66 protein-coding genes, 1 tRNA gene and 1 pseudogene are annotated in these 55,131 nt (G+C 40.3%); 17 read left to right on the top strand and 51 right to left on the bottom strand.

Annotated features, from left to right (window positions below):
• Nucleotides 1-16: 16 nt before the first annotated feature.
• Together dapA and ACSQ7D_RS00335 are read right to left on the bottom strand one after the other, a co-directional pair.
• Nucleotides 17-889, bottom strand: coding sequence for a 4-hydroxy-tetrahydrodipicolinate synthase (dapA, locus tag ACSQ7D_RS00340; protein WP_437134963.1), 873 nt, complete (start codon nt 887-889; stop codon nt 17-19).
• A gap of 7 nt (nt 890-896) precedes the next feature.
• Complete coding sequence (locus tag ACSQ7D_RS00335) at nt 897-1,415, bottom strand: DUF6913 domain-containing protein (protein ID WP_437134962.1); 519 nt, start codon at nt 1,413-1,415, stop codon at nt 897-899.
• Between the two features lie 64 nt (nt 1,416-1,479).
• On the opposite strand from ACSQ7D_RS00335, the gene ACSQ7D_RS00330 reads away from it, so the two are divergent.
• The 3 genes from ACSQ7D_RS00330 to ACSQ7D_RS00320 all read left to right on the top strand — a co-directional run bounded on the left by ACSQ7D_RS00330 (nt 1,480) and on the right by ACSQ7D_RS00320 (nt 3,347).
• Complete coding sequence (locus ACSQ7D_RS00330) at nt 1,480-2,265, top strand: 5'-nucleotidase (RefSeq protein WP_315011245.1); 786 nt, start codon at nt 1,480-1,482, stop codon at nt 2,263-2,265.
• A gap of 7 nt (nt 2,266-2,272) precedes the next feature.
• On the top strand, nt 2,273-3,181 hold the full coding sequence (locus tag ACSQ7D_RS00325) for a bifunctional metallophosphatase/5'-nucleotidase (protein WP_437134961.1): 909 nt from the start codon (nt 2,273-2,275) through the stop codon (nt 3,179-3,181).
• Nucleotides 3,182-3,267: 86 nt separating this feature from the next.
• Nucleotides 3,268-3,347: transfer RNA gene (locus tag ACSQ7D_RS00320), tRNA-Leu, on the top strand.
• A 141-nt stretch (nt 3,348-3,488) separates the two neighbouring features.
• On the opposite strand, the gene ACSQ7D_RS00315 is transcribed toward ACSQ7D_RS00320, so the two are convergent.
• The 8 genes from ACSQ7D_RS00315 to ACSQ7D_RS00280 form a co-directional block, all read right to left on the bottom strand.
• Complete coding sequence (locus tag ACSQ7D_RS00315; protein WP_437134960.1) at nt 3,489-4,247, bottom strand: hypothetical protein; 759 nt, start codon at nt 4,245-4,247, stop codon at nt 3,489-3,491.
• Nucleotides 4,244-6,631: a YfhO family protein gene (locus ACSQ7D_RS00310; RefSeq protein ID WP_437134959.1), complete on the bottom strand. Its 2,388-nt coding sequence runs from the start codon at nt 6,629-6,631 to the stop codon at nt 4,244-4,246. The genes ACSQ7D_RS00315 and ACSQ7D_RS00310 overlap by 4 nt, the downstream gene beginning before the upstream one ends.
• 34 nt (nt 6,632-6,665) lie before the next feature.
• Nucleotides 6,666-6,974, bottom strand: a complete 309-nt coding sequence (locus ACSQ7D_RS00305; RefSeq protein WP_323977604.1) for a DUF4834 family protein — start codon at nt 6,972-6,974, stop codon at nt 6,666-6,668.
• Nucleotides 6,975-7,458: 484 nt separating this feature from the next.
• The gene (locus ACSQ7D_RS00300) at nt 7,459-9,402 is read right to left on the bottom strand and encodes a TonB-dependent receptor plug domain-containing protein (RefSeq protein WP_437134958.1); all 1,944 of its coding nucleotides are present in this window, start codon (nt 9,400-9,402) and stop codon (nt 7,459-7,461) included.
• Nucleotides 9,403-9,472: 70 nt separating this feature from the next.
• Entirely contained in the window at nt 9,473-10,102 is a 630-nt protein-coding gene (locus ACSQ7D_RS00295) for an HmuY family protein (RefSeq protein WP_437134957.1), read from the bottom strand.
• A gap of 8 nt (nt 10,103-10,110) precedes the next feature.
• On the bottom strand, nt 10,111-11,310 hold the full coding sequence (locus tag ACSQ7D_RS00290; RefSeq protein WP_437134956.1) for an HmuY family protein: 1,200 nt from the start codon (nt 11,308-11,310) through the stop codon (nt 10,111-10,113).
• 122 nt (nt 11,311-11,432) lie between these two features.
• Nucleotides 11,433-12,020: a 5-formyltetrahydrofolate cyclo-ligase gene (locus tag ACSQ7D_RS00285; protein WP_437134955.1), complete on the bottom strand. Its 588-nt coding sequence runs from the start codon at nt 12,018-12,020 to the stop codon at nt 11,433-11,435.
• Between the two features lies 1 nt (nt 12,021).
• Complete coding sequence (locus ACSQ7D_RS00280) at nt 12,022-12,882, bottom strand: GH25 family lysozyme (protein ID WP_264860472.1); 861 nt, start codon at nt 12,880-12,882, stop codon at nt 12,022-12,024.
• 282 nt (nt 12,883-13,164) lie between these two features.
• Here ACSQ7D_RS00280 and ACSQ7D_RS00275 point away from each other — a divergent pair, with 282 nt between their 5' ends.
• Nucleotides 13,165-13,338: a hypothetical protein gene (locus ACSQ7D_RS00275; RefSeq protein WP_264852512.1), complete on the top strand. Its 174-nt coding sequence runs from the start codon at nt 13,165-13,167 to the stop codon at nt 13,336-13,338.
• An 84-nt stretch (nt 13,339-13,422) separates the two neighbouring features.
• On the opposite strand, the gene ACSQ7D_RS00270 is transcribed toward ACSQ7D_RS00275, so the two are convergent.
• The 17 genes from ACSQ7D_RS00270 to ACSQ7D_RS00190 all read right to left on the bottom strand — a co-directional run bounded on the left by ACSQ7D_RS00270 (nt 13,423) and on the right by ACSQ7D_RS00190 (nt 28,480).
• Nucleotides 13,423-14,004: a hypothetical protein gene (locus ACSQ7D_RS00270; RefSeq protein WP_264854558.1), complete on the bottom strand. Its 582-nt coding sequence runs from the start codon at nt 14,002-14,004 to the stop codon at nt 13,423-13,425.
• Nucleotides 13,988-15,088, bottom strand: a complete 1,101-nt coding sequence (locus ACSQ7D_RS00265) for a methylmalonyl-CoA mutase family protein (protein ID WP_264860475.1) — start codon at nt 15,086-15,088, stop codon at nt 13,988-13,990. Before ACSQ7D_RS00265 ends, ACSQ7D_RS00270 begins: the two co-directional genes overlap by 17 nt.
• A gap of 152 nt (nt 15,089-15,240) precedes the next feature.
• On the bottom strand, nt 15,241-16,515 hold the full coding sequence (locus tag ACSQ7D_RS00260) for an NAD(P)/FAD-dependent oxidoreductase (protein ID WP_178976580.1): 1,275 nt from the start codon (nt 16,513-16,515) through the stop codon (nt 15,241-15,243).
• 59 nt (nt 16,516-16,574) lie between these two features.
• Nucleotides 16,575-18,989 carry an efflux RND transporter permease subunit gene (locus ACSQ7D_RS00255; protein WP_437134954.1) on the bottom strand — a complete coding sequence of 805 codons (2,415 nt, stop codon included), beginning with the start codon at nt 18,987-18,989 and terminating at the stop codon, nt 16,575-16,577.
• 195 nt (nt 18,990-19,184) lie between these two features.
• A complete protein-coding gene (locus ACSQ7D_RS00250) occupies nt 19,185-19,982 on the bottom strand; it encodes a DNA adenine methylase (RefSeq protein WP_437134953.1) in 798 nt (265 codons plus the stop codon).
• 7 nt (nt 19,983-19,989) lie between these two features.
• Nucleotides 19,990-20,811 carry a DNA adenine methylase gene (locus ACSQ7D_RS00245; RefSeq protein WP_437134952.1) on the bottom strand — a complete coding sequence of 274 codons (822 nt, stop codon included), beginning with the start codon at nt 20,809-20,811 and terminating at the stop codon, nt 19,990-19,992.
• 229 nt (nt 20,812-21,040) lie between these two features.
• Nucleotides 21,041-21,571, bottom strand: a complete 531-nt coding sequence (locus ACSQ7D_RS00240) for a hypothetical protein (protein ID WP_437134951.1) — start codon at nt 21,569-21,571, stop codon at nt 21,041-21,043.
• Nucleotides 21,568-22,002: an N-acetylmuramoyl-L-alanine amidase gene (locus ACSQ7D_RS00235; RefSeq protein WP_437134950.1), complete on the bottom strand. Its 435-nt coding sequence runs from the start codon at nt 22,000-22,002 to the stop codon at nt 21,568-21,570. Before ACSQ7D_RS00235 ends, ACSQ7D_RS00240 begins: the two co-directional genes overlap by 4 nt.
• A 14-nt stretch (nt 22,003-22,016) precedes the next feature.
• Nucleotides 22,017-23,024 (bottom strand): hypothetical protein, encoded by a 1,008-nt coding sequence (locus tag ACSQ7D_RS00230; protein WP_437134949.1) that lies wholly within the window; start codon nt 23,022-23,024, stop codon nt 22,017-22,019.
• Nucleotides 23,025-23,041: 17 nt separating this feature from the next.
• Nucleotides 23,042-23,908 carry a hypothetical protein gene (locus ACSQ7D_RS00225; protein ID WP_437134948.1) on the bottom strand — a complete coding sequence of 289 codons (867 nt, stop codon included), beginning with the start codon at nt 23,906-23,908 and terminating at the stop codon, nt 23,042-23,044.
• 13 nt (nt 23,909-23,921) lie between these two features.
• On the bottom strand, nt 23,922-24,383 hold the full coding sequence (locus tag ACSQ7D_RS00220; protein ID WP_437134947.1) for a hypothetical protein: 462 nt from the start codon (nt 24,381-24,383) through the stop codon (nt 23,922-23,924).
• Nucleotides 24,376-25,227 (bottom strand): nucleotidyltransferase, encoded by an 852-nt coding sequence (locus ACSQ7D_RS00215; protein ID WP_437134946.1) that lies wholly within the window; start codon nt 25,225-25,227, stop codon nt 24,376-24,378. Before ACSQ7D_RS00215 ends, ACSQ7D_RS00220 begins: the two co-directional genes overlap by 8 nt.
• A 3-nt stretch (nt 25,228-25,230) precedes the next feature.
• On the bottom strand, nt 25,231-25,554 hold the full coding sequence (locus ACSQ7D_RS00210) for a hypothetical protein (RefSeq protein ID WP_437134945.1): 324 nt from the start codon (nt 25,552-25,554) through the stop codon (nt 25,231-25,233).
• Nucleotides 25,532-26,074, bottom strand: coding sequence for a phage holin family protein (locus tag ACSQ7D_RS00205; RefSeq protein WP_437134944.1), 543 nt, complete (start codon nt 26,072-26,074; stop codon nt 25,532-25,534). Before ACSQ7D_RS00205 ends, ACSQ7D_RS00210 begins: the two co-directional genes overlap by 23 nt.
• Nucleotides 26,075-26,086: 12 nt before the next feature.
• On the bottom strand, nt 26,087-26,308 hold the full coding sequence (locus ACSQ7D_RS00200) for a hypothetical protein (RefSeq protein ID WP_437134943.1): 222 nt from the start codon (nt 26,306-26,308) through the stop codon (nt 26,087-26,089).
• A gap of 36 nt (nt 26,309-26,344) precedes the next feature.
• Entirely contained in the window at nt 26,345-26,638 is a 294-nt protein-coding gene (locus tag ACSQ7D_RS00195; protein WP_437134942.1) for an oxidase, read from the bottom strand.
• A gap of 21 nt (nt 26,639-26,659) precedes the next feature.
• On the bottom strand, nt 26,660-28,480 hold the full coding sequence (locus ACSQ7D_RS00190; protein ID WP_437134941.1) for a tape measure protein: 1,821 nt from the start codon (nt 28,478-28,480) through the stop codon (nt 26,660-26,662).
• A gap of 85 nt (nt 28,481-28,565) precedes the next feature.
• Here ACSQ7D_RS00190 and ACSQ7D_RS00185 point away from each other — a divergent pair, with 85 nt between their 5' ends.
• Nucleotides 28,566-28,883 carry a preprotein translocase subunit SecG gene (locus tag ACSQ7D_RS00185; RefSeq protein WP_437134940.1) on the top strand — a complete coding sequence of 106 codons (318 nt, stop codon included), beginning with the start codon at nt 28,566-28,568 and terminating at the stop codon, nt 28,881-28,883.
• 135 nt (nt 28,884-29,018) lie between these two features.
• On the opposite strand, the gene ACSQ7D_RS00180 is transcribed toward ACSQ7D_RS00185, so the two are convergent.
• From ACSQ7D_RS00180 to ACSQ7D_RS00155, 6 genes are all read right to left on the bottom strand, one after another.
• Nucleotides 29,019-29,309 carry a hypothetical protein gene (locus ACSQ7D_RS00180; RefSeq protein ID WP_437134939.1) on the bottom strand — a complete coding sequence of 97 codons (291 nt, stop codon included), beginning with the start codon at nt 29,307-29,309 and terminating at the stop codon, nt 29,019-29,021.
• Nucleotides 29,310-29,396: 87 nt separating this feature from the next.
• A complete protein-coding gene (locus tag ACSQ7D_RS00175) occupies nt 29,397-29,813 on the bottom strand; it encodes a hypothetical protein (protein WP_437134938.1) in 417 nt (138 codons plus the stop codon).
• 4 nt (nt 29,814-29,817) lie between these two features.
• Nucleotides 29,818-30,981, bottom strand: a complete 1,164-nt coding sequence (locus ACSQ7D_RS00170) for a DUF2586 family protein (protein WP_437134937.1) — start codon at nt 30,979-30,981, stop codon at nt 29,818-29,820.
• Nucleotides 30,981-31,295: a hypothetical protein gene (locus ACSQ7D_RS00165; RefSeq protein WP_437134936.1), complete on the bottom strand. Its 315-nt coding sequence runs from the start codon at nt 31,293-31,295 to the stop codon at nt 30,981-30,983. The genes ACSQ7D_RS00170 and ACSQ7D_RS00165 overlap by 1 nt, the downstream gene beginning before the upstream one ends.
• A 20-nt stretch (nt 31,296-31,315) precedes the next feature.
• Complete coding sequence (locus tag ACSQ7D_RS00160; RefSeq protein WP_437134935.1) at nt 31,316-32,329, bottom strand: hypothetical protein; 1,014 nt, start codon at nt 32,327-32,329, stop codon at nt 31,316-31,318.
• A 33-nt stretch (nt 32,330-32,362) separates the two neighbouring features.
• Nucleotides 32,363-33,343, bottom strand: a complete 981-nt coding sequence (locus ACSQ7D_RS00155; RefSeq protein ID WP_437134934.1) for an HK97 family phage prohead protease — start codon at nt 33,341-33,343, stop codon at nt 32,363-32,365.
• A gap of 194 nt (nt 33,344-33,537) precedes the next feature.
• Here ACSQ7D_RS00155 and ACSQ7D_RS00150 point away from each other — a divergent pair, with 194 nt between their 5' ends.
• From ACSQ7D_RS00150 to ACSQ7D_RS00105, 10 genes are all read left to right on the top strand, one after another.
• Nucleotides 33,538-34,134 carry a DUF6046 domain-containing protein gene (locus ACSQ7D_RS00150; protein ID WP_437134933.1) on the top strand — a complete coding sequence of 199 codons (597 nt, stop codon included), beginning with the start codon at nt 33,538-33,540 and terminating at the stop codon, nt 34,132-34,134.
• Nucleotides 34,134-35,099, top strand: a complete 966-nt coding sequence (locus tag ACSQ7D_RS00145; protein ID WP_437134932.1) for a late control protein — start codon at nt 34,134-34,136, stop codon at nt 35,097-35,099. The genes ACSQ7D_RS00150 and ACSQ7D_RS00145 overlap by 1 nt, the downstream gene beginning before the upstream one ends.
• Nucleotides 35,096-35,587 (top strand): hypothetical protein, encoded by a 492-nt coding sequence (locus ACSQ7D_RS00140; RefSeq protein WP_437134931.1) that lies wholly within the window; start codon nt 35,096-35,098, stop codon nt 35,585-35,587. The genes ACSQ7D_RS00145 and ACSQ7D_RS00140 overlap by 4 nt, the downstream gene beginning before the upstream one ends.
• A gap of 3 nt (nt 35,588-35,590) precedes the next feature.
• Nucleotides 35,591-36,064: a terminase gpP N-terminus-related DNA-binding protein gene (locus ACSQ7D_RS00135; RefSeq protein ID WP_437134930.1), complete on the top strand. Its 474-nt coding sequence runs from the start codon at nt 35,591-35,593 to the stop codon at nt 36,062-36,064.
• On the top strand, nt 36,057-37,646 hold the full coding sequence (locus tag ACSQ7D_RS00130; protein WP_437134929.1) for a hypothetical protein: 1,590 nt from the start codon (nt 36,057-36,059) through the stop codon (nt 37,644-37,646). Before ACSQ7D_RS00135 ends, ACSQ7D_RS00130 begins: the two co-directional genes overlap by 8 nt.
• A 15-nt stretch (nt 37,647-37,661) precedes the next feature.
• Nucleotides 37,662-38,144, top strand: coding sequence for a hypothetical protein (locus ACSQ7D_RS00125; RefSeq protein WP_437134928.1), 483 nt, complete (start codon nt 37,662-37,664; stop codon nt 38,142-38,144).
• 25 nt (nt 38,145-38,169) lie between these two features.
• The gene (locus ACSQ7D_RS00120) at nt 38,170-38,601 is read left to right on the top strand and encodes a phage protein Gp36 family protein (RefSeq protein WP_437134927.1); all 432 of its coding nucleotides are present in this window, start codon (nt 38,170-38,172) and stop codon (nt 38,599-38,601) included.
• A 50-nt stretch (nt 38,602-38,651) separates the two neighbouring features.
• The gene (locus ACSQ7D_RS00115) at nt 38,652-39,143 is read left to right on the top strand and encodes a phage morphogenesis protein (RefSeq protein WP_437134926.1); all 492 of its coding nucleotides are present in this window, start codon (nt 38,652-38,654) and stop codon (nt 39,141-39,143) included.
• Nucleotides 39,143-40,405 (top strand): phage portal protein family protein, encoded by a 1,263-nt coding sequence (locus tag ACSQ7D_RS00110; RefSeq protein WP_437134925.1) that lies wholly within the window; start codon nt 39,143-39,145, stop codon nt 40,403-40,405. The genes ACSQ7D_RS00115 and ACSQ7D_RS00110 overlap by 1 nt, the downstream gene beginning before the upstream one ends.
• Before the next feature lie 77 nt (nt 40,406-40,482).
• Nucleotides 40,483-41,676, top strand: coding sequence for a phage minor head protein (locus ACSQ7D_RS00105; RefSeq protein ID WP_437134924.1), 1,194 nt, complete (start codon nt 40,483-40,485; stop codon nt 41,674-41,676).
• A gap of 130 nt (nt 41,677-41,806) precedes the next feature.
• On the opposite strand, the gene ACSQ7D_RS00100 is transcribed toward ACSQ7D_RS00105, so the two are convergent.
• From ACSQ7D_RS00100 to ACSQ7D_RS00015, 18 genes are all read right to left on the bottom strand, one after another.
• A complete protein-coding gene (locus tag ACSQ7D_RS00100; protein WP_437134923.1) occupies nt 41,807-42,178 on the bottom strand; it encodes a hypothetical protein in 372 nt (123 codons plus the stop codon).
• Between the two features lie 71 nt (nt 42,179-42,249).
• On the bottom strand, nt 42,250-43,167 hold the full coding sequence (locus ACSQ7D_RS00095) for a hypothetical protein (RefSeq protein ID WP_437134922.1): 918 nt from the start codon (nt 43,165-43,167) through the stop codon (nt 42,250-42,252).
• A 77-nt stretch (nt 43,168-43,244) separates the two neighbouring features.
• Nucleotides 43,245-43,445 (bottom strand): hypothetical protein, encoded by a 201-nt coding sequence (locus ACSQ7D_RS00090; RefSeq protein ID WP_437135171.1) that lies wholly within the window; start codon nt 43,443-43,445, stop codon nt 43,245-43,247.
• A 104-nt stretch (nt 43,446-43,549) separates the two neighbouring features.
• The gene (locus ACSQ7D_RS00085; protein ID WP_009420102.1) at nt 43,550-44,011 is read right to left on the bottom strand and encodes a hypothetical protein; all 462 of its coding nucleotides are present in this window, start codon (nt 44,009-44,011) and stop codon (nt 43,550-43,552) included.
• Between the two features lie 4 nt (nt 44,012-44,015).
• A complete protein-coding gene (locus tag ACSQ7D_RS00080; protein ID WP_437134921.1) occupies nt 44,016-44,579 on the bottom strand; it encodes a hypothetical protein in 564 nt (187 codons plus the stop codon).
• Nucleotides 44,580-44,600: 21 nt separating this feature from the next.
• Nucleotides 44,601-44,783, bottom strand: a complete 183-nt coding sequence (locus ACSQ7D_RS00075) for a hypothetical protein (RefSeq protein WP_437134920.1) — start codon at nt 44,781-44,783, stop codon at nt 44,601-44,603.
• Nucleotides 44,770-45,198, bottom strand: a complete 429-nt coding sequence (locus ACSQ7D_RS00070) for a hypothetical protein (protein ID WP_437134919.1) — start codon at nt 45,196-45,198, stop codon at nt 44,770-44,772. Before ACSQ7D_RS00070 ends, ACSQ7D_RS00075 begins: the two co-directional genes overlap by 14 nt.
• Nucleotides 45,176-45,328 carry a hypothetical protein gene (locus ACSQ7D_RS00065; RefSeq protein WP_437134918.1) on the bottom strand — a complete coding sequence of 51 codons (153 nt, stop codon included), beginning with the start codon at nt 45,326-45,328 and terminating at the stop codon, nt 45,176-45,178. The genes ACSQ7D_RS00070 and ACSQ7D_RS00065 overlap by 23 nt, the downstream gene beginning before the upstream one ends.
• A 133-nt stretch (nt 45,329-45,461) precedes the next feature.
• A complete protein-coding gene (locus ACSQ7D_RS00060; RefSeq protein ID WP_437134917.1) occupies nt 45,462-46,160 on the bottom strand; it encodes a DUF3164 family protein in 699 nt (232 codons plus the stop codon).
• Between the two features lie 19 nt (nt 46,161-46,179).
• The gene (locus ACSQ7D_RS00055) at nt 46,180-46,467 is read right to left on the bottom strand and encodes a hypothetical protein (RefSeq protein ID WP_437134916.1); all 288 of its coding nucleotides are present in this window, start codon (nt 46,465-46,467) and stop codon (nt 46,180-46,182) included.
• 5 nt (nt 46,468-46,472) lie between these two features.
• Nucleotides 46,473-46,664, bottom strand: coding sequence for a hypothetical protein (locus tag ACSQ7D_RS00050; RefSeq protein ID WP_437134915.1), 192 nt, complete (start codon nt 46,662-46,664; stop codon nt 46,473-46,475).
• A 32-nt stretch (nt 46,665-46,696) separates the two neighbouring features.
• Entirely contained in the window at nt 46,697-47,074 is a 378-nt protein-coding gene (locus tag ACSQ7D_RS00045; RefSeq protein WP_437134914.1) for a hypothetical protein, read from the bottom strand.
• Nucleotides 47,075-47,078: 4 nt separating this feature from the next.
• Complete coding sequence (locus ACSQ7D_RS00040) at nt 47,079-47,717, bottom strand: hypothetical protein (protein WP_437134913.1); 639 nt, start codon at nt 47,715-47,717, stop codon at nt 47,079-47,081.
• A 4-nt stretch (nt 47,718-47,721) separates the two neighbouring features.
• Nucleotides 47,722-48,624, bottom strand: coding sequence for an AAA family ATPase (locus ACSQ7D_RS00035; protein ID WP_437134912.1), 903 nt, complete (start codon nt 48,622-48,624; stop codon nt 47,722-47,724).
• The gene (locus ACSQ7D_RS00030; RefSeq protein ID WP_437134911.1) at nt 48,624-50,678 is read right to left on the bottom strand and encodes a hypothetical protein; all 2,055 of its coding nucleotides are present in this window, start codon (nt 50,676-50,678) and stop codon (nt 48,624-48,626) included. The genes ACSQ7D_RS00035 and ACSQ7D_RS00030 overlap by 1 nt, the downstream gene beginning before the upstream one ends.
• Before the next feature lie 121 nt (nt 50,679-50,799).
• A complete protein-coding gene (locus ACSQ7D_RS00025; protein WP_437134910.1) occupies nt 50,800-51,174 on the bottom strand; it encodes a hypothetical protein in 375 nt (124 codons plus the stop codon).
• Nucleotides 51,175-51,217: 43 nt separating this feature from the next.
• Nucleotides 51,218-51,817, bottom strand: a complete 600-nt coding sequence (locus ACSQ7D_RS00020; RefSeq protein WP_437134909.1) for an antA/AntB antirepressor family protein — start codon at nt 51,815-51,817, stop codon at nt 51,218-51,220.
• Between the two features lie 4 nt (nt 51,818-51,821).
• Complete coding sequence (locus ACSQ7D_RS00015; protein WP_107781322.1) at nt 51,822-52,028, bottom strand: hypothetical protein; 207 nt, start codon at nt 52,026-52,028, stop codon at nt 51,822-51,824.
• Between the two features lie 63 nt (nt 52,029-52,091).
• On the opposite strand from ACSQ7D_RS00015, the gene ACSQ7D_RS00010 reads away from it, so the two are divergent.
• Together ACSQ7D_RS00010 and ACSQ7D_RS00005 are read left to right on the top strand one after the other, a co-directional pair.
• The gene (locus tag ACSQ7D_RS00010; protein ID WP_437134908.1) at nt 52,092-52,817 is read left to right on the top strand and encodes a S24 family peptidase; all 726 of its coding nucleotides are present in this window, start codon (nt 52,092-52,094) and stop codon (nt 52,815-52,817) included.
• A gap of 1,195 nt (nt 52,818-54,012) precedes the next feature.
• Nucleotides 54,013-55,123 (top strand): annotated as a pseudogene (locus ACSQ7D_RS00005) (ISAs1 family transposase).
• Nucleotides 55,124-55,131: the final 8 nt, after the last annotated feature.

Below are 55,131 nucleotides of genomic sequence, written 5' to 3'. Positions count from 1 at the left end.
CTTATTTTAATGCCCTTTATTTTAAAGCTTTTCTTATTTCTTCTTTTAAACTATCTGAAGCCTCTACCAAAGGCAAACGCACATAGGGCTCACATAAGCCTTGAGCAGCTAAAATAGCTTTAATTCCTGTGGGGTTTCCTTCTTTAAAAGCTAAAGCCATCATAGGTAACAATTCGTATTGCAAAGCATTGGCTTTAGAAGTATTACCGTTTAACCCTAATCGTACCATCTCAGAAAATTCCTTAGGGAAAGCAATCCCAATCACCGAAATCGCTCCACTACCACCCATATATACTGACGGAAGAGTTGTAGTATCATCTCCTGATAAAAAAGTGAAATGTTTAGGCATATCTTTTAAGATATTCATATCTAACACTAAATTGCCAGAAGCTTCTTTTACAGCTATAATATTCTTAAAGTCATTAGCCAATCTCAATATGGTTTCAGTGGTCATACATACCCCTGTCCGCCCAGGTACATTATATAAAATAATAGGTAAAGGACTCTCTTTGGCTATTGCTGCAAAGTGTGCATATAAACCATTTTGCGAAGGTTTATTGTAATAAGGCGTTACAGATAGAATCGCATCAAAAGGGGTTAAATCCGTACTCTTGATTTCCTCAATAACACTTTGGGTATTATTGCCCCCAATACCTAATACTAAGGGTAAATGCTTTTTATTAGCCTTGATAATAGTCTCTCGCACAAGAGCCTTTTCTTCCTTACTGAGAGTAGGAGCTTCGCTGGTAGTTCCTAAAACTACAATGAAATCTACTCCACCATCAGTTACATATTCTACTATACGGGTAAGAGCCTTAGTATCCACCCGCTTCTCAGCTGTGAAAGGTGTGATAAGAGCCACACCAGTTCCTCTTAGTTGTTTTGTCATAATTTTTTTATTTGCGAATAATGGTTTCTAATATTTTTTTTAATTCATTAGCAAAAACCTTTTCATCAGCAGGAGAACAAGCTATCACAATATCGTTGTACTGTAGCCCTATTCCTTCAAAACCAGCTCTTAATTTAGCTTTGATAGATGAAGACAATAGCAACAAAGGCAATTTAGGCTCACTAAAATAATTAATGAGCAAGTCATACTCTTGTTCAGCTAATCTATCGGCGTGGTAATTCCTAATCTTTCCTTGCCAATTAATTTCCTTATCAATCAGAAAAGGAGTTCCATTAGCGTGAGTTTCTTCTGATTCACGCTTATATCCTAAGACAATATAGTTCTCAGGGCGAATGGAATAGTATTTTATAAGCTCCAATAAGGGGTCTACATTCTTCACTACATCCATATCCACAATGCAACCAACTTTTGCTAAGTTGTTGTCTAACCTTTTGTTATAACTTTGTAAGGCTTTAAAATTCTTCCGAATTTTATTTTTTATGTTATAATTTTTTACGATGTCCAAAATATATTGTAATTTTGCGTGTGATTGCAAAGGTAAAAATAATTTTTAAAATAGAAATATATTTATGAAAAAGTTTGATGTAATGAAGCATTATTTTTTTGTATTGCTTGTAACAATAGGATTTTTAGCCTCTTGCTCTTCGTCTAAAACGCAGCTTACAAGAGTAAAAGCTATAAACATTCCTATTACCGATACTATTTCACAAAAAGCTGAAATAGAAAAATTTATCGCACCATATCGCGAACACATATCCTCTGAGATGTCTACCGTCTTAGCTCAAAACCCAGCCGATTTGGTGAAAGATAGAAACGAAAAAGCGTTAAATACCGCCATTGGTAATTTTATGGCTGATGCTACCTTCGAAATTGTAAATCCTCTTTACAAAAAACGTACAGGTAAGGATATCGACTTTGTAATGCTCAACTGGGGAGGTATTCGTTCCGATTTGCCTAAGGGAGATGTTACAGTAGGTTCAGTTTATGATATAATGCCTTTTGAGAATAAAGTAGTAGTACTTACAATGTCAGGAGAAAAAGTACAAGAGCTTCTTAACTATCTGATTAAAGAGCGAAAACCTCACCCTCTGTCAAAGCAAATAGATTTGCAAATCACCAAAGATGGTAAGGTGGTTCACTTCAATATCAACGGGAAACCTTTCGATTCTAAAGCTACTTATATAGTCGCTACTTCCGATTATTTAATGAATGGGGGAGATGCGATGTACTTCTTCGAAAATTCTTTAAAAGTAGATGAAACAGATTATAAACTTCGCAATGTACTGATTGACTATTTCAAAAAAATAGACGTATTAGACGCTAAAAAAGATAACCGATTTGAATATAAATTATAATACGATTATGAAAAGACGTACTTTTATTAAAAACATAGGAGCTTCATCTTTGCTAATGGGGGTAGGAGGTCTATCGCTATCAATGAAGCCAAGCAATGCAAAACAAATTACTATTTTGCATACAAACGACGTACACAGTCACATCGACCCTTTTCCTATTACTGACCCTCATAACCCTAATAAAGGAGGAATAGCACGTAGGGCATATCTCATCGACCAAATACGTAAAGAAAATCCTCATACTTTGCTTTTCGATGCAGGGGATATTTTTCAAGGCACTCCTTATTTTAATTTCTATGGAGGTGAGTTAGAGTTTAAGCTAATGTCAATGCTTAAATACGATGCTGCTACCTTAGGGAATCACGATTTTGACAATGGAGTAGAGGGGCTTTTTGCACAGCTTCCTCACGCCAAGTTTGATTTTATCATTTCTAATTACGATGTAAGTAAAACGCTTCTCAATGGGTATACAAACCCCTATAAAATTTATATGGTAGATGGTATTAAAATAGGAGTCTTTGGTCTGGGTGTTGAATTGGAAGGTTTGGTAAATAAAAAACAATACGGCGAAACAGTTTATCTGAACCCTATAGAGATAGCACAAGATATGGAACGCAAACTTCATAATGAAGAACATTGTGACTTAATACTCTGTCTGTCTCACTTAGGATATGATTACAAAAATAGTCCTAAGGTCTCCGATTTAAAAGTAGCTGCTCAAACCTCTTATATCGATTTAATTATAGGAGGTCATACACATACTTTTTTACCTCGCCCTACTTTGGTTACAAATAAGAGAGGAAAAACTACTTTGGTAAATCAAGTAGGTTGTTATGGTATTAATTTGGGAAGAATAGACTTCTTTTTTGAGGAAGGTAGCCTTGTAAAAAACAAAGCAGTTACTATTGAAGTATAGGTTGTTATAAATTATTTTGTAAAAAACTACTCGTTTTTTTTGTATATTTAAAAAACTTATGTACTTTTGCACCCGAATTAAAAAGGGCCTGAGTGGCGGAATTGGTAGACGCGCACGACTCAAACTCGTGTTCTTCGGAGTGAGGGTTCGATTCCCTCCTCAGGTACAATAAAAGGAGCTACATTATTGTAGCTCCTTTTTGTTTTTTTTATATAAAGTAGTTTTGAGAACTATTTATTTTTTAAGTTTTACTTTGGTTCTCGCTTCTTCTGTTAGGTACCTCTTTTGTCTTTTCTCCTTCCCTTATTTATCGTTGCTTTTTCAATTCTTTAGCACGTTGTTTTAAGTCTTTTTCAGTAAAGTAGTAAACAGTAACTTTATTGCTAAAATATTCCTCTCGTAAGTAGTAATAGGTGTTAGTTTTAAGATCTTTTACAAGGTAATGAGTACTATGGTTGTCAGGGAAGCCTTTGAGAATTTCATAAGTAGTGAGATGGAATAGTTTGCGTACGAATTTGCCAATGCGCTCATCTTTAGGAATATCACTTTTCAGTTGGAAAGAAGGATTAGGCGATTTACCTCGTGTATCATAAATTTTGATAAAGCGCACTAAAGCGGCTACGTCATTTAGTTTCTGTTTGTCGGTAGCAAAATTACCAGTACTTTTAATGAGGTAGTATTCATCGTTGGAGATTTTGTGGAGATAATAACTACCGAGATTAAGATTGAGCTTTATAGGAATACTATCACATTCCACCCCTCGTTTTTCCATTTTCTCTACCTGAATAGATAAATACTTGCCTACCGCTTGATAAGTTCCTATAGTAGGAGAAGAGCAGGTATTACCACATTCGGTTACTAACCAGGAGGAGAAAGTACCATCTGAATTGAAGAGAATACGGTCGCCAAAAGTATATTTACTCTCGGGTGTTTTTAGGAAATATACATCGGTCACGTCAGGAAACTCCCCTAAAAAATTATCAATGCGCCATTCTTTGCCTATAAAATCTTGAGCGTGAATAACACTGATTAGCAGTAGTCCAATAGTAGTAAAAAGTGTTTTCATTTTTTAAATTGTACAAAAATACCTCCTGCAAGCCATAAAAGCAATAAAATACACCCTACAAGACTTAATCTACTACCTGTTTTTACTACTTCGGGGTCAAAAGCAAAGCGTATCTCGTGTTTTCCTGCGGGTACAGACATTCCTCGTAAAGTGTAATCTACGCGATAGATAGGCGCCTCTTTGCCATCAATAGTCGCTTTCCAGCCGTGAGGGTAGTACATCTCCGAGAAAACCGCAAAGCCCTCGTGAGAATTGTTACTTTCGTAACTTAATTCATCAGGACGCATATGTTTTAGTGCAATCGTAGCCGTGCTATCCACAGTGTATTGTGATGGAAGGTTTGTTTTCAAATCTTTGAGCGTTGCTAAAGCCTCTTCGGAAGGGTGAAACTCTTTTAAAGCTTTCATTACCTCATTATCGCTGTTTTTTAAGCTAAGTTGCTTTATAAACCACGCATTACCTAAGGCATCTTCGTTGTGCATTGGTTGTATTTCTCCTTCTTGGTTGCGCAAAAGTATATATTTCACATTCAGCATATTGAGCACTTCCATATTTCCTTTGGCTATTTGGTAATCGAAGAGCTCTTGCAAGCGCTTGGGTTTCGCTGCGTGATAGCCTCCAATCGAATGGTGAAAAAACGAAGTACGTGCACCGTTGATACCCACTTGAGGTTCGTATACGCGATAATAGCTCTTGTCTTGAAGAATCGCCATATCAGCAGGAGTTGCCTCAAAAGGATTTTCTATTAGGTATTTATCTACAAAATTGTCTTTGTTTACATAGCGTTTGGCTACTCCTCCCAAATCAAAGAAAAGCAATGCTAAGAGTGCTATTTGCATTCCCCTAAGAGGAATTTTGTTGTACTGATAAAGCACCAAAGCCAAAGCCGTGAGTAGTATAAGTACGGTGCTTCTCAGCAAATCAGCAGTATAAATACTTTTGCGGTCTTCCACTATCATTTGCACAATCTCTCTGTTGCCGTAATACACATCGTTTGCGCTTTGGAAATCAAAGAATCCTTTTCCTAAGAAAAGCAATAACATTACCCCTAAACAAATATAAAGACTGTAAAGCAAGTATTTTTTGCGCTCCTCTTCAGGTGTTTTTAAGAACTGTTGTAACCCTACTATCGCCAATATAGGCACGCAGAGTTCTAAAATTACTTGTATAGACGATACCGCTCTAAACTTATTGTATAACGGAAAGTAGTCTATCATAAAATCAGTGAGCAGTCCGAAGTTCTTGCCCCACGAAAGTACGAGTGCCATTACTGAGCCCGTTAAAAGCCACCATTTAATTCTACCTTTTACTACAAAAAGTGCTAAGACAAATAGGAAGAACACCACAGCTCCTATATAGGCAGGGGCAGCCACGATGGGTTGGTCGCCCCAGTAAGTGGGTAAACGTTGTGTTTCTTGTAATGCCTGCATAGGGGGTACCCCCAATTGTACCAAATACTGATACGTCTTAGAGTTTTCTCCTAAGTTTTCGTGGTTAGAACCTCCAAAAAGACGAGGCACGATAAGGTTTAGTGATTCACTGATGCCATAACTATATTCGGTGATATATTCTTTTGATAGACCGCTGTTCTGCTCTTTCGGAGTCCCATCAGGAGTAATGGTAAGTGTCGATTTACTACGGGTACTCCAATCGGCGTATTCGCGAGTCGTGAGCAGTAAAGTAGCATTTGCCAGTACACTCACCACTACAGCCCCAAGTAGTACTGCCATAGCTTTTGCAAAATCTTTGAGTTGTTTCTCTTTGATAGCTTTATAAAGGAAGCCTACGCCTAAGAGCAATACCAATAAAAGCAGGTAATACGTCATCTGGAAGTGATTAGCGCAGATTTCTAACGCCAGCGCTACTGCTGTGAGTAATCCTCCCCAAAGGTATTTCCGCTGAAATACCAATAAGATACCCGCTAATAAAGGAGCAAAATAAGCAATGGCGTGTGCTTTGGCATTATGCCCTGCCCCTAAAATAATAATCAAGTAAGTAGAAAGACCAAAGGCAATAGCCCCCAAGAAAGCATTCTTGTAATCCACTTTTAGCACCAAAAGTAGGACGTAAAAGCCTATAAAGTACAAGAAGAGATAATCGGCAGGACGAGGTAAAAAGCGTAACGTTCTGTCTAGCTGCTTTACAAAATCATTAGGATATTGTGCCCCTAACTGATAGGTAGGCATACCACCAAAAGCGCTGTTTGTCCAATATGTCTCTTTGTTTTCTGTTTGACGGTAATCATTGCGCTCCTTCGCCATACCGGTATACTGAACAATATCGCTTTGGAAGATACCTTTTCCCTGTAATACAGGATAAAAGAAAGCAAGCGCTATTACAGCAAATAGCGCTATTACTACAACGTGAGGGACTATTTTTTTCATTTGGTTATTTTTTACCTTTTATCTCTTACTTAAATCAAACTTCCTCGTAATCTATATACTCACCCACTTGCTTGGTAGCTTCAGGGTTTTTAGAATGAGAATTCTTATTTATAATAGTTTGTTTGCCTTCCTTCTCTTCTGAGCGATTTTGCCCATAAGCATTTTGTTGGTACTGATTTTGGGTACGCTCGAATTCTTTTTGCATTCTTTCACTTACCTTGTTTATGAAAAAACGCATCATATAAGGAGCCAATATTCTCAGGAGGATTCTCAGTCCCCAAAACACTAATATGATAATAAGGATAGTCTGTATAAATGCTGAAAAAGAAGCTTCTGACATCATTTTATTTTTAGTTTTGGTGCAAAGGTATAAAATAATTATGAACTAACAAATTTGTAAAAATTACAAATCTCCTCCACTTTTACCTTATTTTTGCCTTTACCTTTGCATCGCTACGCCCCCTCTTTTTAGGAGAGTTTCTCAATAACTGCCGAGTAAATGCGTGTTAAGAGGATTTTATCTTTCTCTTACTTTCGCCTCGTAACCCTGTTTTTAACATTTTTGGCATTGTTGTATTATAGTATAAATCAACTACTTATATACCCTTTCTATACCAATCGTCCAAGATTCGTATAAGCTTCCTATAAGCTTCCTATAAGCTAACCATACCCACTTTACCTCTTATCTTATACTCTTCACCTAATTTTCTCCTTCCGAATTCTTCTGATATATTTCGAAAAAAAGATGGAGTTATTTTGAGTGAAAAAACAGAGGAGAATGAAAATTTATACAAATTCTTACCTCTAACCCAACTTATTTTTGAAAATCAATAGGTCCACTTCAATCCTATCAGATAAGTTCTCCCCGGAGAAATGCTGGAGTAGAAACTCGTAGTTTTAGTTACATAATCGAAAAGATTGTCAATACCTGCTGTGAAGGTGAGGTGGTAGGGAAGTTTAGAGAATAGTTGCAAATGCCATATACTATAAGGTTCATAATAGGTATAGAGCTCATTGTTGTTACTATCGGTATCGTGAATGCGGGTAGCACTTACGTATTTGCCACTCAACACAACGTTAGGAATATAGAGGGCATCACGCTTAGGAATATATTCAGCTTTTACAGTGAAAGTATGCGGGCGGTTTTCACCTGTACTATTGCTAATGTAGTAGTACGCATACGAACCTTTAAAGCGAAAAGCTTTTGTAGGGTGATAAGTCGCCGATATCTCAGAGCTTACAATCTCAGTATTGCCATTAAAATTTACATAACGAATAGTATCGCTGGCAGCCGTCCAGCGGAAGGCTATTTTATCTCTTACCGAAGAGAGTTGCGTCATTGCGGTAATATTCACCTTCTTGCTGTCGAAATCTACTGAAAGGTTAAGGTTATTACTGGTTTCAGGTTTAAGGTCTTTGTTACCCATTATTTGGAAGCCACCCCCCCAAGGGTGAAACCAATTAGTGTAGAGTTCTTTCAAGGTAGGCGACCGGAAACCTGTGGAAAAACCTCCTCTAAAAGTAAACTGCTCTACCTTAAACATCCCTGACAAACGATAGGTAAAGTGTTCTTTAAAAAGTGAATGATAATCTATACGTGCCCCAGTTACCAAGGTGAAAGCAGGTGAGGGTGCCCATTCTTGTTGGGTGAAAGCAGTGTAGTTTTGTGCGTTTTCTTTGGCTTCAGTACCTGTATTATCAAAACGGAAACTGAGCAGTTCATCTGAAAATATTTCTGCTCCTGCTACTAACGAATGTTTTTCCCATAGCGATTGGTTGTATTGCATTCCTGCACGCCATATGGTGTTTTCATAGTTCTTTTCTTTTTCTTTTAATAACGGGAAGTAGTTAAACTTGTCGTAACGGTCAAAAGCTCCCGATAGGCTTATTTTTTTGCTCTCAGTGAGTGCAATGTTAGATTTAGCCGATAAAGTGTAGTTATAGTATCTATCACGTAGTTTCCTTGAAGATTCTGTCCCTTGATTGCGTTCGCTGAAGTAGTAGTTAGGTGTAAGGGCAAGGTCTATTTTAGGTGATAAGTTGAAAGTAAGTTTAGGGGTAACTCCATAAGTAGTAAACCCCGCAATATTGAGTTCTCCTTTTTCAGAGGTAACAGCTGTACCATTCTTATGAACAGTTAATGGTTCGCTGTCTTCCAAAACATAAGGTTCGCGGAAATTGTAAAAAGATGTCAGGCGGATACTACCCCATTTTTGCTTGCTCCCCAAGCCTACATTCGCTTTATGACTTTTGATGCTCTCGTACTGATAACTCGCGCTACCTTCAAAAGGTTTCTTAGCATTTTTGGTAATAATATTAATCACCCCTCCTAGCGCATTCGAGCCATAAAGAGAGGAAGAAGCCCCTTTGATGATTTCAATACGCTCAATATTATCCAAGTCAATGCGATTATAGTCAATATTGTCAAAAGTTTCTCCTGCCATACGCTCGCCGTCCATTAAAAAGAGCACATATTTACCTCCAAATCCCATCATATTAATATTGGGCATACCTCCATCGTAAGTAAAGTTGATACCTGCAAATTCCGTTTCTAAAAACGATTGAAAGTCGGTAGCTTGCGATTTGCGAATATCTTCAGCGGTAACTACTTGTACGGTGATAGGTACGTTTTTTAAGTTCTTTTGAGCGCGTGTAGCCGTTACAATTATTTCATTGAGTTTTATAGGTTCATCTTCCTTCTTGTCGTTTTGAGCAAGAGTAGATAGCGAGTAGAATAATGAAATAAAAGCAGTGATAAAAATCTTTCGCATATTGATAATTTAATTTAGACGAAAGAGGCTGCCTATATCAAGACAGCCTCAGTGTGATTATTGTTTAGGCTTAAAACTTACCATCCTTGCTAATTAGATAGCTAAGAGTAACGTAGTTAGGTTTAGCTCCATCGTTATAAAAATCGGTAACTTGAAATTTAACGTATTCTCCTTTTGCAGTTTTAATTATGTAAACATACTTTGTAGGAGCATACACACTTGGCCATTTTCCTATATTGTTGGGTGAAAGAGAAACATAACCTGTTTTTGTTTCAAAATCTCCAGATACAATTGGAGAAAAAGTACCTTTTTTTTCTGTTAGATTAGGATAAGATCCATAAGACATTGTACCTTTTACATCTTGTGTATAACCTTCAGTAGGAGCAGAAGTAACAGCGTCAAAGTCGTTAGAGTCAGTTTTTATAGCTCCTCCTTCTCCTTTACCTGATACACCACCATTAGTTTTGAGATAATGAGCAAAAAAAGCTATATCCCAATCTAAGCTATTTTCAGGATCTTGAATAGTTATGACTCCTTTTTTAAAAGAAAAGTATACCCAATTATCTTTGTTGAAAGTGTACAAGTTCTTCACTTGTGTTCCTTTTGAGATTTTTTTCTCTTCTTTGCTATCATTGTCCTTACTGCAAGAGGCAAAAATAAGGGCTATAGCTAAAACTGATACTAATAATCTAACTTTCATAATCTTTATTATTTGCTTTGAGTATCACTCAATTGATATTTAAGTTTAGGATAATTAGCTGCTTTTTTGCTGTTTACTTCCTTATAAAAATCAGTTACTTGCACTTTAGCGTATTTACCATCAGCTGTTTTGATAATGTATACCCATTCATTAGGAGCGTAAACATCTCCCCATTTGTTTATATTGCTAGGACTGATGTTTATAGTACCTGTTGTAGAACCAAAGCCTCCTGTAAGTACTGGTGAAACGTTTACTTTAGTAGAGCTGTTTCTACCAGTAAAAGTTACTTCTTTGTCTTTTTCAAAACCTACTACTACAGTTTCTTTTACAGCATCAAAATCTTTTGATTCTGTTTTAAGAGCTTCTCCTTTTCCTTTACCATTCACACCACCATTGAGCTTTACATAATAACCTTTGAAAGCTATATCCCAAGTAATATCAGTTTCTGGAGTGGTAACGCTTACTACAGCTCCTGTTGCCAATGAAAAGTATTGCCAATCGGCAGTAGCATCTAATTGTACTTCTCCAACTGCTTTGGTAAAAGTAAGGTTTACTTTTTCTACTGGAGCTTGTGAGGTAAGAGTATCATATTTAAAAGTAAGATAACCTAATTCACCCTTAGCGTTAGTATACTCAGTAATTTGCAATTTTACATACTTTCCTTTTACTGTTTTTACTACATATACATATTTGGTAAGTGTAATATGAGGAGTATTGCTTCCTGGTGTAGGAGGCATATAATTATAAAAACCTTTAGGGTCAGGGCTTTGTACTGTACCTGTAATGGCAGGATTAACTGAGATAGTTGTAGTAGTAGGAGTTGTTTGTCCTGGTTGTGGACGCCCATAAGAAGTTACTAATATGTCTTTCTCATATCCTATGCCAGGGTATTGAGTAACAGTAGCAAAATCTTTACTTCCTGTATTGGCTACTTCCACACCTCCAATACCTGAAGTGCCACCATTAGTTTTTACGTTATAACGATTGAAAGCGATATCCCAATTATCACTTGTGCGAGGATTGGTTACCTCTACTTGTTTCCCTTCTGAAAAAGAAAAATACACCCACTCTGTTTGTGAAGAAACATTTAATTCTTTAACTTCTTTAGCAGTAGAAGGTATAGGGGTCGGATTGTCGTCTTTACTACAAGAAGTAGTAAGCACCGTCATTCCTGCGATAAGCGCAGGAGCTAAAAATTTTAATCTCATAATATTGTTTGTATTTTGATTTGACGGCGCAAAGATACTACTTATTTAGAATTATACAAAACAATATGGTATTTTATTTTGAAAAGTTCAATATAAGCAAAGTTTTCCTCAATAAAAACTTATCAATATTCTCTTTTTGTGAGTGTGTAATTTGCAGAAGGAGTGATAGTATAATCTAAAAAAACATCAGTAGCATTTCTCAGAGCATAAAAGTTATTTTCAGGAGGGAAGTAGGAGAGTCCTATTTTGAGTGTTTCACCTCTGCATTCACTCAAAAAACGGTCGTAATAGCCACCGCCATAGCCTATCCGATTACCATATTTGTCATAGGCAAGAAGAGGAACGAATACTACATCTATGGTTTCGGGAGTTATAACAACACCTTGTTTAGGTTCGGGAATTCCCCAAGCGTTATTAATGAGCTGAGTATCTTTGGTGAGAAGAATAGAGGACAGCGTGCGAGTATTGCTATCCATTTTCGGGACTACTATTTGCTTATTCTTATCGCGCAGTATGTCCAATATATAATTTGTGTTTATTTCGGCTAATCGTTCTATGGGGAGGAATATATGGTAAGTGTGATACTCCCATAAAGAATTAGGAAAAAGAAGTAACCTTTCAGCTATTTGTTGGCTGAGGAGGTCTCGCTCCTCAGCTGATAGGGCATTGCGTTTTTGCTTATAGAGTGTCCTGAGTTCTTTTTTTGTCATACTACAATAAGAGTTTGTTCAGTTCGCTACTATCACCATTAAAAATATTAAAATCTATTTTGACTTTTGCTCCCGCAGTAATACCATTTTCAGTGAATTGCCATAACTGCCAAGAAAAAACAGAGGTGGGGACTGACACATTATTATAATTGGCTATCCATAATGGGTATTGCTTGAATGTGGGATACAAATAATCTTCGTAAAAACTGATGTAAGTATAGATAATAGGTTTGCGTTTGTAGTGTTTTTCAACAATATCTAACCACGTTTGTACATCTTTAATAAACTGTTCTTTGGATTTCTTTTTAGGCAATTGTTCTATATCTAAAATAGGTAAGAAATCTCCTTTTTCCAACCGAGCACTCTTTAGGTAGGAGTTTGCTTGTAGCTTAGGGTCTTCGTCTGGACGATAGTAATGGTAAGCTCCTCTGATAAGTTGGTGTTTTTTAGCTTCTGAAAAAAAGTGTGCAAAGTTCTTATCGGTTCCATCGTTCCCCATTGTTGCTCTAAAAATGGCAAATTGGATAGGGTATTTTGCAGTCTTATTTCGGATGTAGAGGCTATCCCATTCTATTTCTTCGCGTTCTTGATAGTGCGAAAGGTCGATGCCGAAGACTTTATCGTAGTAGAGGCTTACGATATGTTCAATACGATTGCTTTCGTAGGTAGAGTTTATTTTACTGGCTGTAATTTTGTTTAGTATTTTTTGGTAAATGGCAGGATAATAGGTTCTGATATAGAAAACGCTACCTACTCCCAACAACAAAATGCATAGGAGGCTTACAGTAAAAAAGTTCCCAAATAGAGATTTCTTTTTTGCAGATATACGAGACTTACTTCTTTGTAGCTTTTTCTTTTTCATTTTGCAAATATACATTAAAAATCTGAATTACGTATAAATCTTTAAAATATTAATTAGCGAATTAGCCGATTAGCGGATGTGAAAATTAGCAAATGATTTAGAGAGATTAAAATAGTTATTTGATTGGTCGGACTTGTAGGAATCGTAGGAAGGACTCAGAGAAACTCGAATAGACTCGTAGTTTCTGAAGGGGAACAAAAGACATCATAAGCAGACTGAGGGTAATTTTGAAGAGAAAAGGCTTTGAGGAGGGAGAAAGTTTTGTTTAATGATTAATGATTAATGGTTAATTTGGGAGAAGCTTATAGAAAGCTTATAGGAAAGACAAACAAAAGACGGTGCGAGCCGCACGGGCAGATAGAGAAAGGACGAACAAAAGACGAACAAAAGACGAACGATGAACGAACAAAAGACGAACAAAAGACGAACAAAGGACGAAGGAAAGACGAACGATGAACGAAGAAAAAGTGCTCTCAAAGTGAAGGTAAAGTGGAGCTAATGAAATGCTGTTTTGAGCGTTTTGCCTAATAAAAGTGAGGTTTAGGGGAAGAATGGGTCGATAGTTTTGGTAACTAAACTATTTTCTATTAGGAATTGGTTTTCAGGTGAAGCCAACTCTTTGTTTTTAATATCACATATCAAATCGTCGGATTGAGCGATGAGGGCGTATAGATAATCGGTGATAGAATGGACTAAGCAGGTGATAGGCAGTTGGGCAAGAGCGCGCAAGCTACGGAGCATTGCAATGATTTCAAAACCATTGTGAGCACTATCCACTAAAATACGCAGTTTGTCGTTAGGAGTAAGAATGTGGATGAAAGTTTCCTTAATGGTGTTTTCTAAAAGAAGAGATGCAGGTATATAGAGGTATTGAGCTTCTTTTAGCGATAAGGCTTGAGGCAAAGTATCAATAGCAGTTATCACCAATGATTTGCAAGATGCTTTGCTTTGTGTAAAATTCTCGATGTTCTGATAAAGTATTTCAGTGGGTTCGTTAGGCGAAATGCTTTCTTCTTCCGTAGCCACGATGCGCAAAGAGGGCATTCCTTCTAAATACCCCATTGCGCGATATCCGCGTTCATAAGGCGGCAAACCAGCCATAGTTTCATTGTTTTTGCTCATACATTTCTTGTTTTATTCTTTTTTCAAAGGGTTCCCAGAGGCGTTTGGGTGTTAATGAGTCAGCGGTGTGATTTTTGGTAAAAGGATAGAAATCCCATTCTTTACGTGGATAAACTTCAACGGTACTATTTTCAGGAAAGAAAGTAGTACACTGTGTATTAAAAAACTGTTGTTCTTGCGATGCCTTAGCCTTTATTTGTTTTTGCAGGCTGTGGCTTTTTAGCATACTTGATAATCCTCCTTGTTTATGAACTTGCTGGTATAACACAAGAGCTTTCTTGTACATTTCGTAGCTGATAGCCTCAATTGCATACATTCCGTTGAGCCGTGTTGCGTTGCGGGTAGCAGTGAGTTGCTGAATGGTAGCTACATTTGCTTTTTCGGTATTTACGCTGTTCTTCTTAAAGAAAAGGGAATTTTTAGGCAATAAATAATCAGCACCTCCTAATACAGCAGCCTCGTAAGCTAACTGTACATAGTTTTGGTTATGCGACGATTTCAGAAGAGATAAGCCTCTATGAGATACTTCGGCTATCAAATGGAAGGGTAGGGTAGGGTAGAGCTCGCTAAATAAGCGACGAAAAGCACGCAGTTTGGCAATTTCTAACAGAAAGCTACCTCCCACCGCTATTTTCACAAAAGCAGTGGTTACTTTTGAAGTAGTCAGTATTTCCTGCATTTGGGCTACTCCGAAAGCGATTTGTTGCACCATTGAAGCTCCTGTGTTTTGGTAGGTTGAGGTATCTACAGTGAGGGCATTGGTGAACAAGTAGTGTAAATCAGTAGGTAACCATTGTTGTACTTCGTCTTGAATAAGCTCAGTGTGCAGGTTGAGCAAAAAAAAGTGAACTGATTGGCTTTGCCAAAAAGCAATGCGTTTGAGGGTCTGTTCTTTATCGGATACAAAAAGAGGAACAGCTACTTGTGTTTGGATATCAACTGCATAAGGGCTTTTTACGTTCTCGGAAGTGTAAAAAGGTAAGATAGGAACGTCCTCTGCTGAAGTGTATATAAGCGACTCGTAGTCCCTTCCTTTCAGCAGGTATTGCAGTTGTTGCTTCCATTGTTTAGCAGTGTTCTCCATTCTTCGCTTTTTAGTGAAAGAAGTCTCCGTTACGGGGGAGGAATTGAATAAAAATTCTTTAAAAATTAAAACAAAATTATGTTTTTGTAATTACGTAGGTTTAACTTTGCCAATGTTTCAAACATTGGCAAAGTATATAGGGTAACCAGATTTTATCCTTTAGCTTTTTCGGTAGGGCGTAATACCATACGATACGACTGGTCTTTGCTGATATAATAACCTATCCAGTTGTACAAAGCTTTTAGTTTGTTGCGGAAGTTTACCAGCGACATTATGTGTATAAATGCCCAAATAGCCCACGCTACGAAGCCTTTGAGGAAAATGTGTTTAGGCAAATCGGCGACGGCTTGGTTACGACCAATGATTGCCATAGAACCTTTATCGACATAACTGAAAGGAGTAGGGTTTACAAAATCTTTATTGAAGTTTTTTCCTAAGTTATTGGCTTGTTGTATGGCTACTTGTGCGAGCTGAGGGTGCCCTTGAGGGAAGTGAGGGTCGGCAGTCATAATAGACGAATCGCCGATTGCATAGATGTTCTCGAAGCCTTCCATTTTGTTATAAGCATCGGTTTTCATACGTCGTCCACGACCCAAGTATTGCTTGTCGTCAATACCTTTAAAGGTTTTAGCCGAAATCCCCGCTGCCCATATTAGGTTACGAGCATCAAGTATGGTACCGTCCGAAAGGTATACTTCGTCATTCAGAAAATCGGTTACCTGTACTCCTAATTTGAGTTTTACACCTTTTTTAAGCAAGATTTTTTCGGTATATGCTTGGGCTTTTTTACTCATAGGAGCAAGTACGGTGTTTTGTCCGTCGATGAGATAAATATCACCTAAATCATCATAAGTAAGCTCAGGGTAATCCTTGCGCATAATGTTCTGTTTCATTTCAGCAAAGATACCTGATAGCTCTACCCCAGTAGGACCTGCTCCTGCAATAGCAAAAGAGAGTAACTTACGGCGCAATTCTTTATCCTCAGTACGGGTAGCGCGCTCCAAACGGGTGTATACTAAGTTGCGAAGCATAAGGGCGTCGCCTACGGTTTTCATAGGCATTGCTTTTTCTTCTACATCTTTGTTACCAAAGAAGTTTGATTCAGCTCCCGTAGCCATTACCAATACGTCATAATGCAGTTCACCATTGCTTAAGATGAGTTTGTTTTCCGATGGAACGACTTCTCGCAAGGTAGCCATTCTGAAACGTGCATTTTTATACTTGCGAAATAGACGGCGGAATGGGTAGGAGATAGATGAAGGCTCCATAAAGCCCGCAGCCAACTGATATAGCAGAGGTGGAAAGAAATTGTAGTTATTCATATCCACCAAGGTAATTTTATATTTACCAGAGCGGTTCAACACTTTTACTAGCTCTAAGCCAGCAAAGCCACCGCCCACAATTACGATATGTTTTTTGTTTTCCATAATGATTATTTTAATTAGCCAATTAACAAATTTGTCAATCAGCTGATAACAATGTGTAATTATAATGTTTTATTTTCTTTTTCAGTGTTTTCTTCTTCCTCGTCCTTAGGGAATATCTCAATCTTAGGTTCTTTGATAGTTTCTTTGTTGGACAGACTGCGTTCTAAGAAAAGCAACAGACTAGGCAAGAGTAGTAAGTTCGTCATCATTGCAAAAAGCAAAGTAGCTGATATGAGTCCGCCGAGTGCTTTGGTACCTCCGAAGCTGGAGAGCAAGAATACCGAGAAACCACAGAGTAGTACGATAGAAGTATAGAACATACTTACTCCTGTTTCGCGTAAAGCTGCATATACTGATTTGCTTATCTTCCAATTACGCGCTACTAACTCTAAGCGATATTTAGCCAAGAAGTGAATGGTATCGTCTACCGAAATACCAAAGGCAATACTAAACACAAGGATAGTAGAAGGCTTGAGCGGAATGCCAAAATAGCCCATCAGTCCTGCGGTGATGAGTAGCGGTAAGAGGTTAGGAATGAGTGAGACAACTATCATCTTGAACGAACGGAACATATACGCCATAATGAGCGCAATGAGCAAAATAGCTAAGGCTAATGACCAAATGAGGTTGGTAGCTAAATAATTAGTACCTTTGGTAAACAAATAGGCTTTACCGGTAATCTTCACTTCATACCTATTACTTGGGAAAAGCTTTTGAGCTTTGGTGTAAATATTGTCCTCGATTTGTTGCATCTTCTCAGTACCAATATCCTTCATAAAAGTAGTGATGCGTGCCGTTTGCCCCAATGAATCTACATAAGCGGAGAGCATATTAGCATTACCTTTAGAGTTTTTGACGTATGAAAGGATAAAGTTTTGCTCTTGGGTAGTGGGCAGGCTATAATATTTAGGGTTGCCGTTGTAATAGGCTTGTTTGGCGTATTTTACCAAGTTTACCAACGAAAGCGGTTTGGATATTTCGGGAATTTCCTCGATATGAGTGCAGAGTTCGTCAATGCGTTTGAGATTCACTAACCGAGTAACACCGTTCTTCTGCTTTGTATTAATAGTGATTTCCAAAGGCATAATTCCGCCATAATTCTTCTCGAAGAAAGTGATATCGTCGAAAAAATCAGCTGACTTAGGCATATCTTCGATGAGACTACCCGAAATCTTTATTTTGTAAATACCAATAATACTGAGGATAAGCAGAGCGATAGCCGTAGTGAATACTGCAATACGGTGATGCTTTACTGTATTCTCAATGAACTTGATAAGTCCACCTATCCAGTTGCGATGCAAATGCCTTAGGTGTTTTTCCTGAGGTATGTGCATATAACTGTAAATAATTGGGATTAGCAATAGAGAGATAAAGAAGATAGATACTACATTGATAGAAGCAATGACCCCAAACTGTTTGAGCAAAGAACTTTCGGTAAAGATAAAGGTAGCAAAACCAATAGCCGTAGTGAGGTTGGTGAGCAGGGTTACATTGCCTACATTGCGGATTACCCTAATAAGCGACTTAGCTTGGTTGCCGTGCTTACTAATTTCTTGTTGGTATTTATTGATGAGGAATACGCAGTTCGGGATACCAATTACAATGACCAAAGGCGGAATAAGTCCTGTGAGAATGGTGATTTCGTAGCCGAAAAGCCCTAGAAAACCAAATACCCACATTACTGCAATCGATACCACGCCCATAGAGATAAACATCGCCCTAAATGAACGGAAAAAGAAAAAGAAGATGGCTGAAGTAGAGAGTAAGGCAGCCAAGATAAATAACCCTATCTCGTCCATTATATTTTGAGCGCTGAGGGTACGAATATAAGGCATACCCGAAGTGTGCACTTTGAGTCCAGTTTGCGCTTCGAACTTCTCGACTATGGGAATAAAATCGTTGAGGATAAAATCCTTGCGGGCTTGTGTATTGACAATCTTTTTGTTCATATACACGGCTGTTTGCAAGGTATTTGTTTTCTTGTTGTAGATGAGACCTTCGTAGAAAGGTAGTTTCTCGGAAAGTACTTTTTTGAGACTATCAGCTTCAGTTTGGTTTTTTACTTTTCCTTCGATAAACTTATGGGTAACAAAGCACTGCTGGGCAGTGTCTTTCACTAAGATAGGCAAATTGTCAATAGAGATAACAGCGTCTATCTGTTTGAACTTTTTTAGTTCGTTACTAAGGGCAATCCATTTGTTGAGTACCTCAGGTGTATAGATTTTTTTGTCGTCTAACGCCATTAATATCAAGTTACCTTCTTCGCCGAACTTATCGAGGAAGTGCTTGTACTCCATATTCACAGGGTGATCATCGGGGAGCATATTTGCTTCGGTAAAAGTAAAGCGCACGTTCTTCCACTGTGTAGCTAAGCCCCCAGTGATAGCAGCTATGAGTAGTAAAAAAGCAATTCGGTTGCGCAATATTAAGCCCGCAATGGTACCCCAGAAGCTGGCTTTTATCCATCTAAACATCTTGATATCTCTTTATTTTCTGAGGGCGCAAAAGTACAAAATAATATACAATTACAAAAATAAATATCAATGATTAATGTATAATCCGCAAAACGAAATGTACCAAAAATTAAAACGAAATGTACATTTTTTGAGCGGGGCAAAGGTAATAAAAAAAAACACGAATATGCTGTATGCGTATCCGTGTTTTTTTTGTTATATAGGGTAGTTAGCAGTTAATACTTCTATACGCTTCTTTCCTGAGCTATTGCTACTTCCTAAGTGCAAACGAACTTTTTTCTGGTACCAACCACATTGCTGTACGTACTTGCTTAGTTCGTCGTTGTGGTAAGAGCTTAGCAGGAATTTGCCTTTGATATTGCTTAAGGTGGCTAATAACTCGTTAAAATGCTCCTGCTCATAACCTCCGTAATGCCCTTGCTTGGCTCCTATGTATGGTGGATCTATGTAGTGAAAGGTGTCGGAGGTATCGTGGCGGGTGAGGATTTCACTGGCATCGTTGTTGTCGATTTGGACGCACCGCAGGCGCGCTGAGTAGATGTCGGTGAAGTGGGCGATTTTGTTGTTGAGGGCGGACACATTCTTGCTGTTGGAGGTGATACGGCAGTTGCTTACTTGGTTGGAAAAACCGCAATTGGTGGCATACCAAAATGCCCACGCTTGTTGTACTTCGGTAAAAGCAAAAGGGGCGTGGTAGATTACCAATGCAGCCTTGTAGGCTTCTCGACTGACTACTGACTGCTCTATAAGGGTTTTAAGCTCTGCAAAGCGGGTTTGCAGGACTTTATAGAACGTATATACATTAGCATTGAAGTCGTTGATAATTTCGGTTTTGACGGGCTGTTTTGCCCAAAAGACTGCACCTCCTCCGAAAAAGGCTTCGGTGTAGATGGTGTGTTCGGGGATAAGGGGCAGGATATGTGGCAACATTGTCTGCTTACCTCCATAGTAGGATATTGGCGTACGTTGCCAGATTTTTGATATAGGTTTCATTGTTTCTTTAGTATTTAAAAATCATTAAATCTTCATAGGTACTGGTGTAATTAACATTGGTGCTGACGCTCACCCGTGTGGTGTGGTTGAACGGACTGGGGAGGTCATATTCGTTGGCAAGGAAGTCGAAAAGGTCTAAAAGCTGTCCTTTATTGCTTCCGAAGTAGATGTAGCGAGGCATTGCATTAAGGCACTTCACGATATGCAGGTAGTCTTTTAGCTTCCAATTTTGAGCACCTCTATAGGAACTGATGTCGGTTGAAAGATAGGGTGGATCAAGGATAAATACGGTGTTGGGGTTGTGTTCAAATTCGATGATGAGATTGCGATAGTCGGTTTGACGGCGTTCTACTCCTGCAAGGTAACCATCGGCATTGTAGGGTGTTTGGGTAACTTTGGCATAGAAGCCGTCTTTGGCAAGTGCCTCAAAAGTGGTGGCGTACTTGCCACTGAAAAGGAGGTTAGCAGAGAGGGTAATATAATCTAAAGCTTTGGGTGGGTATTGGCGGAGGACTTCCAAAATAGTGGGTTTTACTTCATTGATGCGTGTCCCTTTGAGGTAATTTGCAACAATGGGACGCAATTGGGCGATGATTTCGTTAGTGGTAGGTATGAGTGCCAATCGGTGAGCGAAGTTGTCATAATCGTTCCATATTACGTTGGCATTGGGATAAGTGGTTTTGATGGTGTGTGAAAGAAGCCCTGATCCACCGAATAGGTCGATGTAAGTAGCGTTGGAGGGGAAGTGAGTAAGGGCTTCTTTAAAATGTTTGACAAATTTACGTTTTTGACCTTGAAAGGGTAATGGAGAAGTTTTATAAATCTTCATTGATTTTTTTAGTATTCAATTTTTAAATTAAAAAATTAGTTGTATTTTTGCAATCTCACCTCATAAAACATAAAAGCCCACTGGTACAGAAGACATATTGTCCTCCGTAGCCAGTGGGCGTGTTTTTAAATGAGGTGAGATTCTTTAAAAAGCGGAGGACATTTTTTTAGCAGTATCCTCCTACGACTGCCTACGGGTGCTACCCGTTTAAAAGCGTTTTAAAAGCTGTTTAAATCTTCCACCGAAATGGCTTGTATCTCCAATATACATAAGCTAAGACTACGAGCAATAACAACCAAAGGATATACCTTAATGGTGTACTTTGGGCGTGTTTTCGTATTTGCTCAGCTTGCTGTATTTCGTGCTTTCGAACTTCAGTTTGAGCACTTGCGTAGGATTGCTTATAAAGAGTAGTATCAGCCTGCTGTAAGCTCTTAGAATGGGCTCTGATAGCTTTAATCTTTACCTTGCCATTGCGTACCCTTATAGTCTCACTATTGCCGTCCCGAGTGCGGGTATAGGTGAGTTCTTTAGCATTGCCAAGGCTGTCTTTGTCGTTTTCGAGTTCAATCTCGAAAGACGTGGCGGACAGGTCAGACCATTCAGACTTGTGAGACTTCTGAACAAAGAGCAGGGAGCTATCCTTATTGGTGATAAAGTGCTCTTTCTGGACTTGCCTTTGTGTGTAGGTTTCTACTTTTTTGGTTCTGCACCCTACGAGGGCAAGGAACGCTAATAATAATAGGGCTAATTTTTTCATTTGCTAATGGTTTTATATTCGTCTTTGGCGTTGAAGCACGGGCAGGCTTTGGCTACACCAGGGAAGTCTCGGTGTCCTAAAATCTCAGCGTTGGGGTATAGAGCTTTAAGCTCTTTGAGGAGCTTTTTTAAGGATTCTTTCTGTGCCACTGTACGGGTGTCTTTGGGCTGTAGCGTGTTTTTGTCGATACCTCCAATATAACAGATGCCGATGCTGTCCTTGTTGTGGTTGGTTACGTGGGCAGGTATCTTATTGACGTCTCTGCCGAGTTCCACAGATCCGTCAAGGCGGACGATATAGTTGTAGCCAATTTCGTTAAAGCCTCGTTGTTTATGCCAAAGGGCTATATCTTTGGCTGTGTGGTCTCTGCCCTCTGGTGTAGCGGAGCAGTGAACCACTAAGTAATGGATGTTGCGTATGCTTTTTTTCATTTTTTTTAGTGTTTTTATTCTCGGTTATAAACTGTGATATATACTTTGCCTCCATTACATACTCCTTCAGCACGAGAGCCTGCTTTACCAGTAATTTCGTGATTTCCCTCTATTACATTATCGCAGATAAAGGTAATTTTACCTACATCATCTCCTATCTTTACCACTGAAAATAAACTATTTTCTTCGTAATCAATACTAATTCTTTTATTATCACCTTTTGTATCGACAAGGTTACAACGACCTATTTTAACATTATAATCATTACATATTAAACCATAACTAACATACGTATTTTGGTGCTCTTCCCATAGAGGAAATGTCTCAAGCTTTCTCAATTGCAACCCATAGAGAAACCTATCTTTGTGATACTTAACTTTTATAGATAAATAAGAATCAGAATAAAGGGGGAGACCTGTTTTTAAATCTATCTCATTCTTAATAAGGTAGAAATATGTATTCATCCCATTAAAACGATCTGTTTCTTTCGATAATAGAGATGCAACAACTTCCTTTTCCGAATTTGAAGTATCTATTAAATTTATAAACATACCTTCTCCCAACGGATATCCTGTGTAACTTAATATATACTCACCTACTCTCATTGAATCAAATAATTGAAAAGTGAAAGAACCCCATTCTTCCATTCCAGTTTCTAAATTTGGAAAAAATTCTGTTTCGCCTGTGATAAGATTACCAGTAATAAACTTACCTAAAAATGGTGAAATACCTTCTAACTTCTCTTTCAGAGTTGTAGTAAAATCATTAGTAGATAGTCCTTTTCCGTCCTCTTTGTCTACTTTTTTGTCTAATAAAATTTTGTGAGCATTGCTGTCGTTTAAGTGATTGCTCAATTGTTCAGCTGAAGCTGTACCTTCTACGAGTTTATCCAAACCCTCTACGTTTGCCATTGGTATCTTCTCGCTCTTGTGCCAAAAACTATCTAACCACTCCCAAAACTGCTCTTGCGTTGGTTTTTTAAGATTAGAGAACCATTGCTTTAATGTTTCTATTGTTGTCATAATATCTTGTTTTCAAATTAAAATCCTACGTATTCGATAAACTGTACTACTCGGTAAGGTGGCATATTGTTGTGAGGCTGGTCGCCACCGGTATTGGATGTATAGGTTTCAGGCATTCTATTAAGATTGAGCATCCATCCTCCACTACCTTCATTTTCTTCGGCACCATCACCATGTACACCTACTACGAGGTTAGAGTACTTATATCTGTGATTATGTATAGGTAGTTCATATTCAATAAGTTTGTGCGAACGTTCGCCACCAGACTTTAACAAACTATTAAATTGGTAGTCTTGCGAGTCATCTTTTGTCTTTACATAATCGGGATCTAAGCCTATAGGCATTTTACCACGTAAATTAACATATTCACGCCAACCTGCAGGTATTTCGCTGGCAGGTCTGCCCCATAAAGCAATAAGTCCAATAGGCACGGCTTGCTTTTGTAGCTTAAGCCTTGCTACCTCCTCCTTTAAATCTTCCAATGTTTTTTTTTCAGCTTTTCTATCTTCTAATTCTTGTAGGTTAGTAACTCGTTGAAAGTCTGCCCAATTGAAAGTCTTCTCAGGTACTGACCTACCAAAAGCCACAGTTCTAATGGTTTCTAATGGGCGTAAAAAACCATCCTCAAAGGTTACCTCATTTGTTATTTCTTTGATAAATACGGTGCCACTCTTCGCTCCTCCTTCAAAGGGAAAAAGTTCTCCGTTAATGAAGACAGTGCCAGGGGTGATGGTGTTGCCTATCTCCTCGCAACCTGAGATAATTGCTTTATTGCCAGCAAGGTGTCCAAAATGGTTAAATAGGCTGTAGGCATTCTGCATAAAGGCGAGAAACCCAACATCAAAGGGGTAGCCTGCCTCGTGGGTTAGGTTTAATTTGTTCATATATCAATTCTTTTTATATATCAATTCTTACATTCCATCGTTTACCCGCAAGTTTGTAGAAGTTCACTAAAGCCTCTAATTTGTATCTATCATACTCTAAATCTTGGGGAAGTACTACCACGAAATCCACTCCACCATCAATATAACTGCCTCGTTGGTATAGGAATATTTTGCCTAAGTACAGTGGTTTGTTAGCACTGCGGGGGTAGATGTAGATGCGTGCATTCTGTTTGCCGTCCTCAATATGAATACGTCGCAGGAGGCTGTCAAACTCATCATCAAGAGCTTTACGAAGATAACATACTTGGCTGTTATGTGCCAAATTGTATAAGTCAGATTCGCGGGCTTGCTGAAAGTCGTACAGCAGTTTATGCAAGGGTATTGCTAACGCACGTAACCACGCTACAACTTTAGGCTTGCGTAGGAAGGTAGGTGTTAGCAGTACAAGCAGTTTGTCGATATTTAAATTATACATTGCTAACGTAGGTTATATCGTTAAAGTTATCAATGGTAAAGTAGCCTGCAGTGGGTATTTTGCTTATCTCTATTGTTTCAAAAGCCCCATACTCGCCACTACTGGTGATATTCTTACTTTGTGCCAATACCAAATGAGGTATCTTCACACCTTCGGCTTGTTGGAGCGCGTCAATAAGGTGCGCTAAAACCAATTCGCCGTTAAATGGCAAATGTTTTAAATAGTCTTTAATAGCCGTTTCTACGGGCTTGGTAGCGTGTGTGATACTCTGTCCGTTGCTATCTAAAACAAGAGGGTCATATACTATCTTCATTTGCAGATGCAGTATATCTGGCTCATAATTTACTACCGAGAGACGTACGCCGGCATCTTTAATTTCCTGCAAGTAGGCTTCGAAGGCTTGCTTTTGGCGTTCGGTGATAGGTTGCAACTGCTCGCCTTGTTCACCTGCTATTTTTATGATAAGTCTACCTTCGTTTTTGCTTTCCACCACCGCTGAGTATTTTATAATCTTACTGGCCTCTATCTGCTCCTTTGTGAACCATTGTTTATCATTATCATCGTATTTGTCGCTGTCGAGAGATAGCCCAAAACCATACTGAAAGGCAAGAGCTTTACTTCTATACCAGCGTGCAGTATGAGGTTTTAATTCCGTAAGGCGTTTATTAATATCTGTCCTATGTAGGTCAAATAGCTTCTCCAAGCTCCATATAGCTACCGAGATAATATATACCCACAGTCGCCATATAGCTACTTTGGAGGTGCTGTTGAGGCTTGCCAATGCGGGCTCTTGAGCCTTTTGAGCGTAGATGAATTGCTGAATATCTTGAATACTTCTTGCCATATGTTATTGTGGTAGAAAATTATACTCTTTTGTTACTATAAAATCTAAGTTAATAGCCCAAATGCTAATACCTTCAAGGCGTTCAAACACTTGTTCGTCTTCTTTGGTGAAAGCCGTTGCAGGCTGTAGGTTTTTAGCGGTGTAATAATTTAGTATATCTTTATTGCTAAAGGCTTCTGCAGGTAATACTAAGGTTTTACCCGCCACTACGTCATCAGTGATGTTAAGGGCGTTGGCTTCTGCCAACTCAAAGACGCTTTCAATGGTACCCGTGTGTTGCAGGGCGAGGTCTAATAGTGACTGATTATGTAGGGCTGTTACTGTCATCTTCTAACTCAAAAGTCTTATAGAATTTCTTATTAATTATCTTGAGCAGTACCTTTGCAAATCGAAATCCTAAACAATCTAAATTTTCTAATAAACTCACAACTAATTGCCATATAATAGCTATAAGTACTACCCAATAGAGCCAGTGAAAGGGGTCGAACTCAAAGCCTCCAAGGCTTGGAAACTCTACGTTAGCCGAGAAGGTATGTAAGATATAAATAGGCACTAAATACGTGGCTATCTTCAATAACATACGCCCAAACTTGCGACTTTCGTGCTTTTCTCCTCTCTTCCTTGAGGCTTGCACCCCCGTTATCCATTCAAAGATAAGTAACACCGCATAGGCAGTTAGGAATAAGTGATTGAAACCAAATAGGAAATGTATTGTAGCAAATAATAATGATAGTATAACATCCATTTTAATAAAAAGCATTGAGAAGGTGTGACCAAAAGCTGAGCGTAGGAAGTCGTGAGAGTCCCTAAAACCAAAGCCTTGTAAGATGTAATTTAGTTTTGTCATATTGTTAATTTGTTAGCTGATTATTCCTTTGCCTACGCCCGTAGTAGCCCCCGTATAGCTACCTGCTTGTAGGGCTATGCCCGCCTGTACTGTTACCTCTCCACTTTTTACAAAGGCTTCAATGAGGCTTGCAAGGCGTTCGGCGTACTCTTCCATACTTGCATCGGTTTTGCGTTGCATATCCTGCTGTAGGGCTATAATGCCCGCTTTTAATGTTTGTTTGTCTAATGCCATAGGTTAAATGCGTGTCGTGCTACGACTGCCATAGTGTTAATTGTTGTTATAAGCCCCATCTATAAACAGCTTGCCATTCTCTTGTAAGGCTACATCTCTTATCTGCATACCATCATACTCTAATTGTTTTTTTATCTCAATAAGCATTTCGGTATAGAGGTCATCGGCGAGCATTTGGGCAATGCCTACCCCTACTTCGGGGTGTTCTTTCCACTCGCCCTTCTCGGTAGTAAGGATAGCCTTTTGCTGTTGGTTATCGGAGTAACCCACTTCAAAATCGCCCTCAGATAAGCGCAAGTCGTTCCCGTCATCTATAAGTATATCTTTCATTGCTTGTATTTGCGTGTCGTGCTACGACTGTAATTGGTTCACACTATTTACTACTCTTAAAAGCTCTTCTTTGAGTTGCTCGCCAAAGTTATCTATACCCTCACGCATAGAGGACACATACACCTTAGTATCGGTACCCAGGTTGCCTATTTGTATATTGATATGCGTTTGTCGGCTACCCCCTGCCACGATGTTATCTTTAGCTTTAGCTCCTTCTCCTGTTGGCGTAGTAGCTTCCCCTGTAATAGGACTGGCACCTGTGCTCTGACTATTAGGGCTTTTCATACCGAGCTTACCCATTAAATCATCTTTTACACTCGAAATGCTTTTAAACTTTAACGAGTCCCACGCCTTGCCAAAGGCTTCCTTAGCTTTAGCCCCTGCTTCTCCTGCTTTTTTATAACCTTCTGCTACCGATTTGGCACGCTCTTGTATATCGTTTTGTATCTTGCTTATCATTGCTTGGTTCTCGGAACTATCGCCCAAGCCTACCGCCTCTTTGAACTTGTACCAAGCCAACTTACAGAGGTCTACTCCTACCATAAAAGCATTGATAGCGGTATTCCAATGTGCCTTAAAGCCAAGTATAAAAGCCTCCCATAAATATTTCATTCCCTGCACTGTGTTGTCCCACGCTTTACCCCAACCGCTTACGCCTACAATACAGTAGGTAATGATAGCAATAAGGGCAATAATACCTGCTATTATCCACGTAATAGGGTTAGCCAAAAAAGCGAGGTTTGTTTTAATCACTGCCCACGATAGCCTATTTTGCCAAGCCGTAGCAATAGCAGTATAGGTGTTGTGCAATATGAGGGCTGTAGTAAAGATACCTATAGCACCTGCTATAGTAAGAATTATAGGGTTGCCCTCTTGGAATTTTTGTATAAGCCAACCAATACCGTTACCAATGTTTGAAAAGATGATAGCCGTAAGTTCTACCAAAGGAGAAAGGATAGGGCTAATAGATTCATACACTTTTAAAGCAAGCTCGGTAATAGAGTCCATCATCTTGTTAAACTTACCGCTGAGGGTTTCTCCTGCTTTCTCGGCTCCTTGGTAGAAAAGCCCTTGCTTATCGGTTGCCCATTCAAAGGCTTGTGCCAGTTCCTGTGCCGAGATACCGCCTTTGCTCATTCGTTCTTTGAGCTTTGCCATACTCTCACCCGTACGCTCACTTATCACTTGTAAGGGGTTAAAACCTGCATTTATCATCTGTAGCAAGTCTTGCCCTTGTAATTTGCCTGCCGAAGTAGCTTGTGCAAAAGCAAGTGATAGGCTCTTCATCTTCTGAGCATCACCCATAGCGATGTCGCCTATATTTTTGAGCTTCCCAAAAGCAAACTCAGAGGAAAGCCCGAAGGACATCATCGTCTTTTGTGCCTCAATAAGTCCCGCTTTATCGTAAGGTGTTTTTACACCATAGTCTGAAAGCTGTGCGTATAAGGCTTTGGCTTTCTCTACATCGCCTTTGAGCAAAGTAGTGATATTGGTTTGTTGCAAGTCGGCTTCCATACCCTTTTTGATACTCCCCCCTATTACAGCTCCTGCCAAAATAAGTGGGTTAGTAGCTATTCCAGGTAAACTGTTTAGAGCTTCTGAAAACCACGTTTTAAGTTTACTTCCATTGAGAGTTTGTAGCCTGCTTACACTCTTTTCTAAGTGGTTAATTTCGCTGTTGTACTTACGGATAGCTGAAAGGCTTCCTATAGGCAACAAATCTCTTTCAGCTTTCAGCAAGGCTATTTTCTGTTGCAAAGTATGTACAGAGGTGCCCATCTGGATAAAGCCACGAGACACTTTTGCTTGTACTTTTTCTAATTCGGCAAATTTTTCCAACATTATATCGTTGTTTATACCGATTTTTTGTAACTTTGCACTGACAAAGTCTTTAAGCGTTAATGTATATTCTAAAATATTTGCCACAATGAAAGTATTATTATTTTTCTTAAATCTGCTTGCCCTTATAGGTTTACTGATATTTATTACTGTGGGCTTTTTCTATGCTGTTGCTCTTTTCTGTGTGCCTTTCTATGCTACCTATAGGGCTCTTACCGAGAAAGAACCTTATACTAAAAGAAAATACACCACAACAGCTATTGCCAGTACTATTACACTCTTTTTAATAGGACTACTTAGCTTAATGCTCTCAAAAGGAGCTCAGCAAGAAAGAGAACGCGCAAAAGAGCAGACTACTTACACTATTAGTATTACCCGCGAGAGCTATCAGCCTCTTTCTGTCTAAGCCATTCGAGTTCTTTCACTCTCATAGCCCACTCGGTATCGGAGAGCGCGTCGGGATTGACAATGTGCATATAGTAACGCAGTGAGGCGTTGGTAATACGAAGCCAATCCCGCTCCTCGTCAATCTCCGCACTGCTTAGAGCTTTTCCAGCGTTGCCTCTTTAATCTGTATAAGGTCGGGTAGCTTGCTACTGGCGGCGAGAAACAGCGCATCGTCTGTCTTTATCTCCTCATCACCTCCAAGCCAACAGTTAGTGAGTACCACCTCGTTGAACTTTAGTGGGTCTTTGGTTGCCAATGTTGAGGCATAGCTAAGGGTATGGCGGTCGGGGGTGCGCAAATACGCCTTTTTACCCTCCACGTTGAGTACAAAAATATCCTTGTACTGCTGTTTCCATTCTTGTATTTGTTCTTTAGTTACGTCCATTTTAAACTGCTTTTAAAAGTTATTTAAATTCTTATTAAACTGCCAGTGTGGCTCACACTGCCTGCGGGTGCTACCCGCCCCGTCGTGCTACGACTGACGTTTTACATCTGTAAAGAGAATAGGAAGCTCCACAATCATATTCTTATCACCCTGCTTCATTCCCTTTTTCACTTCGGTAAATTCCACATTCTTGAGAATGTCAGTAACAATTTGTCCGCCGTCAAGCGGTACATAAGCAATCACCAAATCAAAGCTAAGGTTTAGAATATCGTTATTAGGAGCATCGCGAGTCATCGCTTCAAGCTCGCTTTGCCAGATGCTTACTTTCCCCTCATAGCTACGGTTGCCTGCCACCACTCCGTGAGGCTTGCACCCGCGCCCATAAAGCAAGTCTTTTTCTCGCTTTTCAGTGTACTCTACCTCTGTAACCCCCACGAGTATACGCCCGCCAAAGGCTACAGAAATATCACACCACGCATATTGTTTGCTATTAAATGTTGCCATAATATTAATTTGTTGTTGTCGTAAAGCCGATATTTACCTCTATAAAATCAGCATAGCCCACAGGTAATAGCTTGATACCTATCACCACTTTGCCCGTTTGTAGCACGCGTTGTGCGGGGTCTATGTCAATCTTCACTGCCGAGAGTTCCCCTTGTGATACCATTTGGCTCTGCAGGGTACTCTCTAACTTAGTTTGCCAACCTTTGATAATCGCAGGGTGAATACTGCCGTCTTCAGAGAGCAATACCTCATCGCTAAGCTCTTCTACTAATACCCCATAACTCAACAGCATAGCCTTGTCCATTACAAGTCCGTTGCTCAAAGTCTTAAAGTCGTCAGTAGGCTTGGTAAGGGTATTATCTCCCGAAAAGTAGTAGCCCGAACGACCAACAAAAGTGCGAAAGAAAATATAACCTTTGTCGTCTAAGGCGTCCCACTGGTCGGCTTTGCTGTCAATGGTAGTACCGTCAGTAAAATAGGCAACCAAAGATAATACGCTACCGTCTTTCACGCGGTGAATTTTGCGCTGTACGGGTATAGAAGTGATTTTACCCAGAAATAGCCCGATAGAGGCTTCTTTTTCCTTATCATCGTTACCGAGAAAACAAGCTACTTTGTTGAGTTCATTCTCTGAGAAGTTCGTAAGGTCTGCCACTTTGCCGTTCCAGCTGTTGCCCGACACGACTACTCTAAACGGCATATACTTCTTTTCAAAATGCTCGGCAAGGGCTTGCCCTTTGGCAACTGCCGTTTGCACATCAGCGTCTAAGCCTGCGGTAATGGTTTCACTACCCGTTGCCTTTTTTACTACCCCAAGCACCCTAATAGCACCTTTGGCATCAGCAATAAGGGTAGGGGCAAAAGTGCCGTCTTTGTCCAGCATAGCCGTCATAGTAGTAGCGTCCGATACAAGCATTACCCACAGAGGTGTACCCGTAGGAGCTTGGTCGTAAAATGCTTTAATGTGCTTATAGGCAAAAGCATTTTCAGCTTCTGATATGCCCAAAGCCACCGCTTCTTTTAGCGAAAATACTTGGTACGACTTGCCTAACTCTACTTTTCCACTCACCGTTACTCCCGTTGCGATGAGCCCTGTAGTCTTTTGTATAGCCGTAGTTCTGCCTAAGCCGTCTTTGGCAATGTTAAATAATACTTTAGGTAATGCCATTATTTTTTAGGTTTAAAAGGTTTGTTTTTAGCCACTTCTGCAGGCTCTTCAGTTGCTTCAGTAGGTACTTCAGCCTCTAAGTTGTCGGACAACTCCGAGCTTTCTGAGGTCTCAGAAGCCTCCACATTCTCTAAGTTTTCCAAGCCTACCATTTCTTTCTCCTCACGGGTGAAAGTATCCACCTGCTTATCTTCTAAGGTTTCTGCGTGGTTTTGCGCGTCTTTCTTTTGTAAAAATAGAAAGCCATCGGAGGTAGCAAAGAGGTATTTCACCTCTTTGTTCTCCTCAAAATATTGTTCTGCTTTTTCTTTCATCTTCATTAGCTTTTAAAGTACTACAATATAGCCCCTAAGAATTTAGGCGTTTTGGCACGAATTACCCCTACCAAAGCGCGCTGTGCGAATGATAACGCGTCGGCTTGTAACCCCGCATCGCGTAGGGTAGCGTACATCTTCACATCGCCAAAGCAACGGAACACTTCATTAGTTACCCACATAAATGAAGCGCGTTTGTCTGTACTTGCTTTCACAGCACCAAAAGGTTTTTTCTCCTTGGTAGTGCCGTCGTAGAGTGGGTTCTGACTGTACTGGAATACTTTAATTCCATACATTTGTTTTTCATTCATAATGTCCTTATACAGGCGTTTGTCTTCTTTGCGAATGCGAGCAAAGTGCTCAGGAGTAAAGCAAATATTTACACCTTCCACTATGTCTTTTTCTTCCATAAACTGCTTAAGGTCTATGATAGCATCTATCACCGAGTCGTTGCTGGCAAGAGTAAGCACTTTATTCCATTCGTTGTCCTTTTGCGGAGCCCACGCCCAAGCCGCGCGTTTGCCTAAGTTCTTAGCCAATGATACGCGGTGGCGTTGTATCACACTGGAGCGTTTGTCGTAAGACAGCTCTACCTCCTGCAACTCGCGGTGTAAGGTTTGCTCTGTTGAGTAGGTTTTAAGCACTACTTCATTGGCTATATCGTCAATAGTAGCCACAGGCAATGCCGAACTGGAAGAGGCAAAATAGTCTTCGTGCACTCCAGGTTCTACTCCCGCTTCAGCAAGGTGTAACTTGTTATTCTCTACATATTGCGACAAGTCCACGCTCTGATAAACAAACGAGTCGTTAGGGATAGGGTTTTCTTTAATACCTGCTACCCATACTTCAGTTTGCAAGCCTTCCATAGCAATACCTCTGAACAAGTCAGGGGCTATGTACTGGGCTACAGTAGAAGTAGCCACAATAGCCGTAGCTACTACAGGTACAGAAGCACCCAAAGCGGGAGCTATAAAAAGGGAGGCAACAAATGCCAAAAACACATTAATACTTAATGCTTTTAATGATAATTTCATACTGATTTAAATTTGTTTTAAAGGGTTATTAAATTACTTTCCAGTGTAGCGTACCCCATTGGCGTACTCCTTAGCCAAGCGTGCGTACTCATCGGGTTCTTTGTCTCTGAGGAGACGGAGCTTTTCGGGGTTTTTCTTTTGCAAGTAGTCAAAAGTCTCTTCGGCACCACTTGTAGGCTTAGCTCCTGCTCCCAACACTACCTCACGCACTGTGTTGGTCTTTCCCTGTTGTGCGTTCTCGGCTTCTTTGTCAGCTACGAGCTTAGAGAGTACCGCTTTTTGTCCGTCAAAATCAGCTTCAAACTGTTTTAGCTGACTTTCTTTCAAGGCTTCGGGGATAAGCCCCAACGCAACAGCTTTATCTACCAAAGTAGTAGCTTCGGCGGTGTGGCTTTCTTTTATCGCCTTTTTCAAGGTTACCACTTCGGCTTCTGCTTTCTCTTTATCGGTTTTGAGGTTATGTAGGGTACTTAGTACTACCTCTTCTTTTACATTATCGCCCAAACCTAACGCAAGGGCTATCACTTTAATGTCCATATTATTTGATGTATTAGTTACTATTTTCTTGAGCTGAAACGGTTTGCCGTCTTTAGAGAGTTTCAGCGCATTGTCGTTACCGCCTATATCTACAATAGATATTTCCACCAGCTTACAAGCGGTAACCGTTTCATACACCTGCCCCTCCAATATATATTGAGGCTCGGTAGATACCGATTTTATCTCGGCAAACATCGAAGCCATACGTATATAGCCACGCTCCACCTTGCCCGCTATCTTCTTAGCAAACTCGTCTTGCTCGTCAAACTCCACCTCGGCAATAAGAGTAGTTCCCTCCTTGTAGAGTCTCGTGCAACGCCCGATAACTTCACTGCCTTTGTTGCTATAGCCGTCTCTTTGGTGCATAAAGAGCACAACGGGGTTGCGCATATATTGAGTGTAGTCAATGCCGTCAGTAAGCACACGATAGCCGTAAGAATTTACATTTTCGGTATTGATGATAAATTGGTGTTTCATTAGCGAAAGGGTATTAGTTTGAATCGTTTTCTGGTGCAAAATTCATAAGGTTTTAGCACGTATAAAAATTGGTAACCAAACCTTGTACTGATTTCACCCAAACTTTGTACTGATTTTGCCCAAACTTTGGGCGGTAATTTCGTTAGCTATTCTATATGTATGAACTTTGCACTGAATAAACAAGATGATACGTTATGGAATTCGATATAAAGGAACTCACTGCAAGGGCTTTTCTGGACTATGTAGGACCCGCATTCCCCTCGTGGTGGGCTAACAATAAAACCAAATTTGTACTGCCGAGCCTCTCCAATATCAGCGAGGCGCGCAGTAACGGAAGTCAGTACTTTATGACGCTAAAAGTAGCCGATAAGGTAGGCGAACAAACGCTCTTTCCTAATGAGCCTTTGGTGAGTTTTTCGCTTACCAAAACAATCGTTGAGACGGCAACGGTAGGCAAACACCGCAAAGGAAAGGTAAAAGAGTACATCGCCACAGAAGACTGGCAGATTACCATTAAGGGGCTTTGTATAGACACCACTAACCCCGATTTGTACCCTACGGCACAGGTGCAGAGCCTCAATAGGCTATTTGAAAAGAATGAAAGTTTGGAAGTCGTAGGTAATAAACTCTTTACCCTCTTTGATATTCGGAACATAGTACTGAAAGATATTAGCTTCGAGGCTATGGAGGGTAAGGAAGGTATACAGAAGTACACCATTAAAGCCGTATCGGATATGGACTTCTATGCTGAATTGGATGAGAAAAGAACCCAACTTAATAAGATATACTAATGTTTGTATTACAAGCAATTATAAAGATAGGTAATTATACCTTCAGAGCAATACACAGCGTGAAAATTACCAAGTCAATAGACGAACTTGCCGACACCTGTATCATTGAGTTACCGAGCCACTTTAAAGTGAGCAAAGGGGGAGAAACTCTCTACACTGAAAAGGCAATTAAGACAGGCGACAAAGTGAGTGTTACCCTCGCTTATGAGGGTGTGTATAGTGGGGTAGAGTTTGAGGGCTATGTAAAAAAAATAAAGCCTAATATTCCTGTAAGCATAGAATGTGAAGACGCTATGTATTTGCTTAGACGTAAGAATATCAATAAGTCGTGGCAAAAAACAACCCTTAGAGAAGTGTTGCAGGAAGTAGTGAAAGATACACCTATTGCTTTGGCGGATAATATTCCACAAATGCAATTAGACCAATGGCTTATACGCAATGCTAATGGCACGCAGGTATTGGAGAAACTCAAAGAGGAATTTCGGATAAGCGTATTTATCAACGATGAGGGCAAGCTATACGCAGGGCTTTCAGAGCTTACCAATATAGGACAAACAGCCTTTTACGACCTTAACCGCAATATTGTAGCCAACGACTTGGAATATCGCACCAAGGACGAACGCAAATTGAAAGTACGTTATACCTATATCGACAAAAATAACAAAAAGAAAACAGTAGAAGAGGGTGATGCTGAAGGAGAGCTAAGAACCTTTCATACTTCTGTAGTGAGTGATGAGGCAAAGCTACGGGCTATGGCAAAGGCGGAGATTGAAAAGCTAAAGTATGACGGCTTTGACGGTACGCTCACGAGCTTCTTAGTACCTTATGCTACGCGGGGTATGCAGGCACATATAGTAGACAATGAACTCAAAGAGATAGACGAGCGTTATTTTATCAAAAAGGTAGAGACTACCTTTGGACGTAATGGGGCACGCCGGCAAGTAACCATAGGGGCAAGATTATGAGTATAGACAGAGCATTAGCAGAAGGACTCAGAGCGATTGGCAAACGCAAAACTCCTACCTTAGCCGTAGAGGTGCTCTCGGTAGACAAAAAGCAGGGCACGTGTGTGGTAAAAGATGAGGAACTGGAATATACAGTGCGATTGGCTTCGGTGATTAATGAAAATGCCGAGCGTTTTTACCTATTCCCAAAAATAGGAAGTAGTGTGCTGATATCCTCAATTGGAGAAGACGAGAACCGCTACCACGTAGTGGGGTATAGCGAAATTGAGAGTGTGAGCTTGCAGATAGATGAGCTACAGCTAAAGGTAGATAAAGCAGGCTTTCACTTGCAACGCGGTGAAGTAGATTTTAAAAGCCTTTTAAATGAACTTTTAAATGAACTTAAATCGGCAGTAATTCAAACCCCTGCAGGACCTGGCAACTTCGCCCCTAACAACGTGGCAAAGTTTGAAGAGATTAATAATAAGATAAACGAATTATTACAATAAGATATGGCACGACTTACAGCAGTAGAGGCAGATTATAAAAAATCACAAGCTAAGGAACTTTTCGCCAAAGGCTTTAGCATTGCCAATATATCGGAGATGATAGGCATAGGCATTAAAACGCTGGGCAAATGGCGAGAGGAAGGCAAGTGGGACGATGAGAAAGAATTACAAACTCTTAAGCCCTCTAATATTCGCAAACTCACCCTTAAATGTGCACAAGCCATTGAACGGGGCGAACCTTTGCCCTATAAGGCTGATGATATTACTAAGATTGTAGCTGCGTTCGACCGCATTACAGACCACAATAAGATAGCGGTGTACACTATGGAAAGCCTTGACGGCTTTACTAACTTTATCTTAGAGCGGGCAGGACAAAGCACCGGAAAGAAACGAGAGACGTATATGGATACTATTAAGAATATACGCCCTTACTTTGATATGTACATAACCGATTTATTACAGCGAGGAGATGACTAAAACAGAACTCAAAGAAGCTAAAGAACGTTATTTTGCCAAGTCAAAAATGATTAGGGAGCTTACTTACGAGGCTATCCAAAAGGAGACTACAGACGAGCAGGAAGCACGTATCAAAAGGCTTTTAAAGCCCGAAAACTATGGGGAGTTTTTCGACTACTATTTCGGGCTTGACAGTGGCTTGCCGTTGGGCGATGCCAAAACACCTAAGTTTCATATTGACGACTATATAAGGCTTTACAAGGACCCATATATACGACAATTCAGAAAGAAGTTCAGAGGAGCGGGTAAGTCCATACAGTCCAATGTAGGTAACATCTGCCACCTCAAACAAAATAACCTCACTTTCTTTCCTATCCTTATAGGAGCGAACGAGGGCTTGGCTAAAATACTGCTATCCGACCTGCAAGCGCATTTGGAGAACAACCAGAAGTTCATTAAAGACTTTGGTACACAACTCTCCTACGGTGATTGGTCGGACGGAGATTTCCAAACTACTGACGGCAAGCACTTTAAGGCGTTGGGGCTCAACCAACCTTTCAGAGGTTTACGTTTTGGTATGTATCGCCCCGACCTCGCTATTTTGGACGATATAGAGGACATAGACCGCGCCAAACGCCCCGATATGATAGAGAAGTACGGCAAAAAAATTACAGGAGACCTCGTAAAAGCGTTTCACCGCAAGCGAGGTAGGCTTATCATCAATAACAATTACATCGTCAAGGACGGTATATTGGACTACCTCTACGACAAATGGAAAGGCAGTCCGCACCTGCACGACTCGGTTACCAACCTCGCCACCGTGAACATTACCCGCGAGAACTATATGGATATAGAGTGGGAGCCTTCGTGGAAGGAGCGCGACACTAAGGAAGATATTATCCGCATTCTGCTAAATGATGATTATTATACCTCACAGCGCGAGGACTTCAATAACCCTATTGAGGAGGGCAAGCTATTTAAGGCTAAAGATATTGCCTTAGTACGTGTGGCGGGTAATGAGGCTTGGGACGGCTTGCTTGACCATTGGGACTTGTCCTATACCGCTACAGGCGACTACAAAGCAGGGGTACTCATTGGGGTAAAAGGTATTAAGCTCTACGTGTTAGAGGTGTTTTGTCAGCGTTGCGAGCTGAACTCGGCTATGGAAGTACGCGCCCAGTGGGTAAAGAAGTACCTTAAAAAAGGCTACAACACTATGGGCTTCTTTGACGCTACTATGGCGCAGAAAGCCGTCTACACCCCTATCATTATGCAATCAGCAGAGGACAACGCTTGCCCTAATATCCCTATCGGCTTACACCAGGAGGGCGACAAGCACAACCGTATTTCGGCGGGTATTACCAATGCGCTTTTTCGCAAAATATTGTACTGGGACGAGAGTCTTCCCAAACGCTCAGAGAAAGACTATAATGCTTTTATCAAGCAGGTGCTTTCCTTTGAAAAAGGGACTACCTCACACGATGACGCCCCCGATACCTTAGAGCGTGCCATTACCCTTGCCCAACAGTATTTTGGCTATTCCGAAAACCCTTTACAAAGCGGGCGCCCTTTCATAGCAAAACATAAAAGACGAACAATATAACTTTTCACTTAGAAGATGACGCCAAGAAAAGAACTATTTGTAAAAGTAAAACAAGCCCTTGCCAACATTGAGGGCATTGAGCTGATAGACCTACAACGTGGGCAGTTTGATAACCCCGAAAACGGCTACCCCGAAATATGGACAGCTGCACTCATTCAAGTAATGCCTATTGCCTACGAGACGATGACACAGCACGTGCAAGAAGGCGAGTGTGAGTTTCATATAGACTTCTATTGTAAAGACGGCTGGACAGACCAGCACTTAGGCACTTCTGATGCCGAAGAGGGGCTTATGGAGTTGGATATATTGGACAAAATCACCGATACCATACAATTCCTGCAAGGCGAACAGTTCAAGCCTGTACAACAGGTGCGAGAGGAAGAATTGCGCCTAAGTGATGATGGCATTATGAGCTATCGTATTACCTTCACCACTCGCATTTATAGGCGAACTCCGTATCCTTATGCTAACAAACGATTGCAGATCGCAAATAATTAATCATTAACAATTAATCATTATCAACGTGTTTTTAACCAAAGACGAACTCAAAACAGTCGCCACCAAAGAGGTGATAGACCTTATCACCCAAGGCGACGAGCAGATAGTAACCGAAATCATTGCCGAAGGCATAGACCTAATAGCTTCTTATTTATATAAGTACTATGATACCGAAGCTATCTTTGCCAAAGAGGGAGACAAACGCAGTAAAATACTGTTAAAGTACCTCAAGGATATTGTTATCCACGAAATTTATATAAGGCGAACTAAAACCCTCAACCAAGTGGCAAAGCTCCGCTATGACGAGGCTATGTTATGGCTCGAAAAGATAGCCAAAGGCGAAATAGAAGTCGGCTTCCCAAAACGCCTAAAAGATACCGATGGCGACGGCACCCCCGATACGCCCACGCCTTTTATGAAGCTCGGAGGGCGCAAAACCTACCGCAATCACTGGTAGCGGTGAGCCACCGCAGGCAGTCGTAGCACGACAAGCAATTCATTAAAACTATGAGTAATAATAACTTTACAGAACTCCGCCGAAAGCTCGAAGCCCTTGCACGCTTAGTAGCTAATGATGTCCCCATTGTCCTTAAAACAGAGGGACTCAAGTTTATTCAAAAAAACTTCCAAGATGAGGGATTTAATGATGAGGGCTTACAGAAGTGGCAACCTCGCAAAACTACTGATACACGAGGGAGAGACCTTACCCGTTACCGCTCGGATAGGGTAGGCAAAAAGGGTACTCTTACCCTCTTTGGCAAGCGCAATCAGGGGCGTGCTATCCTTACAGGATACAACTCAGGAGGCAACAAGCTACGACACTCTTTTATGGCGCGTATGGAGAAAATGCAAGTAACCTTCTACACCCATAAGGAGTATGCCCTAAGACACAACGAGGGATTGAAAGGTATGCCTAAGCGACAATTCATAGGCAACTCCAAAACCTTATTCAACAATATCAAAACGGCAACAGACCGTTTATTCAATCAATTAAAATAATGGCAAAGCAACCCCATAAACAACGTATAGAAAAGAGTGTCACCCTTAGTGGTAATGCACTTAATAAAAAAGTACATTTGGGCAAAAATACAGCCCAAAACATTCAGCAGGTAACCAATCTGATGGTGGACATCATCAAAAGACAACGCAGGCTATGGCGTACCGAGCTCAACCATTGGCACTCGGCACGTTATGCCCGCTATAGTGTGGACTATCCTCGTACTTACCCTCTGGAGGAGGTATACCAGGATGTACTCCTCGACGGACACCTTACTGGTATCACCGAAAACCGTACCCTACGAACTACCAATAAGGACTATATTATCGCCATCGATGAGATTAAAGACGATGCCCTAACCGAGTATATCAAGGATAAACAATGGTTTGAGGACGTAATCGAGTTCGCTCACCAAAGCATCTATCACGGGCATTCACCTATATGGCTCAAAGAAGTAACCAAAGGCAAAATCAAATCGGTAGAGCTTATTGATAGGGGCTTAGTTATCCCCGAAAAGCACGTACTGCTCAAAGACTACGATGCAACCACTGGCATAGACCTACGCGATGTACAAGAGGTAGTATTAGTAGCACGATTCTACAAGCATTCGGGGTTACTCGAAAAAGCTACGCCTTATGCAATACTCAAGCGCCATTCGTGGGGTTCGTGGGACGAGTTCGAGGAGCTGTTTGGTATTCCTATCCGTATTGCCAAAATAGCCTCACAAAGTGATAGTGTAAAAGAGGAAGTTGCCCAGTGGTTGGAGGAAATGGGCTCGGCTTCGTATGGGGTATTCCCAATAGGCACTGAAGTGGATATTAAGGAGAACAGCAAAGCCGATGCTTTCCAAGTGTTTTACCGCAAGATTGAAGCCTTAGACAAAGAGTTATCAAAACTCGTACTCCACCAAACGATGACTACCGAGAACGGCAGTAGCAAGGCACAAGGCACGGTACACGAGAATACTTTGGAGGAGGTTGTATATGCCGATGAAAAGAAGATGTTAGCTTTCCTCAATAACCAACTTTTGCCCGCTATGCGTGCCATTGGCTACCCTATTCCCGACAATGCCAAAATAGCAGTAGAGAAAACTACAGACCCAAATAATCAAATCACTATAGACGGGGTACTCTTAGGGCGTGGCTATATCCTTACCCAAGACTATATAGAGCGCACTTATGGGGTGGAAATAGAAAGTATGCCTACCTCCTTCTTCTTGGGAGAGGGACGGGGTGAGGAACAGGAAGAGTCAAAAAAAGCCTAAGCCTACTCAAGTTACACTATCGTACCCATTGTTGCCCACAGCACGAGCATATAAAGCTCAGTAAGGAAGACAACGACTTGAGTAGGCTCATTGAGGGGTACATACGTGAGGCTTTTGAAGAGCGTAGTATTAGTGAGACACAAAGCAAAGAACTATGGCAATACTACTACAAGCACCTAAATAAAGCCTTAGCAGAGGGCTACAACCCTACTATTGAGGAAACCAATACCGAACTGGTAACCTCACTAAAGCACAACCTTGCGCGCTTCTCGGCTTTCAAAGAAACGAGTTTTAAACAGCAGATAGAGCAAACCCTTATAAAAGAAGGCAAGGTGCTTTCGTGGCAAGAGTTTAAGGCAGAGGCAAATAAGCTCAATATAGAATACAATAGGCGTTGGTTACAAGTCGAGTATAACCAAACAGTAGCCAATGCCTTATCGGCGCAAAAGTACGAGGAATATATAGCCAATAAGCGCATATATCCTAACCTTACCTATCACGCGGTACACGATGAGCGTACCCGTGAAACACACCGTGCTTGGGACGGGCTTACGCTACCCGTAGAACATTCTTTTTGGCAAACACACCTACCCCCTAATGATTGGGGGTGTAGATGCTATGTAGAGCCTACTGCTAACCCCGTAACCGAGGGTGTACGCACAGAAGACGTTCCAATAAAAGAAGCCTTTGCTAACAACCCCGCTCTTTCGGGTGAGATATTCCCCGTAATACCTTACGCCAAAGGAATGAGCGAATGGCAAGTGAATGAGGTAGATAAGAAGCTACAGAAACGTCTTAAAAAGGAAAAAGCTAAGGCAAAAAGAGTAGAAACGTGGGAGACTGTACCTACTGAAAAAGGCACGGTAAGAGTAAGTTCTTTGCACGGTAAAGCAGAGAAAACGGAGAATACCGAAATAGCTTCTTATTTGGCTAACAAATACGGCTATGAAATAAACCTAATAGCAAAATCTAATGAGAAAGGCGCAAAAAGTGCTGATACCTTTAATAAAACCCTGCAAATAAAGCAGGAATACAAGCGTATTCACACGCCAACTATAAACGCTGTTGATAAGGCTTTAAGAAGTACACAAAACCAAGCTAATTTTGTGGTATTAGATATAAAAGCTGATATCTCAGATGATGATTTAAAAAATGCTATTAAAGGGCGTGTACGTAGGTCTGAATGGATAGAAGAGGTAGTAGTTATTAGGAATGGTGAAGACAAAACCTATTTAAGGGCTGATATACTTAGAGAAGATTGGAGGCTTTAAAATAAAACAGACAGCTAAACAGTGCAAGTATTTAGCTGTCTGAGTTGGGGGCCGAGAGTTTTCTTATGTAGCCTCCCAGCCAATTTGTACTGCAAAAGTACAACTTTATTTTAAACTACCAAAATAATTACTAATTATTTTTTGAATTTACCTCATCATACAAATTATCACTTAGTTTTTGCATTGCTATAAAGTTGATTATGAAATAAATAATGCTATATAGTAATATAACAACCGTAATAAGTGAAAAGTTTATAGTTATACTTATCTCTCTTATTGAAAAAGAATAGAGATTATTTTCTTTATCTCTAAGGTATTTTTCTAATAAGTACAATAATGTTGAAAAAGCAAAGTACTTGATATAAGAATGGCGTACTTTCTTTATATTACTTCGCAACTTATCAATGACTCTCTTATTCTTAATACCTTGTAAATTAAAAGTTATTAGTAATCCCATAGCAATAGAAAACATTATCCCTAAAATAGTAAATAAAGTATTCATATAATAATCATTTAAATACCATTTAAAGAATAATGAAAGTATAACCGCAAATAGTAAAACTAATATGTCTTTTAATTGAAACATTTTTCAAGTTCTCTTAAATATTTTTCCATTGCTTGTTTTAGCTCAGGTTCTGATATTTTACCAGAGTCGGTAGTTTCTATTTTAAATTCCCGCATTTCTTCTATTTCATCTCCTTTTATAACTTTCCCTTTCTTAGGGTAGAAAGTAACATTTTCTAAATCAGAAACAGGTTTTAGTAGTGCCCCAAAATAGTTTTGATATTCTTCCTCTTTCATTTTTTTTGGCTTGTTGAATTTTAACAATAACTCTGCCGAAATAATTTCAGAGGCTTTGACTTCATCAAAAGAACATACATCCGTAAGCATTTCAGTAAGTAGTTTAAAGCTAATTGTCTTTGTTTCTGTCAAATTAAAGCTATCTTCTTCTTTTCTTACAGGGTCTTCTATTTTTATAGATTTTAAATCACTAAGAGAGATTGGTTTTTCTTTTACAATAGGGGTAATTTCAAAAAGAGTATTAAGTCTTATTGACTGTAACAACCAATTTGTATATGTTTGAAAATGGGTGATAGTAATATTTCCTCTTAGTGTTACTATCAAATACTTGTCATTTAGTAGAAAATAGTAGTGGTCTTTGTAGAATAAAGAAGAATTAACATCTAAATCTCTTAATTGCTCTAAGTGAATAATGTTCTCCTCAAACACTTCTTCTGGAATTTCTGGTATATTATCACTACTCTTAATTCGTAATAAAGTACCAAAAATAACACCCTCTGATATTTCATAATCGCATATCAAATCCTCTTCCCTACTTTCGTCTTTAGTATTTAAGCGCATTCTCCTTTCATTAGCTTTACTTTTAGGTAGTTGCTCGCATAATAAAGAAAAAATACTTTTAGCATTATCAGAAAAATCACTTGTACTAATTCTAAAAGCTCTACATTTTACATTCTTTGGTTTACTCATAGAAAATATATTTTAGACCGCAAAAGTACAAAATAAAAAAGAATAGAGGTAAATCACCAAAACTTTTTTCAACTTTTTTAATTTTCTGCATAAATACCCTCGTAGGTAAGGATAGCCTCGACTGTACGAGGAGACAAATATACCCTACTTGCTACCTCCTCAATTACGGCATCTACACGCCACTGAGGGTACTTGTTAGTAAGCTCACCGAAGAGTTCACGTATCTTTTCATTCCGCCGCTGAAGACGTTGTTTACATTGTTTGCGTTTAAGCTGCATATACCAAAGAGAATGAGGAATTTTATAGTGCAAAGATATGACATAATTGGCAAATTAGCAAATGAGCCAATTAGCGAATGTTAAAAATTGCTAATTGACTCATTTTAGATTAGTCTGTAGGCTTTTTTTAAACGACGTTTAAAGTCATCTAAAGGGGTTTCATTAGCCCGTTCTTGATAGCGAAACTCGGAGTGCTCTCGCTGTCGTTGTTCATCTATAAAGGTGAAGCGTTCTTTGTCGTATTGGCGAAAAAAACTAAGTACTTTATCAATGCCAAGACGTTCATAAAACTCGCCGTATTCGCCCGATAATATGCGTTTGAATATGAAGGAAATCTCGGTGAGCTTTAAGTAACCGTAATCGTTCATTATTTGGCTACTGCAAAGCCTTATTTGGTCTTCACTCATTGGACGGGATAGGTTGAGCATTTCGTTTAGGTAGACGAGCCACGCCATCACGAACTTGTCGCAAGCCTCTGCTCCATAGTCACGCCTTACGGCGTTGATACTGGGCGTAGGCAGGTTGATAGCATCGTCTATGGTTTTGAGTTTGTAGCTATGTAACATACAGTTAGCGGGTGAATAGACCTTGAAGAATCTCTCGCTTGAAATTATCGCTGTAGGTTGTTGTTGCACTACTGTTACCTCGTTTTGCATTTTGTAATATCTTGTTAAGTTGTGAATTGATGTATTTTAAATCGGTGTTTTTTTGGTGAAATGCATCCATCTTCTGCCAATTGCCAAGTAGGTATTGCCACGTGGCAAGGGCTTCGGTGTCGTTGGCTGATACTTGTTGCAGGTAGCTAACAATTTGCTTAAGGGCTTTTCCATCGGCTCCTGTAAACTTGGGAGGAAATCCGTACAAACGTTTATAAAAGTCGAACCATTCGTCTAAGAACTTTCCGTATAGACTTACAGGGTCTGGCACATCCTCACAATAAGAAACGCTGCCTCTCCATTGTTCTTGGTAGCGTTCTATATCTTCCTCTTGTGGAGGTAGGATAGCTCCGAGTTGTTGGTATTGCTGACTATTAAGCCCTCCGCTCTTGATTTCGATTTTGCAAAGCTCACCTTTATTATAGGTGAGCTTTAGGAGGGTGAGGGTACGGTGTAGGGTTACGGTATAGGTTGTCATTTTTATATAGTGTTTAAATTGTTATACATTCCACTCTTCTTTGGTGAGTTGTGCGCCACAGTCTTTGCAAAATAGGGCAGTTACTTCTACAGTGCAGTAGTGGGCAAGGGTGCGGCGTTCGGTATGCTTGTGAGAACAAGTGCGAGCCGCACAAGCTATTAATTTGCTAATTTTCTCATTGGCTAATTTTCTAACTTCTTTCATAGCGTTGTTGTATCATCTTTTCGAGTATGAATATGATTTTACTCACTTCTTTACTGGTCATATCGGCAAGAGCCTTCTTTACGGGGGAACGACTGCTGATAAGAAAACTGCCAAGACGATTGAGGTCTACGTACTTGGAGTTATTCTCCTGTACCCAACCTAACTCGTGGCATCGGGCTAATAGGGTACGATGCTGTGGGTTTTGTGCGTCAAACCTTGCATAATAGCTTGCGGGTGCAACCTGCCTGTCTTTGAGGTAGCGTATGAGCCCAAAGGCTTGTTGGGGAGTGAGGTTTTTAATACTGGTTACCTCTTCGCCTACAAATGCCGAGACGAACGCTAAACGCTCTTCTCTGTCTCTATACTGCTTGCCGAGTAGGGTTTGCAGTATCTTAATTTGTTCTTTGGTTATCATCTTTTTTGTCTTTTTTATCTGATTTTATAAACTCCTTGGTATAGGTATGAGTTACGGTAAAACCACTTTCCTTGGCTATCTCTGAGAGGTTTTTTCCTTTATATTTTTCTATTAAAGCGTCGGGGTTCATTTTAAACAGTGTTTAAAGTTATTTAAAAGCTCCTCGCCTTAGCGGATCTCCTATGGGCGTCCCCTTAGTGCAAGCGACCGGACTAAGGGCGGAGGAGCCTCTTTTAGCTACCGAAACGGCTAAAAGTGTAGTGTTATGCGGTGGCTTGCTCTTCGTACTTCTCGTGTACTGGAAATAGGTGCTTAATATCAGTACCAGGGGGAAAGTCTACCGATGAGAGCGATAGGGGTATGTTGCACTTTTTGCCCTGTTCGTCGAGGGTATTGGCTTCGATGTAAAAGGCTGAACGCTGTGGACGATAGGCTTGAGCTATGATAGTTACGGCATCGGTGAAGGCTGGGTTGTCGAACTCTTTGGCTACACGGGTAAGCTCTAACACGCGGGAGGCTTTAAGGTTGCCTTTGGCGTCCTTCTTGAGCAGGCGGTTGATAACGGTTACGAGCTTGGCACTCTCATCATCTTTAGCAAGTGATGAGATAAAGTGACCTACTTTCTCAATACCTGCATTTACGGTGTCGTCCCAATTGTCGATGACGCGGAAGCCGTAGGTGATGGTGTTACCGTGCTTATCGGTGAAAGTGTGGCTTTGCTGGTCGCCTTTAACATCATAAACTTCATTTTTGGTGTCCAAGAGAATTTTGAGGGCTTCAAAGGTGTGAAGCTTTACTTCTGCCATCTGTTCTGAATAGTTTTGTAGCTTACCGATGATTTGTGGAATTGCCTCATTGACGAGGGCTTTGTATGCCTCGCGGTTTTCGTTTTGTGCTTGTTCGCGACGTTGTAGTTCTGCTTTGAGTTGCTCTTCTGTGAGGTGTGTTAAATCTACTGTCATAATTGATAATTGTTATTTGTTAATATCCTGTTACTTTTACTTTATATAGCGGATGCTTTCTTAGTGGTTGCCATTCGGAATTGTCATCTTCCCATAGGAGTTCGCGGGTAAAAGCGTCGTATCGAAATGCAGGAGGTTGCCACTGATTGTAAGATATCCAGTCCTGTAACTTCTGCACTAATGCGGGCACTTTGTTGGTTTTACCTGCGCGGTATTGGCAGGTTTGTAGCCTTTGCTCGAAGGTAAGCACCTGTAAAAAGGTGTCGAGGGCAAGGGCTTCTGTGTATGCTAAAAATCTACTTTTCATAGTTGTTATTTGTTAATTAGTTTACCGTATTTTTTGAGGTCTGCCCACCAAGTTACATTATCTCCGCTGATGCCTTGGGGGAGGTATCGCACGGGGCGTTTTTGCTTTTTGGCGGTTTTGAGAAGCTCTTGTGCGTGCTCTCTCATTTTGCGATTGATGTAGTCGTAATCGCTGATTTCGTTAGGTTCTATTCTCATTGTTTTTTGGTTTGTCTTCGCTTGGTGTTCGCTTAGTGTTCGGTGCGAGCCGTACGAGCGGTTATTTTCTTTAGGAGTACACTGGGATAGTACTGCAAGATATTCTCAGCGTAGATGGTGATGAGCAGAAGAACATCGTCAGCGTTGAATAGGGTGATGTCGGTACCATAGTGTCGTTCGATGGTTTTCTCAACCTCTTCGTACCATTGGTCATCGTACCAATTCATTAGACTATCGTGGCTGATGAGAGGTTTTAAATGCGATGCTTTGCCTTGTTGTATAAGGTGGGCACACCAGTCTATATAGAACTCATAGCGTAGGTTTTCGTACTGCAGGTAGGTGAGTCCTAATTGCTTGGCGAGAGCGTGGCGATAGATGATTTGTTGGGGTATTGTTTTTAGGGTGTTCATTGTATTAGGTATTAGGGGTGATATTAGTGTCGTAATAGAGTTGTGCTTTCTCTTCGTCGATAACGAGGGTGCCACCAGGGCAACGCCCCGACACGTGGCAGGCAAGTCCTTCGACTCGGATAACGATTTCCGCGAGCTTCTTACAGAGGCGACCTACAGCGAGGTCGGGTTCGCCTTTCTCTTCGTGTGAGAGAAAGATAAAAAGGGTGTTTCGGTACTTTCGGCTCCACTCTCGTAACTTTGGGGCTGTGAGTTCGTCTTTGTAAATAGTAGTGTTGTCGATGATGACTACCTTTGAGCTCCTTTGTTTTCCAAGGGTGTTTTCTATTTCGGCAATTTCAGTATAGGGTACTATCTTTAGTCGGCGATTAAAAGGGTCGAGTTGGGCACGCATATAGGCGTCTTGGAATGTTTTGCTGGTGCCCTGCTCAGCACTGATGTACATTGTGGTTTCGTAGTTGCTTAGGTGCTCGGCGAGTTTGAGTGAGAACCACGTTTTTCCTTGTTTTTCTTTGCCGTATATGAGCCAAAAGCCTGCTACTTCGGGGTTGCCCAGGGCGCGTGCCCATTCGCCCTTAAAAGGGAATGTTTTATAGGTTTTTTCGAGTAGTTGTTTGCCGTATATTGCTTTTATTCGTGCCATTGTTTCAGCTTAGTTTTATGAGATTTTCTAAATATCGTAGTCGTTTCATATCTGAGGCGGTAGCGTCTTTCTTACCGCTTGGGTTGAGGCATTTGCGTACTAACTTATCTACATCGCTTTGCTGTTTGGCGTTTACGGTGGCTACATCGCCCAGTAGTTGTATGTAGAAGGCTTTGCGGTCGTCGGTGCCTTGGGGTACAATAGTGGTGATGTCAAAAAAGCGGTCGAAGATTTCAGCATAGCCTACTTTTTTGTGAGCAATACCGCTCTCTATTTTGGCACGCAAACCATCGGCTCCCATCATATACCAAGCGCATTCACCTTGGGTAGCGTTCCATAGTTCTTTGAGTTCAAGGAAGGCGTTGTAATCAAGGTCGCCAGCTTCGTCTAATACGACTAAAGGCTGTTCTAAGTACAGGAGGCACATTTTAATAGCGGCTTTTACATCGGTGTATCGTCCTGTATCGTCCACGCCTATGGTTTTGGCAAGCAGGCGAATGAATTGTTGTTTCGTTTTGGCTTGTGAGCAGTCGATATAAAAGGCGTTTTTCTGTTGCTTTACAACGTGGCGTGCGCAGAAGGTTTTGCCTATACCACAGTCGTCTACCAGTATCATTGATTTGCTGTAAGTTTTGCAGTATAGCAAGTTGTCTTCAATTTCGGTGTAGACTTGTGTGCGGGCTACTTTCCAGCCGTTGTCGTTCACTTGTACACCGAGCTGATGGGCAATTACAAGCCATTGGGTGTCGGATAGTACTTTGTCTATTTTGCCATTTTTGATTTGTGAATAAATGGCGGCACTTAGTTTGAGGCGTTTGGCATAAGCTGTGTCGGAACCTCCGTAGTTTTCGCGGTCGGCTAACATAGCCTCGCGTACTTTCTGTTTAAATTCGATTGCTATTTTCATTATATAGTGTATTTGTTTCTCCAAGATTGGGTGTACTCGGTACCGGTACTGGGGTTATACAATATTTGTTTGTCGTCTTCATCTAAGGAGTCGTAATCGCTGAGTATTTCGACTTCTGTGGTGTTGGTGGCTTCGTAGCGTTTGAGGCTTGGGATAACGAAAGCGCGTTGGCGTGCCGGTGTGCGGTTGATGATGCCTACTTCGGCTATTTGCTTGCTGTGATGTTGTACAAAGCGTACGATAGTCATCGTATAGGCATCTTGTAGGGCTTTGGCTACCATATCGGCTTCTGTTTGCTCGGCACGTGCACGTTGGAATTTTGGCATTGGTTGTACTTCGCATACATAGCGACCGCCACAATAGGCTATGGCTTTGATAAGGTCGCCTTCGTTGCTATCAAGCCAAAATACTTCTATCTCTTTACCTTCTATTTGTTTCATTTTCTCAATAAGGGGCTCGCCGGTGAGTATGGTGCTATCTTCGGCGATTGCCATTTTTTGCCTATTAAGGCTGATGTATCCTTGTTTGCAACTTGTTTTAACGCTGTAGCCTATATGGGGCAGGATAGCGCGGTAATTGGTCTCGGGGAGGGTTTCGAGCTGGTTGTTTAGGAAATACTCCCAACGGCTTACTTCGGGGTGCTCATCGTGTGGCTCGTTGTTCCAATCTTCTATATCGGCGAGGCGTGCCTGCACCAGTTCGTTATAAGGGATAATTTTAGTAGCTCCTTTGCCCGCTTGGTTGGCTTCGCTCTTAGCAAAGGGGCGTGCTATCCAACCTTCGGCGTATTTTTCTTTATTGTTACGCATCTTTCCAAACATACGTTCTATATATTTACCGCGGGCGTTGTTAGCCTCAACCCTTACCTTTTGGAACATATAGCCATCACGTAGGAAAGTGTTTAAAAAACTGCTGTTGAGGGAGCTTTCGCACTCTAACTCAAAGGGGAGTTTTAAGCCCCATTGGTGATAGTTGCGCACCAGCTGGCGGTAGAACTCTAAGATGATGCCTTCTTTGGTTTTGCCATATACGAAGGCTGTCATACAACGGCTGGCTACATCTATGCCGATATAAAACCAAAGGCGTTTGCCTTTGTCGTACCAAAATGGCGGTTGGCGGTCGTCAATAGAGAGGAGCGAGCCTGCTTTGGTAGGGAGTTCGGTTTGAGCGTAGGGGATAAATTGCCCCATAAAGGCTTGTCGGTTGCCAGAGCGGAGGCTGTAGGTGGCGATTTTAGTTTCCCAAGCCGACAGGTAGGCTTTGATGGTGCTTTCGCTAAGGGCGGGGAACTCTTCGGGGGCGTACAGTTCGCCGGTTTCTTTGTTGAAGACTTCTATATATCCGCTAAGGAAGGACTCGTATTGGCGGGCTATATCGGTAGGGGTGGGTTTGTACTCTTGTCCTACGAATAAGCCTTTAATCACTTCTATTACACGCTCATCTACCTTGCGGGCGTTTTGCTTGCCTTTGCCGTAAGGGTCTTTAATCACTGAAAGCAGTCCTTCGTTTTTAAAGGCTTTGAAGGCATTTTTAAAATGGCGTAGGCTTTCGGGGAGGGAGTGCTTACGGCTGGGGGGCAGAGTTTCGTTGAAGCTCAAAGCATCGGTAAGGAGGCTTTGTGCAAGCCCTTTGGTAGGGCTCTTTTTGTGTAACGATTGGCGTACGGCAAGGCGTTCACTCTCAAGGGTTACGAGAGCCTGCAAGGTAGTAGCATTGATAACATAGCGGTCTATCTCTTCATCGGTGAGAGGTTTGCCCTGGCGTTTCCAACCGGCATAGAAGCGGATGGTTTCGTCTTTCACGGCATAGTAACGCTCAAGGAGGTGTCCTTCTTTACGTGGGTCGCCTAGGGCGTGCTGTATATCGGTAGGCAGGGTATCGTAGTCGATAAGGAGCTTGCGCCCATTGCCACCCGATTGGAGTTTTTTCACGCCGTAAGGTTTGTCTTTATGGCGGTGTATCTCCGAGCGCAACGTATTGAGTGTATTCCAATGCTGTGGCACTAACTCTTCGGCTTCGACGGCAACTTTATTATGTAACCAGAGGTATGGCATTTGTGTTTTAGTTTTTTACTACTTTTGTAGCCTAATTATTAAATCATTAAATTTATGAGTACAGATGATGTGATTAAGGAAATGCAAGAGAAAATAGATAACTTGCGTTTTGAAGTTGCCCTTAATGAAGTGTATTTAAAGACTCTTGAGCAACTTGTGATTGAACTGGCTTCTCGCCTACTGAAAAAGGACGAATTAGCGGGCGTTCTCGACGAAGCGGAGTACGAAAGAACATATCAAGCATACGATCGATTGATTTGCTTGGAGAAAGAGGGAGAACTTTATCGCCCTCATACTGTTCAGCCTCATATATTTGAGTTTTATTGCCGGCTAAAAGACTTGGAGCGGGATAGGAACTCTCAGCGGGATAATAAGTCATAGCCTTTGGTAACATAATTTTTTCGCGTTTTACGACTATACCTAAAAAGGTAGTGCGTATCTCTTTGCCGATGATAAGGAAGTCATCATTGAGGAGGTAAATGGTTTTTGTTGTCATTTTAAAAGTGTTTTAAAAGGTTTTTAAATTGGCTTTGTTATGGTTATGCTTCAAAAAGTTTTAACTCTAATTGTACTACTTGTGGCAGTCCTTGTACCTTGGTAAGCTGCTGATAGCCGTTGCGCAGTTGCAATAGGGCTTCGGCAAACTCTCTGTTGATGTACCACTTGCCTTCGGCGGTGCGGTAGAAGTGCTGAGGGTGCTTTTTGATACGTCGAAAATACTGCCCGCTGGTAACTGAGTACTGGTGTAATAGCAACCATTCTATATAGGGCAAGGCTTCCTTGCCGTAAACATTGAGTGAGGGAGGCATTTTAATAGCAGACTCACGAGCTAATTTTTCCATTTCAATAAAGTAGTTGCGTATCTTCTTGCCTACTTCTGTTCTTTCTACCATTGCTATTTCCTTAGCCATATCTATTGTAAGGAAATACTCGGTGCGTGGTCTGTGGGATACCTTTTGCCCATTTTTGGGCAAAAGTTGATTTTCAGCAAAATAGTCTTTACCTTCGTCAAATCTATATTCCTCAACCCTACGAGGGAACCAGTTTGTAAACTTGGTTTGAACTCTCAATCTTCTGTGGAGTTCGCGGGCATCTATTAACTGAATGCCGTTTTGTTCGATGATTGCGATGTCATTCATTGTTTTAATCGTTTAAAAATTCTTTTACTTTCTTTTCAGAAGGGGCAATCATACTATGGTAGTCCTTTCTGATTTTGTCGGCTGAGAGGCTTGTGCGCTCGCCGCTTACACACTGGCGAATGTATCGCCCAGAGAAACCGTGCTTCTCAATCAATGCATTTATTACGCTTGCATTGTACTTGTTATACTTTTTTTTCTTACTTTTGTCCATTGTTACTTATTGTTCCAATTCTGGCGCAAAGATAGCAACTATTTTTTCTAATATGCAAATTTTATGGCAACTATTTTTTCTAATATTAAAGAGAGAGTCTTGTATATCTCTGAGAATAAGGGTATTGCAAGAGAAAAATTTTTTGATGATTTGGGTATTACATACGGAAATTTTAAAGGAAAAGCAAAGGAAAAAGCCCTTAGTTCCGATATTTTGGCAAAAATAGTTGCTAAATATCCCGATGTAAGTCCTGAGTGGTTGCTTACAGGAAGAGGAGAAATGCTGAAACCTGAGCACGAAAATCAATCACAAGAAGTTACTATTATTAAAGGTAACCGTAAAACCCGTGATGCTATCATAGATACACAAGAAATACCTTTCTACGAGTTAGATGCTACAGCTGGGCTATCGTCTTTTTTAAAAGGAGACAAGAGGGTTAATATTATTGATACTATAAAGATACCTAACGCCCCGAGATGCGATGGTGCATTTGGTGTTATAGGTGATAGTATGCTTCCTTTGTTAAGGTCTGGGGATATTATTCTTTATAAGGAGTCTCCAATTAATTTAGATTACCTCCTATTTGGTGAAATGTATGTGTTAGGCTATGATTTAGGAGATTGGGAAGAGGTGTTAGCTGTTAAGTATATACATAAAAGTAAAAAAGGAAAGAACTATATAAAATTGGTTAGTGAGAACCCTAACCACGCCGATAAAGATATTCCCTTTGCCTCTATCAAGGCTTTAGCGTTGGTGAAAGTAACTATTAGGTTTAATACTCCATACTAAGAGCATATATAGGGGAGAAAAGGGATAGAAAGTACGTAATATATAGAGGAAAAAAGGCACTTTTAAAACAATAATAATATAAATATACTGTTAATCAATGTTTTACATTATATAATCAAATGCAATATACTACAAACTCGGTAACATTTCCTTTCAAAATGCCCAAAATCGTGTAATTTGCTACTTAAACTCGTGTGCTAAAATATACGCAATTGCAACGCCAACTGCAACGCCAACTGCATCCCCAACTTTTTAGAGGGTGTTTTTGGGCTTTACTGGGTGGGTACCTTTTAAAGGTGTTTAGAAGTCGGTGTATTAGTAGTTTAAGGACATAAAAAAACGCCCTAAATGGGCGTATTTGTTGGGGTTTTGGTAATTATTAGGGTATATATACCCACCAATAGTAGTTACTTCCAATTAAATGGTAGTTATTGGGCAATTACTCGGTAATTAAATGGTAATTAAATGCAGTTTTTTGTACATTTCATTTTCCTGCCTTTTTCAGGCTTTTTTGTTATAACTACCTGTTTTTTAAATGTTTTTATAGCTTTTTTGGTAGTAGGTATATGTACATTTCATATTACTGCCCATAAATGGTTAGCGGTTAATGATTAATAATGATTTTATGAATTGATAGGGAGTTTGAGGTAAGAGATAGATGGCGTAACTTAATTAGCAAATGAGGAAATGAGGAAATGAGGGAATGAGGGAATGAGGGAATGAGGGAATGAGGGAATGAGAAAATATTATCAGTTTATTCAACTTTGCCAAAGTTTCAAACTTTGGCAAAGTGTGTACCTCTAAAAGGAACACTTCTGAGCTATCGGAAGGAAACGGAGAAGAACGGAAGGGAGCTGAGAAGAATTTTGAAGAGAAAAGGCTATTAGTAGGGTGGGGTTAGCTTATAGAGAGCTTATAGGAAGCTTATACGAATCTTGGACGATTGGTATAGAAAGGGTGTGTAAATGATTGATTAATAATATAATACAACAGTGTAAAAAATGTTAAAAAAGAGGTTTCGAGGCGAAAGAAAAGGGAAGAGGTGATAGGCCTTAGGTCATAGGCACTAGGAGGGAGTATGACGGAAAATTAAAAGAAACCTCCCCCTAGCCCCCTCGGAGAGGCAGGGCTGTTACAAAGTTTTGTAAGTTATTTTAAATTACTATTTTTGCATTCTAATAAAATGTAAAAGTCTATGACACTGATAGAAATGTTATCTAGTATAGAGGATACTAGAAAAAGACGCGGTATCCGCCATAAAATGCCTAACTTCCTGATTATGTGCCTAACAGCAATAATGTCAGGTTATACTGGTTATCGAGAAATAGGCCGTTTCCTCAAAGAAAACCAATGGGAGTTTAAAAAGTATCTAACTTTCTGTAAAGTACCTACATATGGCTCTATTAGAAGGATATTTATGGAAATTGATTTTGATGATTTTGCCCAAAAATTCAATCAGTGGACTGCCCAATTTTTACCAATGTGTCAAGGTGAAACACTTGCTGTTGATGGAAAGGCTATTGCAGGAACTATTAAAGACACTCAAAATAACTATCAGAATTTTGTTTCATTGATAAGTGTTTTTGCTTCACAAAGAGGCATTGTATTAGCTTGTGATAAATTAGAGAACAAAAAAGAATCTGAAATTTATACCGTTCAAAGACTCTTACAAGCCTTAGACATTCAAGGTGAAATAATCACTTTAGATGCCTTACATTGTCAAAAAAACTCTTGAAACTATTATAAAGTCAAAAAATGACTACATAGTACAAGTAAAAGGTAATCAAAAAAAGCTTTTTGAGCAAATAAAAGCAAATGTTGCTACAAAAAAGTATTTAATGCACACTTACCAAGAGTGTTCTTTGCTAAGAGGTCGTGATGAATTGCGTATTACCAAAGTTTATAAAAATTTAGAGGGTATTTCTCCTGAATGGTTTGGTATAAAGCGAATTATAGAAACAACACGTTATGTCAAAACAAAGAAAGGTCAGACAATAGAGATAGTTTACCATATTAGCAGTGTAGCTAAGAATAAGGCTGATTTCTTTGCTAATCACATACGTTCTCATTGGGGTATAGAAAATCGTTTGCACTGGGTGAAAGATGTACAAATGAAAGAGGACAAGAGTAAGACTAAATCAGGTAATGCTCCTGAGAATCTTTCAATAATGAGAAATATATCAATTAACCTATTTCGTCTTAATGGAAAAGACTCTATCAAGTCAGCTATGGAATGGAGTATCATTAATTTCAAAGAACTTATGAATTTAATATATTATAAATCAAACATTTGTAACTCTATGTAACAGCCCTG

It is taken from the genome of Capnocytophaga sp. G1920, from assembly GCF_051417515.1.
Note: the sequence above shows the minus strand (reverse complement) of the source record. Positions and strands in the feature narration are given on the sequence as shown.

Coding starts and splice junctions, on each gene's coding strand:
- ACSQ7D_RS00035 (WP_437134912.1), bottom strand. CDS start 48,624: ATGAAAATAGCAATCGAATTTAAACAGAAAGTACGCGAGGCTATGTTA.
- ACSQ7D_RS00185 (WP_437134940.1), top strand. CDS start 28,566: ATGAAAGTATTATTATTTTTCTTAAATCTGCTTGCCCTTATAGGTTTA.
- ACSQ7D_RS00215 (WP_437134946.1), bottom strand. CDS start 25,227: ATGGCAAGAAGTATTCAAGATATTCAGCAATTCATCTACGCTCAAAAG.
- ACSQ7D_RS00325 (WP_437134961.1), top strand. CDS start 2,273: ATGAAAAGACGTACTTTTATTAAAAACATAGGAGCTTCATCTTTGCTA.
- ACSQ7D_RS00200 (WP_437134943.1), bottom strand. CDS start 26,308: ATGGCATTAGACAAACAAACATTAAAAGCGGGCATTATAGCCCTACAG.
- ACSQ7D_RS00080 (WP_437134921.1), bottom strand. CDS start 44,579: ATGACAACCTATACCGTAACCCTACACCGTACCCTCACCCTCCTAAAG.
- ACSQ7D_RS00155 (WP_437134934.1), bottom strand. CDS start 33,343: ATGAAACACCAATTTATCATCAATACCGAAAATGTAAATTCTTACGGC.
- ACSQ7D_RS00225 (WP_437134948.1), bottom strand. CDS start 23,908: ATGAACAAATTAAACCTAACCCACGAGGCAGGCTACCCCTTTGATGTT.
- ACSQ7D_RS00250 (WP_437134953.1), bottom strand. CDS start 19,982: ATGAAACCTATATCAAAAATCTGGCAACGTACGCCAATATCCTACTAT.
- ACSQ7D_RS00310 (WP_437134959.1), bottom strand. CDS start 6,631: ATGAAAAAAATAGTCCCTCACGTTGTAGTAATAGCGCTATTTGCTGTA.
- ACSQ7D_RS00115 (WP_437134926.1), top strand. CDS start 38,652: ATGAGTAATAATAACTTTACAGAACTCCGCCGAAAGCTCGAAGCCCTT.
- ACSQ7D_RS00070 (WP_437134919.1), bottom strand. CDS start 45,198: ATGATAACCAAAGAACAAATTAAGATACTGCAAACCCTACTCGGCAAG.
- ACSQ7D_RS00275 (WP_264852512.1), top strand. CDS start 13,165: ATGGTTAATTTGGGAGAAGCTTATAGAAAGCTTATAGGAAAGACAAAC.
- ACSQ7D_RS00025 (WP_437134910.1), bottom strand. CDS start 51,174: ATGACAACAAAAACCATTTACCTCCTCAATGATGACTTCCTTATCATC.
- ACSQ7D_RS00170 (WP_437134937.1), bottom strand. CDS start 30,981: ATGGCATTACCTAAAGTATTATTTAACATTGCCAAAGACGGCTTAGGC.
- ACSQ7D_RS00240 (WP_437134951.1), bottom strand. CDS start 21,571: ATGAAAAAATTAGCCCTATTATTATTAGCGTTCCTTGCCCTCGTAGGG.
- ACSQ7D_RS00020 (WP_437134909.1), bottom strand. CDS start 51,817: ATGAATGACATCGCAATCATCGAACAAAACGGCATTCAGTTAATAGAT.
- ACSQ7D_RS00095 (WP_437134922.1), bottom strand. CDS start 43,167: ATGAGTAAACCAAAGAATGTAAAATGTAGAGCTTTTAGAATTAGTACA.
- ACSQ7D_RS00305 (WP_323977604.1), bottom strand. CDS start 6,974: ATGATGTCAGAAGCTTCTTTTTCAGCATTTATACAGACTATCCTTATT.
- ACSQ7D_RS00255 (WP_437134954.1), bottom strand. CDS start 18,989: ATGTTTAGATGGATAAAAGCCAGCTTCTGGGGTACCATTGCGGGCTTA.
- ACSQ7D_RS00315 (WP_437134960.1), bottom strand. CDS start 4,247: ATGAAAACACTTTTTACTACTATTGGACTACTGCTAATCAGTGTTATT.
- ACSQ7D_RS00205 (WP_437134944.1), bottom strand. CDS start 26,074: ATGACAAAACTAAATTACATCTTACAAGGCTTTGGTTTTAGGGACTCT.
- ACSQ7D_RS00175 (WP_437134938.1), bottom strand. CDS start 29,813: ATGGCAACATTTAATAGCAAACAATATGCGTGGTGTGATATTTCTGTA.
- ACSQ7D_RS00270 (WP_264854558.1), bottom strand. CDS start 14,004: ATGAGCAAAAACAATGAAACTATGGCTGGTTTGCCGCCTTATGAACGC.
- ACSQ7D_RS00150 (WP_437134933.1), top strand. CDS start 33,538: ATGGAATTCGATATAAAGGAACTCACTGCAAGGGCTTTTCTGGACTAT.
- ACSQ7D_RS00060 (WP_437134917.1), bottom strand. CDS start 46,160: ATGACAGTAGATTTAACACACCTCACAGAAGAGCAACTCAAAGCAGAA.
- ACSQ7D_RS00330 (WP_315011245.1), top strand. CDS start 1,480: ATGAAAAAGTTTGATGTAATGAAGCATTATTTTTTTGTATTGCTTGTA.
- ACSQ7D_RS00265 (WP_264860475.1), bottom strand. CDS start 15,088: ATGGAGAACACTGCTAAACAATGGAAGCAACAACTGCAATACCTGCTG.
- ACSQ7D_RS00110 (WP_437134925.1), top strand. CDS start 39,143: ATGGCAAAGCAACCCCATAAACAACGTATAGAAAAGAGTGTCACCCTT.
- ACSQ7D_RS00050 (WP_437134915.1), bottom strand. CDS start 46,664: ATGAGAATAGAACCTAACGAAATCAGCGATTACGACTACATCAATCGC.
- ACSQ7D_RS00295 (WP_437134957.1), bottom strand. CDS start 10,102: ATGAAAGTTAGATTATTAGTATCAGTTTTAGCTATAGCCCTTATTTTT.
- ACSQ7D_RS00085 (WP_009420102.1), bottom strand. CDS start 44,011: ATGTTACATAGCTACAAACTCAAAACCATAGACGATGCTATCAACCTG.
- ACSQ7D_RS00065 (WP_437134918.1), bottom strand. CDS start 45,328: ATGAACCCCGACGCTTTAATAGAAAAATATAAAGGAAAAAACCTCTCA.
- ACSQ7D_RS00015 (WP_107781322.1), bottom strand. CDS start 52,028: ATGGACAAAAGTAAGAAAAAAAAGTATAACAAGTACAATGCAAGCGTA.
- ACSQ7D_RS00290 (WP_437134956.1), bottom strand. CDS start 11,310: ATGAGATTAAAATTTTTAGCTCCTGCGCTTATCGCAGGAATGACGGTG.
- ACSQ7D_RS00100 (WP_437134923.1), bottom strand. CDS start 42,178: ATGAATACTTTATTTACTATTTTAGGGATAATGTTTTCTATTGCTATG.
- ACSQ7D_RS00190 (WP_437134941.1), bottom strand. CDS start 28,480: ATGTTGGAAAAATTTGCCGAATTAGAAAAAGTACAAGCAAAAGTGTCT.
- ACSQ7D_RS00160 (WP_437134935.1), bottom strand. CDS start 32,329: ATGAAATTATCATTAAAAGCATTAAGTATTAATGTGTTTTTGGCATTT.
- ACSQ7D_RS00210 (WP_437134945.1), bottom strand. CDS start 25,554: ATGACAGTAACAGCCCTACATAATCAGTCACTATTAGACCTCGCCCTG.
- ACSQ7D_RS00030 (WP_437134911.1), bottom strand. CDS start 50,678: ATGCCATACCTCTGGTTACATAATAAAGTTGCCGTCGAAGCCGAAGAG.
- ACSQ7D_RS00195 (WP_437134942.1), bottom strand. CDS start 26,638: ATGAAAGATATACTTATAGATGACGGGAACGACTTGCGCTTATCTGAG.
- ACSQ7D_RS00010 (WP_437134908.1), top strand. CDS start 52,092: ATGGCAACTATTTTTTCTAATATTAAAGAGAGAGTCTTGTATATCTCT.
- ACSQ7D_RS00140 (WP_437134931.1), top strand. CDS start 35,096: ATGAGTATAGACAGAGCATTAGCAGAAGGACTCAGAGCGATTGGCAAA.
- ACSQ7D_RS00055 (WP_437134916.1), bottom strand. CDS start 46,467: ATGAAAAGTAGATTTTTAGCATACACAGAAGCCCTTGCCCTCGACACC.
- ACSQ7D_RS00280 (WP_264860472.1), bottom strand. CDS start 12,882: ATGAAAAAGAAAAAGCTACAAAGAAGTAAGTCTCGTATATCTGCAAAA.
- ACSQ7D_RS00130 (WP_437134929.1), top strand. CDS start 36,057: ATGACTAAAACAGAACTCAAAGAAGCTAAAGAACGTTATTTTGCCAAG.
- ACSQ7D_RS00285 (WP_437134955.1), bottom strand. CDS start 12,020: ATGACAAAAAAAGAACTCAGGACACTCTATAAGCAAAAACGCAATGCC.
- ACSQ7D_RS00245 (WP_437134952.1), bottom strand. CDS start 20,811: ATGAAGATTTATAAAACTTCTCCATTACCCTTTCAAGGTCAAAAACGT.
- ACSQ7D_RS00235 (WP_437134950.1), bottom strand. CDS start 22,002: ATGAAAAAAAGCATACGCAACATCCATTACTTAGTGGTTCACTGCTCC.
- ACSQ7D_RS00300 (WP_437134958.1), bottom strand. CDS start 9,402: ATGCGAAAGATTTTTATCACTGCTTTTATTTCATTATTCTACTCGCTA.
- ACSQ7D_RS00180 (WP_437134939.1), bottom strand. CDS start 29,309: ATGGACGTAACTAAAGAACAAATACAAGAATGGAAACAGCAGTACAAG.
- ACSQ7D_RS00260 (WP_178976580.1), bottom strand. CDS start 16,515: ATGGAAAACAAAAAACATATCGTAATTGTGGGCGGTGGCTTTGCTGGC.
- ACSQ7D_RS00090 (WP_437135171.1), bottom strand. CDS start 43,445: ATGCAGCTTAAACGCAAACAATGTAAACAACGTCTTCAGCGGCGGAAT.
- dapA (WP_437134963.1), bottom strand. CDS start 889: ATGACAAAACAACTAAGAGGAACTGGTGTGGCTCTTATCACACCTTTC.
- ACSQ7D_RS00135 (WP_437134930.1), top strand. CDS start 35,591: ATGGCACGACTTACAGCAGTAGAGGCAGATTATAAAAAATCACAAGCT.
- ACSQ7D_RS00220 (WP_437134947.1), bottom strand. CDS start 24,383: ATGTATAATTTAAATATCGACAAACTGCTTGTACTGCTAACACCTACC.
- ACSQ7D_RS00075 (WP_437134920.1), bottom strand. CDS start 44,783: ATGAAAGAAGTTAGAAAATTAGCCAATGAGAAAATTAGCAAATTAATA.
- ACSQ7D_RS00165 (WP_437134936.1), bottom strand. CDS start 31,295: ATGAAAGAAAAAGCAGAACAATATTTTGAGGAGAACAAAGAGGTGAAA.
- ACSQ7D_RS00045 (WP_437134914.1), bottom strand. CDS start 47,074: ATGAACACCCTAAAAACAATACCCCAACAAATCATCTATCGCCACGCT.
- ACSQ7D_RS00125 (WP_437134928.1), top strand. CDS start 37,662: ATGACGCCAAGAAAAGAACTATTTGTAAAAGTAAAACAAGCCCTTGCC.
- ACSQ7D_RS00040 (WP_437134913.1), bottom strand. CDS start 47,717: ATGGCACGAATAAAAGCAATATACGGCAAACAACTACTCGAAAAAACC.
- ACSQ7D_RS00230 (WP_437134949.1), bottom strand. CDS start 23,024: ATGACAACAATAGAAACATTAAAGCAATGGTTCTCTAATCTTAAAAAA.
- ACSQ7D_RS00145 (WP_437134932.1), top strand. CDS start 34,134: ATGTTTGTATTACAAGCAATTATAAAGATAGGTAATTATACCTTCAGA.